Source organism: Ruegeria sp. CI5 (assembly GCF_056536885.1).
Genome location: NZ_JBQFQN010000009.1, coordinates 1 through 55305 on the forward strand (window position 1 = coordinate 1; position 55305 = coordinate 55305).

The 55305-nt window shown below is 63.3% G+C and carries 47 protein-coding genes and 1 tRNA gene; 33 read left to right on the forward strand and 15 right to left on the reverse strand.

Going from position 1 to position 55305, the window contains the following annotated elements; all coding sequences use genetic code 11:
- Together ACR0BA_RS18080 and ACR0BA_RS18085 are read left to right on the forward strand one after the other, a co-directional pair.
- Positions 1-1110 (forward strand): COG4223 family protein (locus ACR0BA_RS18080; RefSeq protein ID WP_480729293.1); only part of this gene is annotated, 1110 nt, incomplete at its 5' end.
- Positions 1111-1120: 10 nt separating this feature from the next.
- On the forward strand, positions 1121-2629 hold the full coding sequence (locus ACR0BA_RS18085) for a heme biosynthesis protein HemY (protein WP_170510682.1): 1509 nt from the start codon (positions 1121-1123) through the stop codon (positions 2627-2629).
- Here ACR0BA_RS18085 and ACR0BA_RS18090 read toward each other — a convergent pair.
- The 3 genes from ACR0BA_RS18090 to ACR0BA_RS18100 are packed head-to-tail and all read right to left on the reverse strand — an operon-like array spanning position 2626 to position 5724.
- Positions 2626-3666, reverse strand: coding sequence for an ABC transporter substrate-binding protein (locus tag ACR0BA_RS18090; RefSeq protein ID WP_480729295.1), 1041 nt, complete (start codon positions 3664-3666; stop codon positions 2626-2628). The genes ACR0BA_RS18085 and ACR0BA_RS18090 overlap by 4 nt on opposite strands.
- Entirely contained in the window at positions 3663-5060 is a 1398-nt protein-coding gene (locus ACR0BA_RS18095) for a sensor histidine kinase N-terminal domain-containing protein (RefSeq protein WP_480729296.1), read from the reverse strand. Before ACR0BA_RS18095 ends, ACR0BA_RS18090 begins: the two co-directional genes overlap by 4 nt.
- Positions 5053-5724: a response regulator transcription factor gene (locus tag ACR0BA_RS18100; RefSeq protein ID WP_170340612.1), complete on the reverse strand. Its 672-nt coding sequence runs from the start codon at positions 5722-5724 to the stop codon at positions 5053-5055. The genes ACR0BA_RS18095 and ACR0BA_RS18100 overlap by 8 nt, the downstream gene beginning before the upstream one ends.
- A 157-nt stretch (positions 5725-5881) precedes the next feature.
- On the opposite strand from ACR0BA_RS18100, the gene ACR0BA_RS18105 reads away from it, so the two are divergent.
- From ACR0BA_RS18105 to ACR0BA_RS18160, 12 genes are all read left to right on the forward strand, one after another.
- Complete coding sequence (locus ACR0BA_RS18105; RefSeq protein ID WP_093963854.1) at positions 5882-6850, forward strand: Bug family tripartite tricarboxylate transporter substrate binding protein; 969 nt, start codon at positions 5882-5884, stop codon at positions 6848-6850.
- 78 nt (positions 6851-6928) lie between these two features.
- Positions 6929-7360: a tripartite tricarboxylate transporter TctB family protein gene (locus tag ACR0BA_RS18110; RefSeq protein WP_170340610.1), complete on the forward strand. Its 432-nt coding sequence runs from the start codon at positions 6929-6931 to the stop codon at positions 7358-7360.
- 9 nt (positions 7361-7369) lie between these two features.
- On the forward strand, positions 7370-8908 hold the full coding sequence (locus ACR0BA_RS18115) for a tripartite tricarboxylate transporter permease (protein ID WP_170361033.1): 1539 nt from the start codon (positions 7370-7372) through the stop codon (positions 8906-8908).
- A 141-nt stretch (positions 8909-9049) separates the two neighbouring features.
- A complete protein-coding gene (locus ACR0BA_RS18120) occupies positions 9050-10126 on the forward strand; it encodes an MHYT domain-containing protein (RefSeq protein WP_480729338.1) in 1077 nt (358 codons plus the stop codon).
- A gap of 133 nt (positions 10127-10259) precedes the next feature.
- On the forward strand, positions 10260-11093 hold the full coding sequence (locus ACR0BA_RS18125; protein WP_480729298.1) for an FAD binding domain-containing protein: 834 nt from the start codon (positions 10260-10262) through the stop codon (positions 11091-11093).
- Positions 11094-11107: 14 nt separating this feature from the next.
- Positions 11108-11602: a (2Fe-2S)-binding protein gene (locus ACR0BA_RS18130; RefSeq protein WP_093963851.1), complete on the forward strand. Its 495-nt coding sequence runs from the start codon at positions 11108-11110 to the stop codon at positions 11600-11602.
- Complete coding sequence (locus tag ACR0BA_RS18135) at positions 11599-14016, forward strand: aerobic carbon-monoxide dehydrogenase large subunit (RefSeq protein WP_480729299.1); 2418 nt, start codon at positions 11599-11601, stop codon at positions 14014-14016. Before ACR0BA_RS18130 ends, ACR0BA_RS18135 begins: the two co-directional genes overlap by 4 nt.
- Positions 14017-14184: 168 nt before the next feature.
- Positions 14185-14985 (forward strand): AAA family ATPase, encoded by an 801-nt coding sequence (locus tag ACR0BA_RS18140; RefSeq protein ID WP_244952329.1) that lies wholly within the window; start codon positions 14185-14187, stop codon positions 14983-14985.
- Complete coding sequence (locus tag ACR0BA_RS18145; RefSeq protein ID WP_480729340.1) at positions 14985-16175, forward strand: vWA domain-containing protein; 1191 nt, start codon at positions 14985-14987, stop codon at positions 16173-16175. The genes ACR0BA_RS18140 and ACR0BA_RS18145 overlap by 1 nt, the downstream gene beginning before the upstream one ends.
- A gap of 12 nt (positions 16176-16187) precedes the next feature.
- Positions 16188-17000, forward strand: coding sequence for an XdhC family protein (locus ACR0BA_RS18150; RefSeq protein ID WP_170447156.1), 813 nt, complete (start codon positions 16188-16190; stop codon positions 16998-17000).
- 106 nt (positions 17001-17106) lie between these two features.
- A complete protein-coding gene (locus tag ACR0BA_RS18155; protein ID WP_093963846.1) occupies positions 17107-17559 on the forward strand; it encodes an SRPBCC family protein in 453 nt (150 codons plus the stop codon).
- A 91-nt stretch (positions 17560-17650) separates the two neighbouring features.
- Entirely contained in the window at positions 17651-18631 is a 981-nt protein-coding gene (locus tag ACR0BA_RS18160; protein ID WP_480729302.1) for a hypothetical protein, read from the forward strand.
- Between the two features lie 56 nt (positions 18632-18687).
- Here ACR0BA_RS18160 and ACR0BA_RS18165 read toward each other — a convergent pair.
- Positions 18688-18774: transfer RNA gene (locus tag ACR0BA_RS18165), tRNA-Leu, on the reverse strand.
- Between the two features lie 211 nt (positions 18775-18985).
- Here ACR0BA_RS18165 and ACR0BA_RS18170 point away from each other — a divergent pair.
- Positions 18986-19969 carry a complex I NDUFA9 subunit family protein gene (locus ACR0BA_RS18170; RefSeq protein WP_480729304.1) on the forward strand — a complete coding sequence of 328 codons (984 nt, stop codon included), beginning with the start codon at positions 18986-18988 and terminating at the stop codon, positions 19967-19969.
- Here the strand turns inward: ACR0BA_RS18170 and ACR0BA_RS18175 are convergent, their stop codons facing one another.
- A complete protein-coding gene (locus tag ACR0BA_RS18175) occupies positions 19970-20773 on the reverse strand; it encodes an undecaprenyl-diphosphate phosphatase (RefSeq protein WP_480729306.1) in 804 nt (267 codons plus the stop codon).
- A 228-nt stretch (positions 20774-21001) separates the two neighbouring features.
- Here ACR0BA_RS18175 and ACR0BA_RS18180 point away from each other — a divergent pair, with 228 nt between their 5' ends.
- The 8 genes from ACR0BA_RS18180 to ACR0BA_RS18215 all read left to right on the forward strand — a co-directional run bounded on the left by ACR0BA_RS18180 (position 21002) and on the right by ACR0BA_RS18215 (position 33219).
- On the forward strand, positions 21002-22435 hold the full coding sequence (locus ACR0BA_RS18180; RefSeq protein WP_480729308.1) for an NAD(P)-dependent oxidoreductase: 1434 nt from the start codon (positions 21002-21004) through the stop codon (positions 22433-22435).
- A gap of 29 nt (positions 22436-22464) precedes the next feature.
- Positions 22465-22902: a GFA family protein gene (locus tag ACR0BA_RS18185; RefSeq protein WP_005979708.1), complete on the forward strand. Its 438-nt coding sequence runs from the start codon at positions 22465-22467 to the stop codon at positions 22900-22902.
- The gene (gltB, locus tag ACR0BA_RS18190; RefSeq protein WP_480729310.1) at positions 22899-27431 is read left to right on the forward strand and encodes a glutamate synthase large subunit; all 4533 of its coding nucleotides are present in this window, start codon (positions 22899-22901) and stop codon (positions 27429-27431) included. The genes ACR0BA_RS18185 and gltB overlap by 4 nt, the downstream gene beginning before the upstream one ends.
- A gap of 176 nt (positions 27432-27607) precedes the next feature.
- Positions 27608-28525, forward strand: a complete 918-nt coding sequence (locus ACR0BA_RS18195; RefSeq protein WP_480729311.1) for a Hint domain-containing protein — start codon at positions 27608-27610, stop codon at positions 28523-28525.
- A 40-nt stretch (positions 28526-28565) separates the two neighbouring features.
- Positions 28566-29306 carry a monofunctional biosynthetic peptidoglycan transglycosylase gene (mtgA, locus tag ACR0BA_RS18200; protein WP_480729313.1) on the forward strand — a complete coding sequence of 247 codons (741 nt, stop codon included), beginning with the start codon at positions 28566-28568 and terminating at the stop codon, positions 29304-29306.
- A gap of 59 nt (positions 29307-29365) precedes the next feature.
- Complete coding sequence (gene fzlA, locus ACR0BA_RS18205) at positions 29366-30031, forward strand: FtsZ-binding protein FzlA (protein ID WP_170364267.1); 666 nt, start codon at positions 29366-29368, stop codon at positions 30029-30031.
- A 75-nt stretch (positions 30032-30106) separates the two neighbouring features.
- Positions 30107-31144 carry a tRNA epoxyqueuosine(34) reductase QueG gene (queG, locus tag ACR0BA_RS18210; protein WP_480729315.1) on the forward strand — a complete coding sequence of 346 codons (1038 nt, stop codon included), beginning with the start codon at positions 30107-30109 and terminating at the stop codon, positions 31142-31144.
- 71 nt (positions 31145-31215) lie between these two features.
- Complete coding sequence (locus ACR0BA_RS18215) at positions 31216-33219, forward strand: hydantoinase/oxoprolinase N-terminal domain-containing protein (protein WP_480729317.1); 2004 nt, start codon at positions 31216-31218, stop codon at positions 33217-33219.
- A gap of 3 nt (positions 33220-33222) precedes the next feature.
- Here the strand turns inward: ACR0BA_RS18215 and msrA are convergent, their stop codons facing one another.
- Together msrA and msrB are read right to left on the reverse strand one after the other, a co-directional pair.
- A complete protein-coding gene (gene msrA, locus ACR0BA_RS18220; RefSeq protein WP_170361000.1) occupies positions 33223-33735 on the reverse strand; it encodes a peptide-methionine (S)-S-oxide reductase MsrA in 513 nt (170 codons plus the stop codon).
- Positions 33732-34181, reverse strand: coding sequence for a peptide-methionine (R)-S-oxide reductase MsrB (gene msrB, locus ACR0BA_RS18225; protein WP_005979690.1), 450 nt, complete (start codon positions 34179-34181; stop codon positions 33732-33734). Before msrB ends, msrA begins: the two co-directional genes overlap by 4 nt.
- A gap of 145 nt (positions 34182-34326) precedes the next feature.
- Here msrB and ACR0BA_RS18230 point away from each other — a divergent pair, with 145 nt between their 5' ends.
- Complete coding sequence (locus ACR0BA_RS18230; protein WP_480729319.1) at positions 34327-34848, forward strand: glutathione peroxidase; 522 nt, start codon at positions 34327-34329, stop codon at positions 34846-34848.
- On the opposite strand, the gene ACR0BA_RS18235 is transcribed toward ACR0BA_RS18230, so the two are convergent.
- Positions 34824-35711, reverse strand: a complete 888-nt coding sequence (locus tag ACR0BA_RS18235) for a DMT family transporter (RefSeq protein ID WP_480729320.1) — start codon at positions 35709-35711, stop codon at positions 34824-34826. The genes ACR0BA_RS18230 and ACR0BA_RS18235 overlap by 25 nt on opposite strands.
- A 184-nt stretch (positions 35712-35895) precedes the next feature.
- Between ACR0BA_RS18235 and ACR0BA_RS18240 the strand changes: the two genes are divergently transcribed.
- Positions 35896-37092, forward strand: coding sequence for a BCCT family transporter (locus ACR0BA_RS18240; protein ID WP_480729342.1), 1197 nt, complete (start codon positions 35896-35898; stop codon positions 37090-37092).
- A gap of 86 nt (positions 37093-37178) precedes the next feature.
- Here the strand turns inward: ACR0BA_RS18240 and ACR0BA_RS18245 are convergent, their stop codons facing one another.
- The 3 genes from ACR0BA_RS18245 to ade all read right to left on the reverse strand — a co-directional run bounded on the left by ACR0BA_RS18245 (position 37179) and on the right by ade (position 40859).
- Positions 37179-37466 (reverse strand): HU family DNA-binding protein, encoded by a 288-nt coding sequence (locus tag ACR0BA_RS18245; protein WP_170340577.1) that lies wholly within the window; start codon positions 37464-37466, stop codon positions 37179-37181.
- Positions 37467-37596: 130 nt separating this feature from the next.
- Positions 37597-39060 (reverse strand): AMP nucleosidase, encoded by a 1464-nt coding sequence (locus tag ACR0BA_RS18250; protein ID WP_170438827.1) that lies wholly within the window; start codon positions 39058-39060, stop codon positions 37597-37599.
- Entirely contained in the window at positions 39057-40859 is a 1803-nt protein-coding gene (gene ade / locus ACR0BA_RS18255) for an adenine deaminase (RefSeq protein WP_480729322.1), read from the reverse strand. Before ade ends, ACR0BA_RS18250 begins: the two co-directional genes overlap by 4 nt.
- A gap of 127 nt (positions 40860-40986) precedes the next feature.
- Here ade and ACR0BA_RS18260 point away from each other — a divergent pair, with 127 nt between their 5' ends.
- Positions 40987-41412 (forward strand): VOC family protein, encoded by a 426-nt coding sequence (locus ACR0BA_RS18260; protein WP_480729343.1) that lies wholly within the window; start codon positions 40987-40989, stop codon positions 41410-41412.
- Positions 41413-41415: 3 nt separating this feature from the next.
- On the opposite strand, the gene ACR0BA_RS18265 is transcribed toward ACR0BA_RS18260, so the two are convergent.
- The gene (locus ACR0BA_RS18265; RefSeq protein ID WP_480729324.1) at positions 41416-42300 is read right to left on the reverse strand and encodes a LysR substrate-binding domain-containing protein; all 885 of its coding nucleotides are present in this window, start codon (positions 42298-42300) and stop codon (positions 41416-41418) included.
- 114 nt (positions 42301-42414) lie between these two features.
- Between ACR0BA_RS18265 and ACR0BA_RS18270 the strand changes: the two genes are divergently transcribed.
- Together ACR0BA_RS18270 and ACR0BA_RS18275 are read left to right on the forward strand one after the other, a co-directional pair.
- Positions 42415-43170 carry a class II aldolase and adducin N-terminal domain-containing protein gene (locus ACR0BA_RS18270; protein ID WP_170360988.1) on the forward strand — a complete coding sequence of 252 codons (756 nt, stop codon included), beginning with the start codon at positions 42415-42417 and terminating at the stop codon, positions 43168-43170.
- Between the two features lie 11 nt (positions 43171-43181).
- Entirely contained in the window at positions 43182-44171 is a 990-nt protein-coding gene (locus ACR0BA_RS18275) for a sterol desaturase family protein (RefSeq protein ID WP_480729326.1), read from the forward strand.
- On the opposite strand, the gene ACR0BA_RS18280 is transcribed toward ACR0BA_RS18275, so the two are convergent.
- On the reverse strand, positions 44168-45115 hold the full coding sequence (locus tag ACR0BA_RS18280; protein ID WP_480729328.1) for a GlxA family transcriptional regulator: 948 nt from the start codon (positions 45113-45115) through the stop codon (positions 44168-44170). The genes ACR0BA_RS18275 and ACR0BA_RS18280 overlap by 4 nt on opposite strands.
- A gap of 78 nt (positions 45116-45193) precedes the next feature.
- On the opposite strand from ACR0BA_RS18280, the gene ACR0BA_RS18285 reads away from it, so the two are divergent.
- From ACR0BA_RS18285 to ACR0BA_RS18295, 3 genes are read left to right on the forward strand one after another with little or no spacing between them, the layout of a single operon-like run.
- Positions 45194-46354, forward strand: coding sequence for an acyl-CoA dehydrogenase family protein (locus ACR0BA_RS18285; protein ID WP_170456899.1), 1161 nt, complete (start codon positions 45194-45196; stop codon positions 46352-46354).
- A 2-nt stretch (positions 46355-46356) separates the two neighbouring features.
- Positions 46357-48414 carry an acetate--CoA ligase family protein gene (locus ACR0BA_RS18290; protein ID WP_480729329.1) on the forward strand — a complete coding sequence of 686 codons (2058 nt, stop codon included), beginning with the start codon at positions 46357-46359 and terminating at the stop codon, positions 48412-48414.
- A 2-nt stretch (positions 48415-48416) separates the two neighbouring features.
- Positions 48417-49196 (forward strand): carnitinyl-CoA dehydratase, encoded by a 780-nt coding sequence (locus ACR0BA_RS18295; protein ID WP_437342537.1) that lies wholly within the window; start codon positions 48417-48419, stop codon positions 49194-49196.
- A gap of 6 nt (positions 49197-49202) precedes the next feature.
- On the opposite strand, the gene ACR0BA_RS18300 is transcribed toward ACR0BA_RS18295, so the two are convergent.
- Positions 49203-49883 carry a class I SAM-dependent DNA methyltransferase gene (locus ACR0BA_RS18300; RefSeq protein WP_480729331.1) on the reverse strand — a complete coding sequence of 227 codons (681 nt, stop codon included), beginning with the start codon at positions 49881-49883 and terminating at the stop codon, positions 49203-49205.
- A gap of 42 nt (positions 49884-49925) precedes the next feature.
- Between ACR0BA_RS18300 and ACR0BA_RS18305 the strand changes: the two genes are divergently transcribed.
- The gene (locus ACR0BA_RS18305; RefSeq protein ID WP_480729332.1) at positions 49926-50786 is read left to right on the forward strand and encodes an SDR family oxidoreductase; all 861 of its coding nucleotides are present in this window, start codon (positions 49926-49928) and stop codon (positions 50784-50786) included.
- On the opposite strand, the gene ACR0BA_RS18310 is transcribed toward ACR0BA_RS18305, so the two are convergent.
- A complete protein-coding gene (locus ACR0BA_RS18310; RefSeq protein ID WP_480729334.1) occupies positions 50787-52406 on the reverse strand; it encodes a GMC family oxidoreductase in 1620 nt (539 codons plus the stop codon).
- 304 nt (positions 52407-52710) lie between these two features.
- Here ACR0BA_RS18310 and katG point away from each other — a divergent pair, with 304 nt between their 5' ends.
- Positions 52711-54918 (forward strand): catalase/peroxidase HPI, encoded by a 2208-nt coding sequence (gene katG, locus ACR0BA_RS18315; RefSeq protein ID WP_480729336.1) that lies wholly within the window; start codon positions 52711-52713, stop codon positions 54916-54918.
- Positions 54919-55305 lie beyond the last annotated feature (387 nt).

Sequence of the window (55305 nt, forward strand, 5' to 3'; positions counted from 1 at the left end):
GAAGCCGAAGCCGAAGCCGAAGCCGAAGCCGAAGCCGAAGCCGAAGCCGAAGCCGAAGCCGAAGCCGAAGCCGAAGCCGAAGCCGAAGCCGAAGCCGAAGCCGAAGCCGAACGGGCTACGGCAACCGATCAGCAACCTGAGGCCAAGCGAAGCGGGTTCATACCGGCGCTGATCGGTGGCGTCATCGCGGCGGCGCTGGGGTTCGCCGCCGGACGCAGCGATCTGCTTTGGCCGGCAGGGTCCGATCCGTCCGAGGCGATTGCAGCGCTTGAGACCAAGGTGTCCGACCAGGCTCAGCAACTGGCTGACCTGAGCAAGCAATTGTCTGAAGTTCCCGACCCGTCCGCTGAAATCGCGGCGCTGAGCGCCAAGCTGACGCCGATCGAAAGCGATCTTGGCGCGCTCAAATCCAATGTCGACGATCTGTCCGGCAAGCTCGACCCCTTGGCGCAACGCGTCGCACAGCTTGAGGCACGTCCGTTGACCGACGCCGCCTCGCCCGAAACCGTTGCGGCCGTCGAGGCCGAGCTGAAGAAGCTGCAGGAGTCGCTGGCCGCCCAGCGTGCCGAAGTCGAAAAGATGGTCGCCGAAGCGCAAACCCTGGACGCACAGGCCCAGGCCCGGGCACAGGCGGCAGAGAACCTGGCCGTGCTGTCCAAGATTCAGGGTCAATTGGATGCCGGCGCACCCTATGCCGATCTGGTGGCCCAGTTGCAGACCGGCGGCGTGCAGGTGCCGGAAGCCCTGTCCGCTCCGGCTGGCGAAGGTGTGCCGACACTGACGGATCTGCGCGAGAGTTTTGCGCCTGCCGCCCGAACTGCGCTGGCAGATGCGCGCGAAGCCGACAAGGGAACGGGCCTTGTCGCCTTTCTTCAGCGGCAGACCGGCGCCCGGTCCGTTTCGCCAAAAGATGGCAATGATCCCGACGCCATCCTGTCACGAGCAGAGGCCGCGTTGGGCAAAGGTGACATTGGCACGGCCTTGACCGAGCTGGGCGCGCTTCCGGAAGCGGCGCAGCCAGCAATGGCCGAATGGATCGCGGCTGCCAAAACCCGCCAATCCGCGGTCGAAGCCGCCAATGCGCTTGTGACAAGCGTGAACTCGAACTGAGGGGCCTGCCATGCTCTGGTCATTGTTGAAGATCCTGGTTTTTGTCGCGATCGTCGGCCTTCTGGCCATGGGGGCAGGCGTTCTGATGGAAACCAGCGGTGGCATCCAGATCACCGCGATGGGAACCGAAGTCACGCTCAGCCCGCTGCAGTCGGTGATCGCGCTGGGCCTGCTGGTTCTGGCGGTTTGGCTGTTCTTCAAGCTGCTCAACCTGCTGATTGCGACCCTGAAATTCCTCAACGGTGATGAAACTGCCCTTTCGCGCTATTTCGACCGCAGCCGCGAGAAACGGGGTTATCAGGCGCTGGCTGACGGGTTGATGGCGCTGGCCTCGGGCGAGGGGCGGACGGCCATGACGATGGCGCACAAGGCAGAACGGCTGCTGAACAAGCCGGAGCTGACCAACCTTCTGGTGGCCCAGGCGGCCGAAATGGTCGGTGACACTAAGAAGGCCTCGGAAACCTACAAGAAACTGGTGACGGATCAGGCCACACGTTTCGTCGGCGTGCGCGGAATCATGAAACAGAAGTTGGCCGAGGGCGACGATGAAACCGCGCGCAAACTCGCCGAAAAGGCACTGGCGCTGAAGCCGCGGCATCAGGAAACGCAGGATGTGCTTCTGAAACTGCAGACCAAGGCGCAGGACTGGGCCGGCGCACGGTCGACCCTGACCGCCAAGTTGAAGTCCGGCGCGCTGCCGCGTGATGTGTACAAGCGACGCGACGCTGTTCTGGCCCTGTCCGAGGCCAAGGGAATTCTGGACGAAACCGCCAGTGTCGAACAGCAGGAGCGCGCGATCGAGGCGAACCGCCTCTCACCCGACCTGGTGCCGGCGGCAGCCATGGCCGCACGGGCCTACATCGCCAAGGGTAAGCCGCGCGCCGCGACAAAGATTCTCAAAAAGGCATGGGAGGCGCAGCCGCATCCGGATCTGGCCCATGCCTTTGCCGAGATCGTGCCCGACGAAACCGCCGAGGAACGGGTCAAGCGCTTTACGGCATTGACGCGCATCCATCCCGAGCATCTGGAAACCCGCCTGATTTTGGCCGAGCTGAACATCGTCGCCGAAGACTTTCCCGAGGCCCGCCGGGCGCTTGGCGATGTGGTCGAGAAAGGTGCCGATGCCCGAGCCTATACCCTGATGGCCGCCATCGAGCGCGGCGAAGGGGCCTCGGACGCGGTGGTACAGGGCTGGCTGGCCAAAGCGTTGAATGCGCCGCGCGGGCCGCAATGGGTTTGCGACAACTGCCATGACATCCAGGCTGAATGGGCGCCGGTCTGCCCCAACTGTCACAGCTTTGACACGCTCAGCTGGCAGACGCCCAAAACCCCCGAGATCGCCACGGCGACGGGTGTTCACATGCTTCCTCTGATCGTGGGGGCGTTGGAAGACCGCTCGGATATGGCCGAGGACGCCGAGATCGAGGATATCCCCGAGCCCGAGATTGTCGACGCCAGCATGGCTGATCAGGCCCCCGAAGAGCCTGAGACCGAAGACGCCGGACCGAAACCGGCCTAGCGGGCGGTTTCGACCTCGAACGCGTCGTTCCACAGTTTGAACAACTCTGCCCGGCGGTTCGGGTCGCTGGCCACCAGAAGGGCGGGCGACAGGGGGATGAACCGTCGTGCGCTGGGCGTCAGTCCGGTCTCGGCCGAGTCCATCCGGGACACAAGCCCCGAGGTTGCGAGCAAGTCCTGTGCCTGTGCAGAGAGCAGGAAATCCAGCAAACGGGCTGCATCGGCACTGTTGCCTGCATTCTTCGGGATCAGAAAGGCGCGGGACAGAACGAGAGTGTAGTCCTCAGGCAAGATCACCCCAACTGCCGGGTCCTGGGCATTCGCTACATATGAGCCAAGCACGTTGTAGGCGATCAGGAACCGGCCCTCGGCAACGTCGCGAATGATCTCGGCGGAACAACAGGTGGCGATGGCATCTATGCGCGCGAAACCTTCGATCAATGACCCGAAGGTGGTCGCCTCGAGACTGTCGCCATAGGCAAACAGATACCCCAGCCCCGAGGCCGCGATGTCATAGGTCGCCACCCGGCCGCGCAGCAGGTCGGGGCGAGTACGCATCGCGTCCAGCAGGGCAAAGCGGCTGCGCGGCACCTCCAGATCGTCCAGACGGTCCTTGTTGTAGACGATGACGGCAGGTTCGGTGGTGATACCCCACAGCTCGTCCCGCCAGCGCCGGGCCGGGGGCAGCGCCTGCGTCAGGGCCGAGCTGTAGCGGTGGGCGCAGGCGGCATTGACCAACCAGACCATCTGCTGAACGGCCGAGGAAAACACCGCATCGGCCGGGCTGTCGCCGGTCTTGCAGGCCGTCTTGCTGTGCTGGAACAGCGCGTTCGAGCCCCATTGTTCATAGGTGATGGTCAGGTCGGGGTTTTGCGCCGCGAACTGCTCCATCACCGGGCGGATAATGCCGATATCCGTGGTCGAGCGCACCAGCAGGGGGGTGGGTCCGGTGCCGAATTCGGTCACTGCCTCCTGCGCAGGTGTGCGGGTAGCAGGCATCAGCAGGCACAGGGCCAGCGGGATCAAATACCGTATCATGCGCCTGTTCCTTCGGTTGCGGCTGGAAAGTTTAGCGATACGCGAAACCCGTCATCGGTGCGGGTCATCTCGACGGTGCCGTCAAAGGCTTCGGCGGTGGATTTGACGATCGACAGGCCCAGCCCGCTGCTGTCCTCGCCCGAGCCTGCGTTGCGGTTGAACCGGTCGCCCAGCCGGGCAGAGACCGACGTTTCCGGCCCCGGGCCGCTGTCGCGCACCCACAGAACGGCCCGGCCACCGTCCAGGCTGGCGCCGATGCTGACCGGGGCCTTGCCATGGCGCAGCGCGTTGCCCAGCAGGTTCTTGGTGGCCTCGCCCAGCGAAAACGCATCGCCCCGCACCCAGACCGGGTCTTCCCCGATTTTCAGATGCACCTCGACACCTGGGGCGATCACCTCGTGGTCGCTCTGCTCCAACGCCTCAAGCGCCACTTCGCGCAGATCGACCGGCAGGCGCGGGGCGCTGTCGATGCGGTGGATGACCATCGCGCGCGACAAAAGCTGATCCAGAAGTTTCCCGAGCGACCGCGTACGGGTCAGCAGCCGGTTCAGCGCGCGGCGCCCGGCGGGGCTGTCGGGATCCGCCTGCGCGATCTCGGCCTGCACCCGGATGGCGGCGACCGGGGTGCGCAACTGATGCGCGGTATCGGCGATCAGGTTGCGCATCGACAGAACCTGCCGGTCCAGCCGCCCCATGAACCGGTTCATCGCCGCGATCATGACCTGCAATTCGCGCGGCAGCCCGTCGCTGGCCACCGGCGTCAGGTCGTAGGGGTCGCGGCGGATCAGGTCGTCCGACATCGCCTCGAGCGGGCGCAGCGCAGAACGGGTGACGAACCAGGACATGATCAGCAGCAACGCGCCCGCCACCGCCATCGGCAGCAGGGCATCCAGCATCAGCCCGGCGGTCATCGCGCGCCGCGCCAGCAAGGTCTGCCCGACCACGATTTCGACTTCGCCGGAAAAGTCCCGCTCGGCGAACAGGCGGGGCAGTCGGACGAACCGGGCCGGTTCCCCGTTCAAGTCGGCCGCGAAATACTGGGCCGCTTGGCTGACGGGCTGCGGGGGCGCGATCACCGTGTCCGGGTCCAGCCCGGTGATGAAGCGCCCGTCGGGCCCGCGCACCGCGTAATAGATCCGGTCATCCGGGGCCTGGGCCAGCAGCTCAAACGCCGAAACCGGCAGGTCGACGATGGGCTGGCCGTCCTGGATGCGCACGGATTCGGCGATGTCGCTGGCCGCCCCCAGCAGCAGCCGGTCATAGGCCTGACGGGCCGCCAGCCGGCCGTTGGCCCAGATCGACAGGCCGACCAGCACGCCGCCGAGAACAAGGATCAGCATCACCGCGCTCAGCACCCGGGCGGTCAGGCTGTGGGGCAGGGGCGGCCTAACCATGCAGGCCGATCCGGTATCCGACCCCGCGCTGGGTTGTGATGGTCACACCGCTGCCCGAGAATTTCTTGCGCAGCCGGGCGATATAAAGCTCGATTGCGTTCACGCCCACATCGGCATCCTCGAATCCGTAAAGCGAGTCGTACAGCCGCGCCTTGGACAGGAACTGCCCCTCGTGCCGGATCAGGGCGTCCAGCACGGCAGCCTCGCGCGCGGTCAGGTTCAGGCGTTTGCCGCCCAGCGTGGCGCTGCGGTCCTTGGGGGCATAGACCAGCGGGCCCAGCGTGATCTGCTCGCTCTTGCGGTCGGCGTCGCGGCGCACCAGCGCGCGCAGCCGCGCCTCGAGTTCGCGCTGGTCGAAGGGTTTGCCCAGATAATCGTCGGCCCCTTTGTCCAGCGCGGCGACCCGGTCCTCGACCGCGGTCAGCGCGGTCAGCATCAAGACCGGAATGCGGTCGCCACCGCCACGGATTTCGTCCAGAAAGCCCAGGCCCGACCCGTCGGGCAGGTTGATGTCCAGCAGGATCGCGTCATAGCCTTGGACCGCGCGGAAATCGCGCGCGGCCTCGACCGAGGTCGCCAGATCGCAGACGACACCGGACCGGCCCAGATGGGCCACGACGCCCTCGGCCAGATCCTCGGCATCCTCGATCATCAATACGCGCATTGTCCCCCCGAACGCCCGTCGCAACATGACAGGTTCGTGACAGCATTATTCGTTAAAGAAAATCAACCTGCAAGGAAGGGCTGCGCGCCCGACTCCCTGCAGGGACCGGTTTCGTCTGCGTAACAGCAGGCCAAGAAGACCCTAGGAGGAGAACCAAATGAAACTGTTTGGAACCGGCGGCGTCGTAGCCGCTGCCGTATTCGCCCTGACCGGCTTTGCCGCCAGCGCTCAGGAATGTATTGCACCGGCAAACCCCGGTGGTGGTTGGGATTTCACCTGCCGTCAGGTGGGCAAGTCGCTGCAGGATCTGGGCCTGATCGACCAGACCATGCAGGTCGTGAACCTGGCCGGTGGCGGCGGTGGCGTGGCCTTTGCCGAGGTGGTGAACAAGCGCAATGACGACAACAACCTGATTGTCGCCGCAAGTGCCGCAACCGCAACCCGTCTGGCCCAGGGCGCCTATCCGGGCAACACCATGGATCAGGTCCGCTGGCTGGCCGCGATCGGCGCCGACTATGGCGTGATCGCCGTGGCTGCCGATAGCCCCGTCAACACCCTGCCCGAGCTGCTGGACCAGATCAAAGCCGACCCGGCTTCGGTTTCGGTTGCGGGCGGTTCGGCCGTGGGCGGCTGGGACCACCTGAAGGTGCTGATCGCGGCCAACGCCTATGGCATCGACGATGTCCGCGCGGTCAAGTACATCGCCTTTGACGGTGGCGGCGAGGCGGTGACCCAGCTGCTGGCCGGCTCGGTCCAGGCCTTTACCGGTGACATTTCCGAAGCCAAGGGTTTCGTGGATTCCGGCGACATCAAAGTGATCGCGGTTCTGGCGCCCGAGCGTCTGCCCGGTGAATTCGCTGACTTCCCGACCGCCAAGGAACAGGGTGTGGATGCCATCGGCGCCAACTGGCGCGGTTTCTACGCTCCGGGCGGCATGTCGGACGAGGCCTACAACGACTGGGTCGCAAAAATCGGTGACCTGTATGCGTCGGACGAGTGGAAAGAAGTGATGGCCGCCAACGGTCTGGCTCCGCTGGACCTGCAGGGCGAGGACTTCCAGAACTTCGTTGCCGAGTCCGTCGGTCAGATCCAGACCATCTCGAAAGAGATCGGGATCATCAAGTAACCGCACCACTCACGTGCAGGCGGGTGCCGCGACAGCGTGGCGCCCGCACTCTTTTTTCCCGAACAACAGGAGACACCGATGAGTGACCGCATCTTCGGGGTTGTCGGACTTCTTCTTGCCATTGGTTTCGCGATATCCGCGCTGGCGATCGAAGAAAGCTTTCTGTCCGATGCCGTTGGGCCCAAGGCCTTTCCTTTGATCATCGCCGCCATTCTGGGCGTGTCCAGCGCGGTGATCGCCCTACGCCCGGACGCCGAGCCGGAGTGGCCGGCCCTTGGCCGTCTGGTCGAGATCGCCGCCGCGGTGGTGGTCATGATCCTGTATGCCGAATTGCTGCCCGAGCTGGGCTTCGTCATCGCAACGGCCTTTGCCGCGGCCTACCTGGCCTGGCGATTGGGGTCCGGCCCGATCGAAAGCGTTCTGGTCGGCGTGGGTACCTCGGTTGGCATCTACGTCATTTTCCACCTGGTTCTGGGCCTGTCGCTGGCCAAAGGGCCGCTGGGTTTCTAGGGGGCGATCATGGAAACTTTTGCATCCTTGGCCGATGGGTTCGCCATCGCGCTGACTTGGCAGAACCTGATGTTGGCCCTTCTGGGCTGCTTTCTGGGTACGGTCATGGGCGCGCTGCCGGGCCTTGGCCCGTCGAACGGCGTGGCCATCCTAATCCCGCTGGCCTTCACGCTGGGGCTGGGCGCGACACCGTCGCTGATCCTGCTGACCAGTGTCTATTACGGGGCGATGTACGGGGGGCGGATCTCGTCGATCCTGCTGAACATCCCCGGCGACGAGCCTGCGATGATGACCTGTCTGGATGGGCATCCCATGGCCAAAAAAGGCCTGGCGGGTGAGGCTCTTTCGCTGTCGGGTATCGCCTCGTTTGTCGGCGCGTTCCTGGCGACCTGGGGTCTGATCCTGCTGGCGCCTCAGCTGGTCAAAGTGGCACTGCTGTTCGGCCCGGCCGAATATTTTGCCCTTTTTGCGCTGGCGTTCATGACGCTGGGCGGTGTGTCGTCGACCAACCAGGCCAAATCGGCTTTTGCCGCCGCGCTGGGGCTTGGACTGGCGACCATCGGCGTTGATACCCAAACGGGCGTGCCGCGCTTTACCTATGGCGAAGTGCATCTGTACGACGGGATCGATTTCCTGGTGGCCATCGTCGGGCTGTTTGCCCTGTCCGAGGTATTCATTTTCCTCGAACACCGGCATGGCGGGTCTGACGCCGAGGGCAGCAAGCTGAAAATCGGCAAGCTCTACCCTCCGATGTCGATGATCAAGAGCTGCACGCCGACGATGCTGCGCACCTCGTTCCTGGGCTTCATCGCCGGGGTTCTTCCCGGGGCCGGGGCATCACTGGGGTCGTTCATTTCGTACTCGATGGAAAAGCGGCTGGTGGACAAGAAAAACACCTTTGGCACCGGTGATCCGCGCGGCGTGGCCGCGCCCGAGGCTGGCAACAACGCCGCCGCCGGAGGCGCATTGGTACCGATGCTGGCGCTGGGCGTTCCGGGGTCGGGTACCACGGCGGTACTGCTGGCGGTGTTGCTGGCGCTGAACATCACGCCCGGGCCGCTGTTGTTCACCCAGAATCCGGATGTGGTTTGGGGCCTGATCGCGGCGCTGTTCATCGCCAACTTCATGCTGCTGGCCATGAACATCCCAATGGTGGGCCTGTTCACCCGCGTGCTGATGATCCCGTCGCGCATCCTGATGCCGATCGTGGCCATGGTCAGCTTTGTCGGCATCTACGGCATTTCCGGGTCCAGCTTTGACCTGCTGGTGATGATCGGGTTCGGCGTGATGGGCTGGGTCCTGCGCAAGCTGGACGTGCCGCTGGTGCCGATCATTCTGGGTACCCTGCTGGGCAACGCGATGGAGAACAACCTGCGTCGCGCCGTGACCATCGACAATGGCAACTGGTGGACCCTGATCGACAGCCCGCTGTCCATCGGGTTGTGGGCGATCGCGATCATCGGCTTTGTCCTGCCCCTGATCGTGGGCGCCCGGGTCAAGGCCAAGATGCACCAGCGTCGTGACGAAGAAGGCGCGATCAGCGATTGATCTGCCTGTCCGCCGCCCGCCGAAATGGTCGGGCGGCGGATCGTTTGCCGGCCCGTGACCTGCAGGGTCCGCCTGCCGATTGTCCCAGACACTTCGCTTTGCTAACGTCACTCTCGCGTCGGGGAGGGCGTGCAAACCGAAATGCTGGATTACTCGCATAACGCTTGGCTCGTAGCGGCCTCGTTGGCCGTCGCACTCATGGCCGGTTTCACCGGCCTGTATCTGACGCATGGTGCTTCAAAGCTGGATGACCAGAGGCGGAAGTTCGTCGTCGCCCTGGCTGCGGTCATTCTGGGCGGCGGCATCTGGTCGATGCATTTCGTGGCCATGCTGGGCCTGCAACTGCCGATCCTGTTTTACTATGACGCGTTGATCACTCTGATCTCGGCCCTGGTTGCCATTCTGATGGTCGGGCTGGCGCTGCTGCTGTTGCATTTCCGCGCGCGTAGCCCGGGCACGATTGTCGGCGCGGGTGTGATCGTGGGTCTTGGTATCGTGGTGATGCACTATATCGGCATGGCCGGGATGGAGCTGTGCCGCCCCGTCTACACCGCATCGGACGTTGCGATCGCGACCGTGGCTTCGGTGTTGCTGTCAGTGCTGGCGATCTGGGTTGCCTACGACAATCGCACCCAGCGCAATATCCTGCTGGGCACGGTGTGTTTTGGCCTGGCCGTGTTCACCATGCACTTCGTCGCCACGGGCCTGACCGATTTTACCGCCAGTGACAATGCAGGTGGCGCAGGCCCGGCTTTGAACAATCAGGTTCTTGCGATGGGGGTGACCGTTGCGGTGTTCCTGATTTGCGGGGCATTCCTGCTGACCGGGATCACCTTTATCGGGCCCGAGCCAGCGGCCGAAGCGCCGCAGCCGGAACCGGCTCTGCGCGCAGGCGTCCCGTTCGAGCGCGAGGGCCAGACCTTTTTCACCGAACCAGCGCGCATCGCCGCCATTCGGGCCGAGGGGCACTACACCGTTTTGTACATGGGCGCCGAGAAACTGTTCTGCCCTTGGTCGATCACCGAGGCTGAAACCCGCCTGAAACCAGACGGCTTTTTGCGGTCCCACCGAAGTTACCTCGTGAACCCCAGACACGTTTCCCGGTTTGAGCGGCACAAGGACAACGGCACCTGTTATTTCGACCAGGTCGATGCGCTCAGCAAGGTGCCGGTCAGCCGATCCCGCCTGACGGACATCCGCGAGGCGCTGGGCCTCTGATCGCAACTCGTGCAGCCCATTCGCATTTCGTGAAACAACCCGCGCCCCCCGTTCCTGCGCGATAGCCTGCGCACGCCCTCAGGACTTTGCTTAATCCCAAGGCCCCGACGTGAACGGGCCAAGGGAGGAAAACATGATACCAGCCGGTTTCGAGTATCACCGGCCAGGCGACGTCGCCTCGGCCATCGGCATTCTGCAGGAACTCGGGGACGAAGCGCGCGTGATCGCAGGCGGGCACAGTCTGATCCCGATGATGAAGCTGCGCATGGCCGAGATGGGCCATCTGGTCGACCTGCAGGCCATCGAGGAACTCAAAGGCATCGAGGTCGGGTCAAATACCGTGACCCTGGGCGCGATGGTCACGCAGCACGAGTTGATCACTCACGACGGTCTGGCCGACGCGATCCCGTTGATCCGCGAAGCGGCGCTGCAGATCGCGGATCCGCAGGTGCGGTACATGGGTACGGTCGGCGGGAACGTGGCCAACGGGGATCCGGGCAATGACATGCCGGGTCTGATGCAGTGCCTGAACGCGGCGTTCGAACTGTCCGGCCCTGACGGCACCCGCAGCGTCCCGGCCCGCGATTTCTACGAGGCGGCCTATTTCACCGCCCGCGAGGACGAGGAGATCCTGACGCGGATTTCCATCCCTGTTCCCGGCCCCGGTATCGGGCAGGCCTATGAAAAGCAGAAACGCAAGATCGGCGACTACGCAACCGCGGCCGCCGCAGTGATGGTTGGCAACGGTCAGGCATCGGTGGCGATGACCAACCTGTCCGACACGCCCGTCTGGTCTGACGCGGCCAGCGCGGCATTGGCTTCGGGCGATGTCGACGGCTGCGTGGCCGCGATGCTCGAGGCGATCGACCCGGTGGCCGACAACCGCGGACCCGTCGAATTCAAGAAACACGTGGCCGCGGTGATGCTGCGCCGCGCCATCGACCGTGCGCAGAGCCGCGCGGGCTGAGGGGAGGAACACAGATGTCGAAGATGCATGTCAAACTCACCGTGAACGGCAAGCAGGTCGAAGGCCTGGCCGAGCCGCGCACGTTGCTGATCCACTTCCTGCGGGAAGATCTGAAAATCACCGGCCCGCATATCGGTTGCGAAACCAGCCACTGCGGAGCCTGTACGGTGGATATCGACGGCAAATCCGTCAAATCCTGCACAACCTTCGTGGCGCAGGTGAACGGGGCCGATATCACGACCGTCGAAGGGCTGACCAACGACGACGGCAGCCTTGGTGTGCTGCAGGAAATGTTCCGCGAGCATCACGGGCTTCAGTGCGGTTTCTGTACGCCGGGCATGATCACCCGCGCGCATCGCCTGCTGCAGGAAAACCCCAACCCGACCGAAGAAGAAATCCGCTTTGGCATGGCCGGCAATCTCTGCCGCTGCACCGGGTACCAGAACATCGTCAAGGCGATCTCGGCCTCGGCTGACATGCTGAACGCGCAGAAGGAGGCCGCGGAATGAACGACCAGACCATGACCCCCGAAGAACGCGCCGCCAACCTCAAGGGGATGGGCAGCTCGCGCAAACGCGTCGAGGACGTGCGCTTTACCCAAGGCAAGGGCAACTACGTCGATGACATCAAGCTGGACGGAATGCTGTTCGGCGCCTTTGTCCGTTCACCCTATGCCCATGCCCGGGTTGTCAGCGTCAACAAAGAGGCCGCTCTGGCCGTGCCAGGTGTCGTGGCCGTTCTGACGGCCGAGGACTTGGCGCCGCTGGGTCTGCACTGGATGCCCACGCTTGCTGGCGACAAGCAGATGGTGCTGGCCGACGGCAAGGTGCTGTTCCAGGGCCAGGAGGTGGCCTATGTAGTTGCTGAAGACCGCTATGTTGCCGCGGATGCCGTCGAACTGGTGGAAGTCGAATACGAGGAATTGCCGGTTATTACCGACCCGTTCGAGGCGCTGAAATCCGACGTGGTGCTGCGTGAGGATCTGGAAGGTCAGACCGAAGGCGCCCACGGCCCGCGCAAGCATCACAACCACATCTTCACCTGGGAACAGGGCGACAAGGACGCGACTGAAGCCGTTCTGGCCGAAGCCGATGTGGTGGCCGAGGAAATGGTCTACTACCACCGCACCCATCCCTGTCCGCTTGAGACCTGCGGCTGCGTGGCCAGCATGGACAAGGTGACCGGCAAGCTGACGCTGTACGGCACCTTCCAGGCGCCGCATGCGATCCGCACCGTCGTGTCCCTGATTTCGGGCCTGGCCGAGCACAATATCCGGGTGATCAGCCCCGATATCGGTGGCGGTTTCGGCAACAAGGTGGGCGCTTATGCGGGTTATGTCTGTTCGGTCGTGGCCTCGATCGTCACCGGTCAGCCGGTGAAATGGGTCGAGAACCGGATGGAAAACCTGATGTCCACCGCCTTTGCCCGCGACTACTGGATGCAGGGCAAGATCGCCGCCACCAAAGACGGCAAGATCACGGGCCTGTGGTGTCATACAACCGCGGACCACGGTGGGTTCGACGCCTGCGCCGACCCGACCAAGTTCCCGGCCGGGTTCATGAACATCTGCACCGGGTCCTACGACATCCCGACCGCCTATCTGGCCGTGGACGGCGTCTACACCAACAAGGCTCCGGGGGGTGTGGCCTATCGCTGTTCCTTCCGCGTGACCGAGGCCGCCTATTTCATCGAGCGGATGATCGAGGTTCTGGCAATCAAGTTGAACATGGACGCGGCCGAGCTGCGCCGGATCAATTTCATCAAGGCCGACCAGTTCCCCTATCAGTCCGCGCTGGGATGGGAATATGACTCGGGCGATTACCACACCGCCTGGGACAAGGCGCTGGCTGCGGTTGGATACGAGGATCTGCGTGCCGAACAGGCACAGCGGGTCGAGGACTTCAAGGCCGGCAAGACGCGCAAGCTTCTGGGGATTGGTCTGACGCATTTTACCGAAATCGTCGGGGCAGGGCCTGTGAAGAACTGCGATATTCTGGGCTTGGGGATGTTCGACAGCTGCGAAATCCGCATCCACCCGACCGGGTCAGCCATCGCGCGGCTGGGGACGATCTCACAGGGCCAGGGTCACGCCACGACCTTTGCCCAGATCATCGCCAGCGAGATCGGTCTTCCAGCCGACGACATCACGCTGGAGGAAGGAGACACCGACACCGCGCCCTATGGCTTGGGCACCTATGGCTCTCGGTCCACGCCGGTTGCTGGGGCTGCAACAGCCATGGCTGCACGCAAGATCCGCGCCAAGGCGCAGATGATCGCGGCCTATCTGCTTGAGGTTCACGACGACGATGTCGAATGGGACGTGGACCGGTTCGCGGTCAAAGGCGCGCCCGAGCGTTTCAAGACGATGAAAGAGATCGCCTTTGCCGCTTACAACCAAGCCATCCCGGGGTTGGAGCCGGGTCTAGAAGCCGTCAGCTACTATGACCCGCCCAACATGACCTATCCGTTCGGCGCCTATATCTGTGTCATGGAGATCGATGTCGATACCGGCGAATGGGAAGTCCGGCAGTTCTATGCGCTGGACGATTGCGGAACCCGGATCAACCCGATGATCATCGAAGGTCAGGTTCATGGCGGTGTGACCGAGGCGCTGGCCATCGCGATGGGTCAAGAGATTGCCTATGATGAGATGGGCAACGTCAAGACCGGCACGCTGATGGACTTCTTCCTGCCAACCGCGTGGGAAACGCCCAACTACACGACCGATCACACGGTGACCCCCTCGCCGCATCACCCGATCGGCGCGAAGGGTGTCGGCGAAAGCCCGAATGTGGGTGGTGTGCCGGCGTTCTCGAATGCGGTGCATGATGCCTTCCGGCCCTTTGGCCTGGTTCAGAGCCACATGCCGCATGACCATTGGCGGATCTGGAAGATCGCCAACGGTTTGGGGATGCACGGGTAGTCGGTTTCGGACCGGCGAGGCCCGGTCCGACCGAACGGAGGGGGTGCTGACCCCCTCCGACCCCCTCGGGATATTTTGGTCAAACGAAGATTGGACCCTGGTGTGACACTGAGTGACGTTCAGAACGGTTTGGCCCAGCAGGGCTATGTTGCCGACGACCGGTTGGCGATGGCTTTGCATTTGGCCCAGACTCTGGGACGACCGCTGCTGCTGGAGGGTCCGGCCGGTGTCGGTAAGACCGAAGTGGCCAAGGCGTTGGCGGCGTGGCGCGACACCCGTTTGATCCGCTTGCAGTGTTACGAAGGATTGGACGCCAGTCACGCGATCTATGAGTGGAACTACCAGCGGCAGCTGCTGGCCATCCGTGCCTCCGAGGCGCGCGGCGGAACCAGCGAGGCCCAGCTGTTTTCCGACGACTATCTGCTGAAGCGGCCGTTGCTGGAGGCGATCAGCGCCGATGATCCGCCCGTTCTGCTGATCGATGAGATTGACCGGGCCGATGAAGAATTTGAGGCCTACCTGCTTGAAATCCTGTCGGACTTTCAGATCACGATCCCGGAACTGGGGACGATTTCCGCCAAAACGCGACCCATCGTCATTCTGACCGCAAACGGCACGCGCGATCTTTCGGACGCGCTGCGGCGGCGGTGTCTTTACAGCTTTTTGAACTATCCGTCCGGCGAGACCGAAATGGCCATCCTGCGGGCACGGATGCCCGAAGTCGAAGGGCTGTTGGCGCGGCAGATCATCGGAGTGGTTCAGAACCTGCGCAAGGAAGATCTGGAAAAGACACCCGGCATTGCCGAGATGCTCGACTGGGCCGCGGCCCTGTCGGGTCTTGGCGTCAACGATCTGTCCCAATCGCCCGAGGCCGTACAGGCCACACTGGTTTGTCTGCTGAAGACCGCTGCGGACTATGATGCCGTTCCGCCCGAGGTTATGGATCGCCTGATCGGAAAGGTCGCGTGATGCAGGTAACACGGTTTCCATCGCGGGCGCATGGATTGGCCGATCGGATGGCGGGTTTCGTGGCGCATCTGCGCGGGAACGGTTTGCGGGTCGGACCGCGTGAGACCGGAGATGCGCTGGCCGCACTGGCCTCGGTCGAGGCCACCGATGTCGGGCAGGCGCGGGATGCCTTGTGTGCCCTGATGTCCGGGGATGCCGAGGATTGGCGGCGCTTTGACGATTTGTTCGATGCCTATTGGTTCAACGCGGGCAAGCAGCGGAGCGGCGTCGCACAGAACACCCATGTCAAGGTCCAGTCGGCCAAGCCGATGATCTGGCAGACCGAAGATCGCGGAGATTCCGCTGACGATTCCCCAGATGCGCAGGATGCCAGCACCCCCGATTCCGGGGATGGACAGGCAGAAGGAACGGACGGGAAGCTGATCGCAACCCGGACCGACAACCTGTCACGCCGGGATCTGCGCGAGTTGATGGATGAGCAATCCCTGCGCCGGGCCGAAGCCGCGGCGCTCGCCCTGGCGCGGGCGATCCGGGATCGACGTTCGCGCAGGCGCAAACAGGCGCGGCGGGGTCCGGCGCTGGACATGCGTCGCATCCAGCGGGCGAGCCTTGCGCGCGGAGGCGAGCCTTTGGAGCTGTTTCGCCGTGCCCGACTGCCTCGCCCGATGCGGATCGTCGCGCTGTGCGATGTCAGCGGGTCGATGACCGTCTATTCGCGGGTATTTCTGGCCTTTCTCAAGGGCCTTGTGGCCAGCGGCACGGATGCGGATGCCTATCTGTTTCACACGCGGTTGATGCGGGTCACCGATGCGTTGCGGGACCACGACACCTTGCGCGCCGCTGGCCGGTTGTCACTGATGGCCGAAGGTTTTGGCGGCGGCACGGACATCTCTGGCAGTCTCGAAAGGTTTCTGGACGGATACGGTGCGCGGGCGCTGAATGGGCGCACCATCGTGCTGATCCTTTCGGATGGCTATTGCAGCTCTGACCCGCAGGCGCTGGGTGCGGCTCTGGCGAGGATCCGGCGCAAGGCGCGCAGGATCGTCTGGCTGAACCCTCTGAAAGGTTGGGAGAATTATCAGCCCGTCGCCGCCGCCATGCAGGCCGCCTTGCCCCAACTGGATGCGCACCTTCCGGCAAACACGCTCGACGCGCTGGCCGCGTTGGAGCCCGAGTTTCAAAAGTTGTGAGAGGAACCGATCATGCCTGGTTTCGACATTTTCGACACGATTGACCAGTTGCGCAGCAGCGGCGAGGCGTTCTGCGTCGCAACGGTGGTGCGGACGGCAGATGCGACCTCGGCCAAGGCGGGCGCCAAGGCGGCGATCACCCGGGACGGGCGGATCCTCGGCCATCTGGGCGGAGCCTGTGTCCAGCGGGCGGTGCGCGCCTCGGCACAGGAAGCGCTGGCCAGCGGTGCGTCGCGGATGATCCGCGTGAAACCCTCGGACAAGGTGGTGGCAATGACCGATCCGGATGGCGTTCAGACCTTCAAGAGTGGCTGCCCATCCGGCGGTACGGTCGATCTGCTGGTCGAACCCTATCAACACGCACCCCGCCTGGTGATCTTTGGCGATACCCCGATTGCCCATGCGTTGGCGGCTCATGCGGCATTGGCCGGGTTGCGCGTATTCGTTTCGTTTGAGGCCAGCGACGAAGCGGCGCAATCATGTTTCGACCCAAACGACGTGGATGCGTTGGGGGTTGAGCCCCGCGATTTTGTGGTCGTCGCCTCGCAAGGCCAGAACGACAGGGCCGCGTTGGCCTCGGCGCTGGGTACGCCGGCAAGGCGGGTGTCGATGGTGGCCAGCCAGCGCAAGGCAAAGGTGCTGTCGGCCAGGTTGGTATCGCAGGGCATGGACACCGAGAAGGTTGCGCGCCTGAAGTCGCCTGCCGGGCTGGATATCGGGGCCATTGATCCGCATGAAATCGCCTTGTCGATCCTGGCCGAGATCGTGCGCTGGCGAAATGCGGACACCGCCGAGGAGACAACTCATGATGAAAAACTTGCGTAGCTGGGTGGCGCGGCTATGGCCGCCCCGGCCCGCTCAAACCCCCGAGGATGCCGCGGAACAGGCGCTGCGCGTCTTTCCCAGATGTTGCTGAGCAGAGGAATACCCAATGGAACTGACTGACGAAATTCGCATCGCGGCCCCCCGGGACGCGGTTTATCGCGCGCTGAACGATCCCGAGGTTCTGCGGGAATGCATCCCCGGCTGCGAAGAGCTGACCCAGACCGCCCCCAACGAGCTTGAGGCCAAGGTGGTTCTGAAAATCGGTCCGGTGAAGGCGCGTTTCGCTGGCGAGGTGACGCTGGACCAGACCAACGCCCCCGACGGGTTTTCGCTGGTGGGCGAGGGCAAGGGCGGAGCCGCAGGTTTTGCCAAGGGTGGTGCGGACGTCACGCTGACCGAAGATGGTGATGAGACCGTTCTGACCTATACCGCCAAGGTCGATGTCGGGGGCAAGATCGCCCAGTTGGGCAGTCGTCTGATTGCCGGAACGGCCAAGAAGCTCTCGGGCAAGTTCTTCACCCGGTTCGGCGAGGTCGTTGCCGCGCAAACCGCTGCCTGACGCAGGCGCCCGGCGCCGTTCCGGTTGACGAATTGCGTGAGGGGGGTATGCACCTGCATAGCGTTTGGCGATGATGCAGCAGGAGACAGTGGTGCCCCACACCTCGAAAATTGCCGAACTTGAGAATTGGCTGGTGATGAAGCCCGCTGACCTCAAGTCGATTCGTCAGCTGGTCACACGGCTGGAACATGCGCCCAAGGCTCCGGGTTCGGCCGGGCGTTTCTCTGCGGCACAAGCGGACATCGTTACCTCGCTGGGCGCCGATTGGCAGGCGGATCTTTTTGAGCCCGAGCACATGGTCGAACAGTACCGCGCATGGCTGGCCGCATTGCGAAACCGCGGTGTTTCGCAAGCGGTGCCGATCGGGCAGGTCTTTTCCGGGCGTGTCCTCAAGGTACGCGGGCAGAACGCCTATTGCGGCGTTTTTCTGGACTTCTTCAAAGAGACCGGCGCCATCCCGTCGTTGTGCAATGACTGCTACAAGGTGCAGATTTTGCCGCATGACCTGCGTGCGATGTTCCAGACCTATGCCCTGTTGCTTAAGCTGGATCTACCCAATGACAACGCCCGCAAATGCATGATCGAGCTGCGCGACGGGATCAAGTTTCCGTACAAGGCCTATATCTATTGCGACACCGTTGATGACGGGCGCGCCTGCCTGCAGGCGTTCCGCGATCTTCAGGCCAAGCATGGCATTGAAGGAATCAGCAGCAAGATCTCGCACGGATGTTCGGAATACGGGCAGAAGTATCCGGCATTCAAATTCCCGGAAACTGATGACGCGCCCGAGTTCGTTCCCGATCCGCAATGGCCCGCTATCGAAAAGGCCTATTTCAGGTCGATCAAGCTTCCGGCACAGGCCCGGGACAGCAACACCTGTGAGCATGTGAGCCTGCGCGATGTCTTCGCCTTCTGCACATGGGTCAAATACGCCGAGCTGATCGGCGACCCGACCAGCAAGGCCTACGCGGCGCTGCGTGGACCGGACCTTCCCCAGCAATTCATCAAGCGGGTGCGGTCTCAGGCAAAGATCCGTCGCCGCGAGATGGAGGAACTGCAGAAGATGGAATGAGAGCCGACCACCCGTTTGAGGGTGGTTTGCGCGGTTGTCATATCTGTTCGGGGATATGGTGCCCAGGAGAGGACTCGAACCTCCACGTCCATACGGACACTAGCACCTGAAGCTAGCGCGTCTACCAATTCCGCCACCTGGGCAGGTGTCGTGGAGGGGCGTTTAAGCCTACTCGCCGAGGGCGTCAACAGGATTCGAACGGATTATCGAAAGTTTTTTTTCGGTCACCTTCTCGCGGCGCGATCCCGTCGGTTCCGGCAGTGTTTTTTGCCTTATGCGCGGCGTTATTGCGCCTTGTTTGCCGGGCTTTGGAGCGGTAGATCGGAACAAGACCCACACAGCAGGAGCCCAACCATGTCCAAACTGGTCACGATTTACGGTGGATCGGGATTCGTCGGCCGCTATATCGCGCGACGCATGGCGAACGAAGGGTGGCGTGTACGGGTGGCGGTCCGCCGTCCGAACGAGGCAATCTTCGTCAAGACCTATGGCGTCGTGGGCCAGGTCGAGCCCATTCTGTGCAATATCCGCGATGATGCCTCGGTGGCCAGTGCGATGCATGGCGCCGATGCGGTCGTCAACTGCGTGGGCGTTCTGAACGAACTGGGCAAGAATGGATTTGGCGCCGTGCAAGCCGAAGGCGCGGGCCGCATCGCCCGTCTGGCGGACGAGCAAGGCATTTCCCGTATGGTCCACATTTCGGCCATCGGTGCTGACGCGAATTCCGACAGCGAATACGCCCGCACCAAGGCGGCAGGTGAGGCTGCCGTGCTGACCCATATCCCCGATGCCGTGATCCTGCGACCCTCGGTGATCTTCGGGACCGAAGATCAGTTCTTCAACCGTTTCGCCGGCATGACCCGTATCTCGCCCTTCCTACCGATCTTTGGTGCCGACACCCGGTTCCAGCCGGTGTTTGTGGATGACGTGGCGCAGGCCGCAGTCAAGGGCGTGTTGGGTCAGGCCGCACCGGGCGTCTACGAATTGGGTGGGCCCGAGGCCAAGACCTTCCGCGAGCTGATGCAGCAGATGCTCGGGGTGATCCACCGCCGCCGCATCATCATCGGTCTGCCGTTCTGGGTTGGGCGGATCATGGCGGGGGTTCTGGACATGCTGAAATTCATCAGCTTCCAGCTGTTTCCGAACAACATCCTGACCCGCGACCAGTTGAAGAACCTGCGCCGTGACAATGTGGTGTCCGAAGGAGCGAAGGGTTTTGCCGATCTGGGGATCGAGCCTGCTTCGCTGGAATCGGTTCTGCCGGAATACCTGTGGAAATTCCGCCCGTCGGGTCAGTATGACGACATCCAGAACTCGGCCCGGAACCTGCGCATCTGATCAGCTGTAAGCGACAATCAGCAGGATCGTACCCAGGATCACGCGATAGATCACATATGGCGTGAAGCTGACGCTACGCAGCAGACGCATCATCAGGCTCAGCGCCAACAGGGCCGAAACAAAGGCGAACACGGCTGCAATGGCGCTGTCCCTGGCCAGCTGAGCGTTGGCCTGCCCGATCACGTCCAACGACAGCAGCGCGCCCGAGGCGATGATTGTGGGGATCGACATCAGCATCGCGATGCGCGCGCCGTCCTCGCGGGTATACCCCAAGTGCCGCGCGCCAGTGATGCAGATCCCCGACCGCGAGGTGCCGGGAATCAGCGCCAGGATCTGCCACAGACCCAGAACAACCGCGTCCCGCAGCCCCCAATCGGCGGCCTCTTTGGTCTGGGGGCCTTTTTGGTCCATCCAATACAGCAGCAATCCGAAGCCCAGCATCGTCCACCCGATCACCGCCACGGACCGCATCGCGCTGCTGAGGCCGGTCAGGTGCAGGATGGCACCAACGACGACGGTCGGGATGGTGGCTACGATCAACGCCAGGGCCAGTCGGGACTGTGGGGTGTCGATGCGCCCGCGCAAAGCACGTGGCAGGCCCGCAAGGGCCAGTTTCACGTCGCTCCAGAAATACAGAACCACCGCGCCCAATGTGCCCACATGCACCGCGACGTCGATGGCCAGGCCCTGGTCTTCCATTCCGGTGAGGCTGGGCAGCAGGATCAGGTGGCCTGATGACGAAATCGGCAGAAACTCGGTGATCCCCTGGATGATCGCCACCAGAATCAGCTGAAAAAGACTCATCTGCCCGCCCGTGTTTGCGCCCGTGTTCTTTGCATTCAAGGCGTATAAGCGCGATCAGCAAAAGGAAAGTCAGGATTTAGGTCCGAAGTGGTCCTAAAAATGAACAGAAAGTCGCCGAAAGAGATCGATCTTTCTGATTTTTTCCAATTTAGGTCAGTACAGTTGACTTTTCATCCGAATTGGCTTCGCATAAAGAAATCCGACCAAGCCAATTCATGGAGTCTGACCGTGGCCAAGCAACCGATGCTGAAATTTGTGCAGATCGATCGTGACATGCCTGAAAAGCGCGCCGCAACCGATCGCAGAGCGGACTTCCATGAAATCTATGCCGAATACGCCGCCGAAAAAGCCGCCGAGCAGGCCAGCCGTTGCAGCCAATGCGGTGTGCCGTATTGTCAGTCGCACTGCCCGCTGCACAACAACATCCCCGACTGGCTGCGCCTGACCGCCACCGGACGGCTTGAAGAAGCCTATCAGACCAGCCAGGCCACCAATACCTTCCCCGAGATCTGCGGACGTATATGCCCGCAGGACCGACTGTGCGAAGGTAACTGCGTGATCGAGCAATCGGGCCATGGCACTGTCACCATCGGTGCGGTCGAGAAATACATCACCGACACCGCGTGGGAGGAAGGCTGGGTCAAACCTGTCGCTCCAACCGCCGAACGCCCTGAAAGCGTCGGCATCATCGGGGGCGGACCCGGTGGTCTGGCGGCGGCGGACATGCTGCGCCGGGCCGGGATTCAGGTCACGGTCTATGACCGCTATGATCGCGCGGGCGGGCTGCTGATGTACGGCATTCCGGGCTTCAAGCTGGAAAAGGACGTGGTTCAACGCCGAAACGACCTGCTGGCCGAGGGTGGCGTCATTTTTGAACTGAACTGTGACGTCGACGCTGCCAAGTTCGCCGAAATCCACGCAAAACATGACGCCGTGATCATTGCGACGGGAGTCTACAAGTCACGGGATCTGACCATGCCCGGCAGTGGCCTGCCCGGCATCGAAAAGGCAATCGATTTCCTGACTGCTTCGAACCGCAAAAGCTTTGGTGACGCGGTTCCCGAGTTCGACGATGGCCGTCTGAACGCCAAGGGCAAGAAAGTGGTCGTGATCGGTGGCGGCGATACTGCGATGGATTGCGTACGAACCTCGATCCGCCAGGGTGCGACCTCGGTCAAATGTCTGTATCGCCGCGACCGGGCCAACATGCCGGGTTCACAGCGCGAAACCCAGAACGCCGAAGAAGAGGGCGTGATCTTTGAATGGCTCAGCGCGCCCAAGGGGTTTGTTGGCGAGGAGCGGGTCACCGGCGTGATGGTGCAGAAGATGCGCCTGGGCCAACCCGACGCCACCGGCCGCCAGGCCCCCGAAGTGATCGAGGGCGCGGATTACGTCGAAGAGGCCGATCTGGTCATCAAGGCGCTGGGCTTCGAGCCCGAGGACCTGCCCACCCTGTTCGGCCAGCCTGACCTGCCCGTGACCCGCTGGGGCACCATCAAGGCCGCGTTCGAAACCGGCGAGACCGAGATGGACGGCGTCTATGCCATCGGTGACATCGTGCGCGGCGCCTCGCTGGTGGTCTGGGCGATCCGCGACGGCCGCGACTGCGCGCAGGCCATCATCGACCGGTTCAACGGCAAGGCCGCGCTTGCGGCCGAATGATCCCGCAGCCCAGCGACAGGAGGGACAGGATGCCCGAATTGCAAGGCCAATGCATGTGCGGCGCAGTCACCGTGACCGCGACCCCCGCCCGCGACGCGCTGGGCGCCTGCCATTGCGACATGTGCCGCCGCTGGACCAGCAGCGCGCTGGTCACCTTTCCGGCGCAGCCGGGCTATGCGGCGCTGGGGCCGGTCAAGACCTTCACCTCGTCCGACTGGGCCGAACGCGCCTTCTGCGAAGAATGCGGATCGGCCCTGTGGTACCGGATCACCCTGCCGGGCGAGATGCACGGCCAGACACAGATCGCGGCCGGCCTGTTCGACAACGCGGCCGGCAACACGCTGAAACTTGAACTCTACATCGACAAAAAGCCCGAGGGTTACGCGTTCGCAGGTGAACGCCGCCAGATGACCGAAGCCGAGGTCATGGCCATGTACGCCCCGTCGGAAGAAGGAGACAGCCAATGACGAAATTTGATGCCGATTGGGTCCGGGCCGAGGAAGCCAAGCGCAAGTGGATGGCCGAAAATGGCCTGTATTCCGAGCAGGAAGAGCATTCCTCTTGCGGGGTCGGCCTGGTGGTTTCGGTTGACGGCAAGAAAAGCCGCAAGGTGGTCGAGGCCGGGATCAATGCGCTCAAGGCGATCTGGCACCGCGGCGCGGTGGATGCCGACGGCAAGACCGGCGACGGCGCGGGCATCCATGTGCAGATTCCGGCCCCCTTTTTCTATGACCAGATCCGCCGCACCGGGCACGAGCCCAAGATGGACGAGCTGATCGCCGTGGGGCAGGTGTTCCTGCCGCGCACCGATTTCGGCGCGCAAGAGCGCTGCCGGACCATCGTGGAAACCGAAGTTCTGCGGATGGGTTACTACATCTATGGCTGGCGACACGTGCCGGTGGATGTCACCTGCCTGGGCGAAAAGGCCAACGCGACCCGGCCCGAGATCGAGCAGATCCTGATCTCGAATTCCAAGGGCGTCGACGAGGACACGTTCGAGCGCGAGCTGTACGTCATCCGCCGCCGGATCGAGAAAGCCGCCGCCGCCGCGGGGATTTCGGGTCTGTACCTGGCCTCGCTCAGCTGCCGGTCGATCATCTACAAGGGCATGATGCTGGCCGAGCAGGTCGCCGTGTTCTACCCCGACCTGATGGACCAGCGTTTCGAGTCGGCCTTTGCCATCTATCACCAGCGTTATTCCACCAACACTTTCCCGCAATGGTGGCTGGCGCAGCCATTCCGCATGCTGGCGCATAATGGCGAGATCAACACGCTGAAGGGCAACATCAACTGGATGAAAAGCCACGAGATTCGCATGGCCTCGGCGACCTTTGGCGACTATGCCGAAGACATCAAGCCGATCATTGCGGGCGGATCGTCGGATTCGGCGGCGCTGGATTCGGTGTTCGAGGTTCTGGTGCGCGCGGGTCGCTCGGCCCCGATGGCCAAGACGATGCTGGTGCCGGAAAGCTGGTCGAAACAGGCGGTGGAACTGCCGCAGGCCTGGCGCGACATGTATTCCTACTGCAACTCGGTGATGGAGCCGTGGGACGGCCCCGCCGCGCTGGCCATGACCGACGGGCGCTGGGTCTGCGCCGGGCTCGACCGCAACGGCCTGCGCCCAATGCGCTATGTCGTCACCGGCGACGGTCTGGTGATCGCCGGGTCCGAGGCGGGGATGGTCCCGATCGACGAGGCCAGCGTTAAGGAAAAAGGCGCGCTGGGTCCGGGCCAGATGCTGGCCGTCGACATGAAGAAGGGCAAGCTGTACCGCGACAAGCAGATCAAGGACAAGCTGGCCGCGGCCCTTCCGTTCGGCGAATGGGTCAGCAAGATCAACGATCTGGACGAAAAGCTGGCGAAGGTCGCCGAAAAGCCGCTGTTTACCGGTGAAGAGCTGCGCAAGCGCCAGATCGCGGCGGGCTATACGGTCGAGGAACTGGAGCAGATCCTCGCACCGATGGCCGAGGATGGCAAAGAAGCGATCGCCTCGATGGGCGACGATACGCCCTCGGCGGTTCTGTCCAAACAGTACCGGCCGCTCAGCCATTTCTTCCGCCAGAACTTCAGCCAGGTGACCAACCCGCCCATCGACAGCCTGCGCGAATACCGCGTGATGTCGCTGAAGACGCGGTTCGGCAACCTCAAGAACGTGCTGGACGAAGACAGCAGCCAGACCGAGATCGTGGTGCTGGAAAGCCCCTTTGTCGGCAACGCCCAGTGGGAAGAACTGGTGGCGAATTTCGACGCGCCGCTGGCCGAGATCGACTGTACCTTCGAACCCGGCACCGGCGCGCTGAGCACCGCGCTGGCGCGCATCCGCGCCGAGGCGGAGGAGGCCGTGCGTTCGGGCGCGGGTCACTTGGTGCTGACCGACCAGTATTCCGGCTCCGGCAAAGTGGCGATGCCGATGATCCTGGCCACCAGCGCGGTGCATTCGCACTTGATCCGTCAGGGGCTGCGGACCTTCTGCTCGCTCAACGTGCGTTCGGCGGAATGCATTGACCCGCATTATTTTGCGGTGCTGATCGGCTGTGGCGCGACCGTGGTCAACGCCTATCTGGCCGAGGATTCGCTGGCCGACCGGATCGAACGCGGGTTGCTGGAAGGCAGCCTGACCGAAAACGTCGCGCGCTATCGCGAGGCGATCGACCAGGGCCTGCTGAAGATCATGGCCAAGATGGGCATCTCGGTGATCTCGTCCTATCGCGGCGGCCTGAATTTCGAGGCCGTGGGCCTGAGTCGCGCCATGGTGGCCGAGTATTTCCCCGGCATGACCAGCCGGATTTCCGGCATCGGCGTCACCGGCATTCAGTCCAAAGCTGAAGGAATCCACGCCAAAGGCTGGGAGAGCGGCCTGGACGTTCTGCCCATCGGTGGTTTCTACAAGGCCCGCAAATCGGGCGAGACCCATGCGTGGGAAGCGACCTCGATGCACATGATGCAGATGGCCTGCAACCGCGCTTCGTACGAGCTGTGGAAGCAGTATTCGGCCAAGATGCAGGCCAACCCGCCGATCCATCTGCGCGACCTGATGGATTTCAAACCGTTGGGCAAGCCGATCCCGATCGAGGAGGTCGAGTCGATCACCTCGATCCGCAAGCGCTTTGTCACCCCGGGCATGTCGCTGGGCGCGCTCAGCCCCGAGGCGCACAAGACGCTGAACGTGGCGATGAACCGGATCGGCGCAAAATCCGACTCGGGTGAAGGTGGGGAAGATCCCGCACACTTCGTGCCCGAGCCGAATGGCGACAACCCCTCAGCCAAGATCAAGCAGGTGGCCTCGGGACGGTTCGGCGTGACCGCCGAATACCTCAACCAGTGCGAAGAGCTGGAAATCAAGGTGGCCCAGGGTGCCAAGCCTGGCGAGGGCGGCCAGCTGCCCGGCATGAAGGTCACCGATCTGATCGCGCGCCTGCGTCACTCGACCAAGGGCGTGACGCTGATCTCGCCGCCGCCGCATCACGACATCTACTCGATCGAGGATCTGGCGCAGCTGATCTATGACCTCAAGCAGATCAACCCGCGCGCCAAGGTGACGGTCAAGCTGGTGGCGTCCTCGGGCGTGGGCACGATCGCCGCCGGGGTGGCCAAGGCCAAGGCCGACATCATCCTGATCTCGGGCCACAATGGCGGCACCGGGGCATCGCCCGCGACCAGCATCAAATATGCCGGCCTGCCATGGGAAATGGGCCTGACCGAGGCGCATCAGGTTCTGGCGATGAACAACCTGCGCGACCGGGTGACCCTGCGCACCGATGGTGGCCTGCGCACCGGGCGCGACATCGTCATGGCGGCGATGATGGGGGCCGAGGAATACGGCATCGGCACCGCCGCCCTGATCGCGATGGGCTGCATCATGGTGCGCCAGTGCCAGTCGAACACCTGCCCGGTGGGCGTGTGTACGCAGGACGAGAGCCTGCGCGCCAAGTTCACCGGCAATGCCGACAAGGTGGTGAACCTGATCACCTTCTACGCACAGGAAGTGCGCGAGATCCTGGCCAGCCTCGGCGCACGGTCGGTCGACGAAATCATCGGCCGGGCCGATCTGCTGGCGCAGGTCAGCCGCGGTTCGGCGCATCTGGACGATCTGGACCTGAATCCGCTCCTGATCACCGTCGATGGCGCGCAGAACATCGTCTATGACCGTGACAAGCCCCGCAACGCGGTGCCTGATACGCTGGACTCAGAAATCGTGCGCGACGCAGCGCGGTTCCTGAAGGATGGCGAGAAGATGCAGCTGTCTTATGCCGTGCAGAACACGCACCGGACGGTCGGCACCCGCGTGTCCAGCCACATCGTGCAGAACTTTGGCATGCGCAACACGTTCCAGCCGGACCACCTGCATGTGAAACTGCAAGGCTCGGCCGGTCAGTCGTTGGGCGCCTTCGCCGCGCCGGGGCTCAAACTGGAAGTGTCGGGTGACGCCAACGACTATGTGGGCAAGGGCCTGTCGGGCGGTACCATCGTCGTGCGCCCGCCGCAGGTCAGCCCGTTGCAGGCCGACCGGAATACGATCATCGGCAACACGGTCCTGTACGGCGCGACCGACGGGTACCTGTTCGCGGCTGGCCGTGCAGGCGAGCGGTTCGCCGTGCGCAACTCGGGTGCCACCGTGGTGGTCGAGGGCTGCGGCTCGAACGGGTGTGAGTACATGACCGGCGGCGTTGCGGTGATCCTCGGTGACATCGGTGCGAACTTTGGCGCGGGGATGACGGGTGGCATGGCCTATCTGTACGACCGCGAAGGCAAGGCGCAGCTGCTGATGAACATGGAAACCCTGGTGACCTGCCCCGTAACGGTCGAGCATTGGGAGATGCAGCTGAAGTCGCTGATCGAGCGCCACGCCGCGGAGACCGGCAGCCGCAAGGCCGCCGATATCCTGCAGCACTGGGATGTCGAGCTGTCGAACTTCCTGCAGGTCTGCCCGAAGGAGATGCTGAACAAACTCAGCCACCCGCTGAGCCACGAGGCAGCGGCGGTTCCGGCCGAATAAGACCGCCTGTGAAACCTGCCCTGCGTGTTTGAAAAGACACGCGGGGTTTTCCTTTTGTGCCCTCCCGTTTCCGGATTTCTTGAAAAAACATTGCGTGTCGCTAGGCCTGTACACGGAAAGTTTGGAAATTTCGCCAATGCTTCCGCTTGCCGCCAATTTCGCCAGGGAGTCGTCGCATGCCCACGACCTATCTTGACCAGTTCTTTGCCATGGATCCGGCCAGCCCGCCGGCAACGGGGACCCTTCTGACGGTTGAGAAGTACAACCTGGTCGACCAGAACGACGATGGCGACATCGACAGTTCCGACAATGACTCGGTCAACGGCATCGACGTCACCCGATCCTGGCCGGGCGACACGGTGACGATCAACGTGTCTGGTGTGGGGAACGTCACCTACACGGGGATCACCTTCTATCTGGCTGATGGCAGCCGCGTGTTCACCCCGACGGACGGTCAGGTGCTGCAAGAGGGGACGCTAGTCTCGACGACTTTCGTCAATACCGAAGGTCCCCTGGTGGTTCCGGGTGAGCTTGGGCCGCCGTGTTTTACTGCCGGAACACTGATAAAGACACCCGATGGATTGCGCCGCGTCGAGGATCTGCAGGCCGGTGACCTGGTCACGACGGTCGACAATGGTGCGCGGGCCCTGATCTGGGTCGGGAGAACTGCCGTCGCGGCCGAGGGCAACGCCGCACCAATCCGCTTTGCCGAAGGGGTTTTGGGACTGGACCGTGACACTCTGTTCTCGCCCCAGCACCGGATGCTGATCGACGATTGGCGCGCGGCTTATTTCTACGGCCACCCCGAGGTTTTGATTGCCGCACATTCCCTGGTCAACGGCACGACGGTGACCCGGGTCGAAGGTGGAGAGATCGAGTATTTCCACCTGTTGTTCGACCAACACGAGATCGTCATCGCCAACGGCGCCAAAAGCGAAAGCTACTATCCCGGCCACGCCGTTACGCGGTCTGACCGGGAGACCCAGGCCGAGCTGTTGCGACTGTTTCCGCAGTTGGCAGCGGTGGAAGATGGTGGTCCGAAAACCGCCCGTCCGGTGGTGCGCCCGCGCGAAGGGCGGCTGATCGCGTCATAATTCCGTTCCAAATACCGGTGCTGCGGCGTATAGCAGGAACATGGCGAAGAAAGCAGCGCGCAAATCCCGCGGTAAGTCCAAAAAGGCAACCCGGTCTCGGAAAACGGAAACGCTCATCGTTCGGATTCGGCGGTGGGCACTGCGTGTCGTCGGTGCCCTGGCCGCGGCGTTCGTGGCGCTTGTTTTGCTTTACACCGTGGTCAACCCGCCGATCACCCATACGATCTGGTCCGAGTGGCGCCGCCTGGGCAAGGTGGACCGGGAATGGGTCGCGATCGAGGATATGTCTCCGGTCATGGCCCGATCGGTCGTTGCGGCCGAGGATGCGAATTTCTGCCTGCATTGGGGCTTTGACGTGAACGCGATCCGCGATGCGCTTGAAGATGGTGGCAACCGCGGGGCGTCGACCATTTCTCAGCAGGTGGTCAAGAATGTCTTTCTGTGGCAGGGGCGCAGTTGGGTGCGCAAGGCGCTTGAGACCTCCATGACCCCGGTCGTCGAAATCTTCTGGAGCAAGAAGCGCATACTCGAGGTGTATCTGAACGTGGCGGAGACCGGTGAGGGCCTGTTCGGGATCGAGGCGGCCGCCCGCAAGAATTTTGGAGTCAGTTCCGCCCAACTCAACCCGGTGCAGGCGGCGCGGCTGGCGGCAATCCTTCCGTCACCGCGAAACCGTTCGGTCACGGATCCGTCGGTTTACACCCGCAGACGAGCCGCCGCGATCCGCGATGGAGCGGCCACCATCCGCGCAGATGGTCGCGCAGATTGCTTCGAGGATTGAAACTTCTGCCCGTCAGCGGCTATTGCTGAGCGGTACTCAATTGGTTCGAATGGATCCACATGGCGCGTTTGTTTCACGTTCCCCTGTCCCCCTTTTGTCGAAAAGTCCGCCTGTCCCTGGCGGAAAAGAAGATCGAAGTCGAATTGGTCGAGGAAAAGTACTGGGAAAAATCCCCGGACTTCTTGCGCAGAAACCCTGCGGCCAAGGTCCCGGTTCTGCGGCTGGATGGCCGGGTGATGTCAGAAAGCGCGGCGATCTGCGAATACATCGAAGAGACGCGGCCGGAACCCGCATTGATGCCGAAAACTCCGGAAGCACGGTTCGAGGTGCGCCGTCTGGTCAGTTGGTTTGATGACAAATTCCACCATGAGGTGACATCCAAGCTGCTGTACGAGCGGGTGAACAAAAAAGTGACCGGTCAGGGCTATCCCGACAGCAAGAACGTCAAGGAAGGCGCGCGGGCAATCAAGTTCCACTTGGATTACATGGCCTGGCTGCTGGATCAGCGGCGCTGGCTGGCGGGGGATCAGATGACATTGGCCGATTTTGCGGCTGCCGCGCATCTGTCGGCGTTGGACTATATTTCGGACGTGGACTGGAATCGCAGCCATGTGGTCAAGGACTGGTACGCCAAGATCAAGTCTCGCCCGGCCTTCCGGTCGATTCTGGCGGATCAGGTGCCGGGCTTCCGCCCGCCCGCCCATTACGCCGACCTGGATTTCTGATAGGTTGGGGCAGGGGGCGGTCTGCACCCTCTTGGCCCATTGGGCCAATTCACCCCCGAGGATATTTTGGGCCAGATGAACAGCGCGACGGCATTGAAGGACAGGTTGGTGTCGCAGGCCCGGGCCGAGGGGTTCGTGTCGTGCCGGATCTGCCGACCCTGGGACGTGCCGGAAGTGCCTGCGCGGTTGGCCGCCTTTCTGGCGGCCGGTTATCACGGGCAGATGGGCTGGATGGCCGAGCGCGCCCATTGGCGGGGGGATCCGGCGGAGCTGTGGCCTGAGGCGCGCTCGGTCATCATGCTGGCCGAGAGTTACACGCCGGATCATGATCCGACCGAGGTTCTGGGCCGACCCGATCGCGGGGCGATCTCGGTCTATGCTCAGAACAAAGACTACCATGATCTGGTCAAAAAGCGGCTGAAGCGGCTGGCCCGGTGGCTGATTGCCGAAGCCGGGGGCGAGGTGAAGGTGTTCGTCGACACCGCGCCGGTGCCCGAGAAAGCACTGGGCCATGCGGCCGGGTTGGGCTGGCAGGGCAAACACACCAATCTGGTCAGCCGGGAGTGGGGCAATTGGGCCTTTTTAGGGTCTGTTTTCACCACTCTGGACCTGCCGACGGACCCGCCGGAAGTGGATCATTGCGGGTCGTGTCGGGCCTGTCTGGATGCCTGTCCGACGGATGCCTTTCCGGCGCCCTATCAACTGGATGCGCGGCGCTGCATTTCCTATCTGACCATCGAGCACAAGGGGCCGGTGGATCAGGAGTTGCGCGGCAAGCTGGGCAACCGGATCTATGGCTGTGATGATTGCCTGGCCGCCTGTCCGTGGAACAAGTTCGCGGTGGCGGCCAGTGACATCCGATATGCCGCGCGCCAAGACCTGATGGCGCCGCCGTTGGCGGAACTGGCCGGGTTGGACGATGCGGCGTTCCGGGCCAGATTCTCGGGTTCTCCGATCAAGCGGATCGGGCGCGGCCGGTTCGTGCGAAACGTTCTGTATGCCATCGGCAATTCCGGGTCGTCGGAGTTGATTCCGGTCGCGCAGGCGTTGATCGAGGATGCCGACCCCACGGTGGCCGACGCGGCGCGCTGGGCGGTCGAACAACTGTCGTGAATGCCGCAAACAGGCTGGACGCGTCGGTTCAAACCGCTACACCCGTGACTGCGAACAGGATGGAGATCCCGATGGCGTTGGCTTTGGGTGTGGATACCGGTGGAACCTACACCGATGCGGTGCTGATCCGGGACGAGGAAGAGGTGATCGCCTCGGCCAAGTCCCTGACCACACGCGAGGATCTGGCGATCGGCGTCGGGCGGGCGATCCGGGCGGTGCTGGACCAGGCGCAGGTCGCGCCCGTTCAGATCTCGATGGCGTCGCTGTCGACGACGCTGGCCACGAACGCGCTGGTCGAGGGGCAAGGCGGGCGCGTCGCGCTGATCTATGTCGGATTTCGGGACGGCGATCTGGACAGGCATGGGCTGCGCGATGCGCTGAAGGGTGACCCGGCGCTGGTGATCTCGGGCGGGCACAGCCATGCCGGGGCTGAGGCCGCGCCTTTGGATACAGGGGCGTTGACCGAATTTCTGGACCAGCAGTCCGGGATTTCCGGGTTCGCGGTTGCGGCCCAGTTTGCCACGCGCAATCCCGCGCATGAGCTTGAGGTCGCGCGGATCATCACTGAGAAAACCGGCGCGCCGGTGACCTGCTCGCATCAGTTGTCGGCCAAGCTGAATGGGCCGAAACGTGCGGTGACGGCGGTGCTGAATGCACGTCTGATCGGAATGATCGACCGTCTGATCGGCCGGGCGCAGGATGTTCTGCTCGAGCTGGGCATCGACGCGCCGATGATGGTGGTGCGCGGGGATGGCGCCTTGATGAGCGCCGAGCAGGCGCGGGAGCGGCCGATCGAAACGATTCTCAGCGGTCCGGCGGCCTCGATCGTGGGGGCGCGCTGGCTGACCGGAGTTCAGGACGCACTGGTGTCGGATATCGGAGGGACGACGACCGATGTGGCTCTGATCCGCGACGGAAAGCCGGCGATCGACCCGGCGGGCGCACGGGTCGGCGGGTTCCGCACCATGGTGGAGGCGGTGGCGATGCGCACGCATGGTCTGGGCGGTGACAGCCAGGTGCATGTGGTGACGGAGGGCCTGCGCGGCGGTGTGTTCCTGGGTCCGCGCCGGGTGCTGCCGGTGTCGCTGATCGCGGCCCAGGCGCCCGGGGTGGTCCATGCCGCGCTGGACGAGCAGTTGCGCGCGACCACGGTGGGCGAGCACGACACCCGTTTCGCCCGCCGCGTGCCCGGCATCCACGCCGAGGGTCTGGGCCCGCGCGAGGCGGGGCTGCTGGAGCGGCTGGGGGACAAGGTTATGTCCCTGAGCGCCCTGTTGCGCACGCGGATGGAAAACGGTGCTCTGACCCGGCTGGTGGATCGCGGGATCGTTCAGGTTTCGGGGGTGACGCCGTCGGATGCCAGCCACGTTCTGGGGCGCCTGTCCGATTGGGATGCCGATGCCGCGCGCAAGGCGCTGGAGTTGATTGCTCGCCGTCGTGTGGGGTCGGGCGACCGGCTGGCGGGCTCGGCCGATGAGCTGGCCGGGATGATCGTGGATCAGTTGACCGAGCAGACCGTTTTAACCTTGTTAGAGACTGCTTTTGCGGAAGAGGCCGAGGCGTTCGGCCTGCCGCCCGAGGATCTGGCGCGCCATGTGCTGACGCGGCGGGGCTTGCGCGGGCATCGCGGTCTGCTGGCGTTGGACACGAGGCTGAACGTGGATGTGGTCGGGCTGGGAGCCTCGGCGCCGAGCTATTACCCGGCGGTCGGCGAGCGGCTGCGCTGCACCATGGTGCTGCCCGACCATGCCGGGGTGGCCAACGCGATCGGGGCCGTCGTGGGGCGGCTGACCATGCGGCGGGCGGGCACGGTGACCGCCCCGTCCGAAGGCCGGTACCGCGTGCATCTGAACGACGGGCCGCAGGATTTCCCCGAACCCGAACCCGCGTTGGACCTGCTGGAGGCCGAACTGCGGCGCGAGACCGAAAGCGCCGTGCGCGAAGCCGGGGCCGAGGATATCCGCGTGATCGTCAACCGTGACATCCGCACCGCCCGGATCGAAGGCAAGGATGTCTTCGTCGAGGCGATGCTGACCGTCGAAGCCAGCGGCCGCCCGCGGGTGGCCGTCGGCTGACCTTTATTCGGCGGCGCTGCTGCGTTTGGGCAGAACCCAGTCCGGGCGCGAGAAGTGGCAGGTATAGCCGTTGGGGATACGCTGAAGGTAGTCCTGATGCTCGGGCTCGGCCTCCCAGAAATCGCCCGCGGGTTCGACCTCGGTCACGACCTTGCCGGGCCACAGCCCGCTGGCATCCACATCGGCGATCGTGTCCAGCGCGATCTGTTTCTGCGTTTCGTCGCAGTAATAGATGGCCGAGCGATAGCTCATTCCGATGTCATTGCCCTGGCGGTTCACGGTGGTCGGGTCGTGGATCTGGAAGAAGAACTCGAGCAGATCGCGATAGGTGATCTGCGCGGGGTCGAACCAGATCTCGATCCCTTCGGCATGGGTGCCGTGGTTGCGATAGGTCGCGTTCGGCACGTCGCCGCCGGTATATCCGACGCGGGTGCGCAGAACGCCGGGCAGCTTGCGGATCAGGTCCTGCATGCCCCAGAAGCAGCCTCCGGCCAGAACGGCGCGTTGTTCGGTCATTTCGGGTCCTCCACTTGATCGAGGTATTCGCCATAGCCCTCGGCCTCCATGTCGTCACGATGGATGAACCGCAGCGCGGCGGAGTTGATGCAATAGCGTAGCCCACCCTGATCCAGCGGACCATCGGGAAACACATGGCCCAGGTGGCTGTCGCCATGTTTCGAGCGGACCTCGGTCCGGATCATGCCTAGCGAGCGGTCCTCAAGTTCGGTGACGTGGTCATGCACGATGGGTTTGGTGAAACTGGGCCAGCCGCAGCCCGATTCGTATTTGTGGGTCGAGGCGAACAGCGGCTCGCCCGATACGATATCCACATAGATGCCGGGTTCCTTGTTGTTCAGGTGCTTTCCGGTGCCGGGGCGTTCGGTCCCGTTGCGCTGGGTGACGTGGAATTCCTCGGGCGAGAGGGCGGCGACAACCGATGGATCTTTGGTGTATTTGGGCATGGGTCCTCCGGCGTTTCATACGTTGCCGAGATATTTGGGGTGCGCCGCGACAAAAGCAAAGCCCTGTTTCGTCCGGCTCGCGCGATCGTGCGGGTGATCTGCCGCCGTGCGTCGCGCGTATCAATATCAAAGAGGAGGTCACGCCATGTTCAGAATGTTGCTGTTGTCTGCCTTGTTGTTGATCGGTCGAACGGTGCAAGGCGCACCGGTGTCCGGAGAGTTCCCTTCAATCGATGGCGGCACGCTGTCGCTGTCGGACTGGCGCGGCCAGCCAGTTCTGGTGGTCAACACGGCCTCGCAATGCGGGTTTACCGGGCAATATTCCGGGCTGCAAAAGCTGCAGGACACCTATGGACCCGAGGGTTTGGTGGTTCTGGCGGTCCCGTCGGATTCCTTCAACCAGGAGCTGGAAACCGCCAGCGAGGTCAAGGAGTTCTGCCAGCTGAACTATGACCTATCTCTGCCCATGACCGACATCACTCCCGTGACCGGTCCGCAGGCGCACCCGTTCTACAAGGCGGTCGCGGCCGAAACCGGGTTTGTGCCCAACTGGAATTTCAACAAGATCCTGCTGAGCTCCGAAGGTGAGGTCGTGGCGACCTTTGGGTCGACGACCCGGCCGGATTCCCGCAAGCTGCGCCGTCAGGTCGAGGCCCTGCTGCGCTGAACCGGCTGGCGTGACAACTGCACGGCCAGAATGCCCAGCGTGGTGACCGCAACGCCGACGGCATCCATTGCGCCCAACCGCTCACCCAGCAGAATCGCGGCGATCGTGACCCCGAACACCGGGTTGAGGAAATGGAAGGTCGCCGCGCGGATCGGTCCGATCCGGTTGAGCAGCAGGAACCAGATCAGCGTGGCCAGCAGGCCGGGGAACAGGGTTGTGTAGGTGAAGGCCAACGCCAGCGGCCAGGTTGGACGGACATAGATCGTCTCGAACAACGGGGCGGCGACGAACAGAACTGCCGAGCCAACGAACATCTGCAAACCGACGACCATCATGAAATTCCCGCCCGAGGTCGCGCCGCGCACGGCCAGCGTGGCGAAGGCCAGCGCCAGCGCGCCCAGCCCGCAGAGGGCAACGCCGAACAGGTCGATCCCGGCGCTGATCCGGCTGCTCATGATCAGGGCCACGCCGGCGAACCCGGCCAGCAGACCCAGAACACCCAGCGGGCGCAACCGTTCCCCGAACAGCAGCCAGCCGGCCAGAGCCACCAGCAATGGCATGGTCGAGGCGATGATCGCCGCGACCGAGGCTTCGACCGTTTGCATCGCATAGAAATTCAGACCCAAATAAAGGGCATTCTGGCAGATTCCGAACAGGATGGTCGCATGCCATTGCGACCGCGTCAGGTGCCAGCTCTGGCCCATGGCCCGGGCGATTGCGACACCCAGGATGCCGGAAATCAGGAAGCGAACCGCCAGTGAAAACAGCGGCGAGGCATCCGCGACGATGATCCGCGCCGATGTAAAGGCCGACGACCAGATGAAGGCAAAGGCCAGCCCCATGGCGATGGCGCGCAGATCCATGACCGCTCCTGTTTGAATGTGCGGCGACTGTTTCCGATTTTCTCTCGGGCCACAAGCGCCCGAGCGTCAAAAAAGACACATGGAGCGGGCAAGTTTTCCCTGGGTGCCGGTTTTATTGATTGACTGGCCAATTAAAGATATCCGCTCGGTGATCTGACATCTAAAGGGAGGTTTGTCGGTGCTATTGGAATACATCCTGTCATTCGGGGTCCTGCTTGCTCTTGGGCTGGTAGCGTTCTTCGTCGTGAAATGGTGGAACCTGCGGAGCGTGGGCGTGACACCTGTACATCTGTTCACTTTCATCGCGATCCTGTTCACATCCGGCCTGGATGTCGGGCTGATCATGTTCCCGCTCACCGAATTCGGAGGCTATGCCGAAGATCCGGCCTATGCGTTCGCAAACCCGCTGGCGATCGAGTTCGGGTTCTGGGGTTTCCTGATCTGGGCCTTCTATTTCCTGACGGCCTTCTATTTCTGCGTCATCGAGCCCCGAGTGCAGTTCTTTGAAATCCCGGTGGTCAAGCTGATCAACAATGTGGTGATCATCGGGACCTGCGCTTTCACCGCCAGCCTGTTCCTGATCTACCTGCCCGGATACCTGCCCGAAGTTGGCGATGGCGAGTCCGTAGTGACCACGTTTTACATTATCGTGTTTGTCGTCATTCTGGCCGCAGCCTATTCTTCGACTGACCTCAAATACGTGCGGATTCTTTCTGTCGGCTCGACGTTTCTGTTTCTGGCGCTGATCCTTGGCATGTGGGCCGCGGCCGGTATGGGCGTTGCGGGTTTCGTGGAAACCAGCAGCAATATCGGGGCGTATTTCGCCAATATCCACAAGTTCATACTGCCTCTGACCGACTATCACGCCTTCTACCTGTTTTGGTGGTTTGCCTGGTCGATCATGATCGGTCAGTTCACCTCGCGCTTTGTCGGAGGGCTGACCACCTGGCAATTGCTGGCGGCGTTGCTGATCTTTCCGTCGATCCCCTTGGCGATCTGGTTCAGCGTGCTTTACTACTATCACCTGAACGGCATCAGCACCGCAGGCATCACCAACATCGCGATGGTGATCGTCGGCGTGACCTTCGTGATTAACTCACTGGACTCGCTGATCAGGCTCTATACCGACAACCTGAACATGACGGTCGAACGCTTCGGTAAGACGGCCTATGTTGCCGGCAATGTGGTGCTTCTGTTTGTGCTGACGCTTCTGTTCCAGAGCCAGTGGCTGCAGATTCAGTGGATCGGCGCCGTGGTGGTTGGCCTCTACCTCGCCTGCGTGGTCTATGTCCTGATCGTCAAGCGCACAGAGGTGATGAGCATCGACTCGATGCCCGAAGATCGGGATCTGGATTTCCACAAGGTCGAGACTGTTCACTGACCTCGGCCCGCCGGACCCGGTAAACAAATACCAAAGAAAAAGGGCCGCGAAATCGCGGCCCTTGATCGTTTTCCCTAAGGCGCGGATCAGCTGTTGACGCTGTCCTTCAGGGCCTTGGCGATGGTCATCTTCACAACCTTGTCGGCTTCTTTGGTGAAGGTCTCACCAGTGGCCGGGTTGCGAACCTGACGCTCGGGGCGCTCGCGGCAGTAGATCTTGCCGACGCCCGGCAGGGTCACAGCGCCTCCGGCCGAAACTTCGCGGGTGATCAGGCCAGTGATCGCCTCCAGCGCCGCGTTCGCGGATTTCTTGTCGGTTCCCATTTCCTCAGCGAGAGCAGCAACCAGCTGAGTCTTCGTCATAGGCTTTGCCATTTCTTGGTCTCCTTAACGTGCCCGATCTATTGGGCCTCACCGCGTAACTGTAACGGGATATTGTGGGCGAACACAACGAATAGTAGCACCGAAACCCCAAAAAATATGGGGATTTCGTTGCTTTTTTGCGTCAGAGGAAGGCCGTTTCGTCGAACGAGCGCAGTTTCCGGCTGTGCAAACGTTCCAGTGGCATGCCTCGCAGGTGTTCCATCGCCCGGATTCCGATCGCCAGATGGCGGCTGACCTGAGTTGTATAGAACTCGGACGCCATGCCGGGCAACTTCAATTCGCCATGCAACGGTTTGTCGGATACGCACAGCAAGGTGCCGTAGGGCACACGGAACCGATAGCCGTTTGCGGCGATCGTGGCGCTTTCCATATCCAGCGCGATGGCGCGCGACTGGCTCAGCCGTTGCACCGGGCCGGATTGGTCGCGCAGTTCCCAGTTACGGTTGTCGACCGAAGCCACCGTGCCGGTGCGCATGATCCGCTTCAGCTCATAGCCTTCCAGCTCGGTCACTTCGGCTACGGCGCGTTCCAGCGCGACCTGAACTTCGGCCAGCGGCGGGATCGGCACCCAGACGGGCAGATCGTCATCCAGCACCTTGTCTTCGCGCAGATAGGCATGGGCCAGCACGAAATCCCCCAGGGCCTGCGTGTTGCGCAGCCCCGCGCAGTGGCCGACCATCAGCCAGGCATGTGGGCGCAGCACCGCGATGTGGTCGGTGGCGGTCTTGGCGTTCGATGGCCCGACGCCGATATTGACCAGCGTGATCCCCGACCCGTCGGCGCGTTTCAGGTGATAGGTCGGCATCTGCGGCAGTTTCAGCGGCTGTTCCAGCGGCGCGTCGGGGTCGGTGATCTCGACATTCCCGGTCGAGACGAAACTGGTATAGCCGCTGTCGGGGTCGGCCAGTTGCGCGCGGGCGTAGTTTTCGAATTCCGAGACGTAGAACTGGTAGTTGGTGAACAGAACGTGGTTCTGGAAATGGTCCGGATCGGTGGCGGTATAGTGGGCCAGCCGGGCCAGAGAATAGTCGATGCGCTGGGCGGTGAACAAGGCCAGCGGGCCGACGCCATCCTGCGGTTCGTGCACGCCGTTGACAATGTCGTCATTGGTGGTTGTCAGATCGGGCACGTCGAACACGTCGCGCAGGGTGAACCCGGCAGCACCCTGATGAGGGACCACCAGATCGGGGTTGCCGGCCACGGCGAAATGCACCGGCATCGGCGTGGTCGAGGGGCCGATGGTCACCGGCTGGTTGTGGTTCTTGATCAGCAGCGCGATCTGCTGCGTGAGGTAGGACCGGAACAGATCCGGCCGGGTCACGGTAGTGGCATGTACCCCCGGCTCGGACACGTGACCAAAGCTCAGGCGGCTGTCCACATGCGCGTAAGACGCCGTACGGATACGAATTTCCGGGTAATAGGCTCTGTATCGGACCTTGGGCGTACCGCTTTCCATGGCCTCGGCAAAGCTGTCGCACAGAAAGGCGGTGGCCTCGTTGTACAGCTCTTCCAGCCGGGCAACGGCCGCGGCGGCATCGGTGAAAATCTCGGGGTCCCGTGGGTCGGGCGTTGTTATTTTTGTCATGCGAGGGGTTCCAAAAGGTCAATTTTTTCGAATGTGCGGACATCCACCAGTCCCAGATCGGATATCCGCAGTTCGGGGATGACGACAAGGGCCAGCAGCGAATGCTGCATGTAGGCGTTGTTCAGCTGACAGCCGCAGGCCTGCATCGCCTCGACCATCTTCTGCGCCTTGGCCGCGACGTCCGCGGCCGGGCTGTCGGACATCAGGCCGGCGATGGGCAGTTCGACCAGCGCCAGCTCTTCGCCATCACGGAAGATGGTTATGCCGCCGCCCACTTCGGCCAGACGATTGGCGGCCAGCGCCATCTGATCGCGGTCGGTGCCGACCACGATCATGTGGTGGCTGTCATGTGCCACGGTCGAGGCCATGGCCATCCGGCCCTGGTAGCCAAAGCCGGACACGAAGGCGTTGGTGACACCGCCCGTGGCCCGGTGCCGTTCGACCAGCGCGATCTGGCAGACATCGCCTTCGCCCTCGACCAGCCCGCCGATAATGGGCAGCTCGGCCTTCAGCGCCTGGGTGGGGGCTTGGTTCTCGACCACGCCGATCACGTTGGCACGCACGCGGTTGGCGCCGTCGGGCGCGGGGACCTCGAAATCGGCGGCGGTCAGGGCATGGCCCAGATGCACCGTGTTGCGCGCCCGGTCGGGCCAGTCGTAGTGCGGGCAATCCACCTTGATCGCGCCGTTCTCGGCCACCACCTGTCCGCGCGCGATGACCATCTCGATCGGCAGGTCGGTCAGGTCCGAACTGAGGATCACGTCCGCCCGGCGGCCCGGCGTGATCGAGCCGATCTCACGCTCCAGCCCGAAATGGGTGGCGGTGTTGATCGTGGCCATCTGCAATGCGATCAGCGGGTCGCAGCCGCAGGCGATGCCATGGCGGACGACGCGGTTCATGTGGCCCTCGTTCACCAGCGTGCCCGAGTGACAGTCATCGGTGCACAGGATGAAGTTGCGCGGGTCCAGCCCCTTTTCGGTGACGGCGGTGATCTGGCTTTCCACGTCATACCAGGCCGAGCCCAACCGCATCATCGACCGCATCCCCTGCCGCACGCGGGCAATGGCGTCGGCCTCGCAGGTGCCTTCGTGGTCATCCGCCGGGCCGCCGGCGACATAGGCGGCAAAATCAGGCCCTAAATCAGGGGAAGCGTAGTGTCCGCCCACGGTCTTGCCCGCGCGCTGGGTCGCCGCGATTTCGGCCAGCATCTTTGGGTCGGCGTTGATCACGCCGGGAAAGTTCATCATCTCGCCCAGCCCGATGATGCCGGGCCAGGTCATCGCCTCGGCCACGTCTTCGGCGGTGATCTCGTAGCCGGTGGTTTCCAGCCCGGGCGCCGAGGGCGCGCAGGACGGCATCTGGGTGAAGATGTTGACCGGCTGCATCAGCGCCTCGTCATGCATCATCCGCACGCCGTCCAGCCCCAGCACGTTGGCGATCTCATGCGGGTCGGTGAACATCGAGGTGGTGCCATGCGGGATCACCGCGCGCGCGAACTCGGCCGGGGTCAGCATGCCGGATTCGATGTGCATATGCGCGTCGCACAGGCCGGGGATCATGTAGCGGCCCTTGGCCTCGATGATCTGCGTGTCGGGGCCGATGCAGTGGCTGGCGTCGGGGCCGACATAGGCCACGCGTCCGGCGGCGATGGCGATGGAGTGATCGGGCAGCGCCTCGCGGCTGTGCACGTTGATCCAGATCCCGCCGCGAATGACCATGTCGGCGGCTTCGCGGCCAGCGGCAACGGCGATCAGGCGGGGGGCGACGTCGGGCCAAGAGGGGAAGGGTGCGTATTCCATGGCACAACTTTCCCGAATGCATCGGAAGGTGCAACCCCTGCCGTGCCACCTTCATGAAACCGTCATCCGACCGGGCGCGGGGCAGCAAATGCTTGATCCGCGCTGCGATGCGGGGTCTGGTAGCGACATGGATTACGAAACCATAGATGCGGACAGTTTTGGCCGCAGCCTGCGCGGGATCGGGCTGAACCTGCTGGTGCGAGATGTCCCGGCGGAATGCGCTTTTTTGGAGACTGTTTTTGGCCTGAAATCCCATCAGGTGACGGCGGATTTTGCCATCGTCACCTATGGCGATCAGGTGTTTCAGCTGCATTCGGACGGCACCTATCATTCCAACCCGCTGCTGGGGCTGGTTCCCGAAACGCCCCCACGCGGTGGCGGGATCGAGATTCACCTGTACGACACCGACCCGGACAAGGCGGCGGAGCGCGCCAGGTCCGCAGGCGCGGTCGTGCTGCAGGTGCCGACCGACAAGCCCCACGGTCTGCGCGAGACCTATATCCTGTGCGAGAACGGCTATGCCTGGGTTGCCAGCCGCCCCAAAGACGGCTGAAAGTCAGGCGCGGTGTTGCTCGGCCGCGATTTCCGCCCTGATCCACTCGGCAAAGGCCACGGCACCCGGGGTCTCCTCGGCCTGGGGCGACAGCAGCAGGTAATAGGCTTCGGGCATCGGCGCGCGATGTTCAAAGGGTGCGACCAGGCGGCCTTTGTCCAGCAGGCGCTTTGCGATGGTGTCATGGGCCAGGCACAGCCCGCCGCCGGCCATCGCGACGGACAGGCCGACCATATAGGTCGTGGCATAGGTAATCGGCGAATTTTCCCAGTTTAGACCCTGATCTTCGGCCCAGCTGGCCCAGTTCGACAGCAGGTTTGAGCAATCATACAGCGGTTGCTGCTGAAGGGTTTCCAGCGTGACCGGATAGTCGGGGGCACAGACGGGGTAGTAGTGATCGCTGCGCAAAAGCTCGGTGCGGACCGTGTCGGCCGGGCGCAGGGAATAGCGGATCTCGACCGCCGCGCCTTCGGCCATCTCGCGCGGCTCCCACAACTCGGTGAAGATGTTCAGGTGGACATCGGGGTGCAGCGCACGGAACGCGGGCAGGCGGGGGGCCAGCCAGTTCACCGAAAAGGTGATGTTGCACTGCACCTGTACGGTATTTTCCTGCTGCCCGGTTACGGCCTGGGTGCCGCGCACCAGCGTCCGGAACGCTTCGCGTACCACGGGCAGATAGGTGATTCCGGCCTCGGTCAGTTCCAATGCGCGGGGGCGCCGGTGAAACAGGGGCTGGCCCAGATAGCCCTCGAGCGATTTGATCTGCTGGCTGACGGCGCTTTGCGTCATGTTCAGATCGCGCGCCGCGCCGGTGAACGACAGGTGTCGGGCGGCGGCCTCGAAGGTGCGCAGCCAGCCAAGCGGGGGAAGGGGAGTCCGGGGTTTCATAATCCAATCATAAGTTCAGCTAATGCCAAAACGCCAATTTTTTCGTTGGTCAATTGCGCCCCGGCCCGGCACGGTTTTCACCAGCCACCTGTCCAAGCCGAATGGAGCCCCCGGATGAGCGTCACCAATCTGAAGCCGAATATCGACCATTGGCAGGAGCGCGTGGACATGGCCGCCGCCTTCCGCTGGACCGAGCGGTCGAACATGCACGAAGCGGTCGCCAATCACTTCAGCCTTGCCGTGAACGAGGATGGCACGCAGTTCCTGATGAACCCGAACCAGATGCATTTCGCGCGCATCCGCGCCTCGGACCTTCTGCTGCTGGATGCCAACGATCCCGACACGATGAACAAGCCCGGAGCACCGGACCCGACCGCATGGGGTCTGCATGGATCGATTCACCGGAGATGCCCGCATGCGCGTTGCGTGATGCATGTGCATTCGATTTTTGCCACCGTCCTGGCCTCCTTGGCCGACAGCAACCTGCCGCCGATCGACCAGAACACCGCAACCTTTTTCAACCGCTATGTCATTGATGACGAATTCGGCGGTTTGGCCTTTGAAAGCGAGGGTGAGCGTTGCGCGACAATGCTGCAAGACCCGAAAAAGAAGGTCATGATCATGGGCAACCACGGTGTGCTGGTGATTGGCAACAATGCAGCAGATGCCTTTAACAGACTCTATTATTTCGAGCGCGCCGCCGAGACCTATGTACGCGCCCTTCAGACGGGCCGGCCGTTGCGTGTGCTTTCGGACGAGATCGCCGAAAAGACCGCGCAGGAGCTGGATGACTACCCGGGGCAGGCCGAGGCGCATCTGCGCGAAATAAAGGCCGTTCTGGATGCGGAAGGCTCGGACTACGCCACCTAGAGGGTTTTGTCATGACCGATGCCCCGCATGATCCCGAAGCCGCCCGCTGGCACTATCGGCCGTCTGACCCTGTTGCGTTGAACCCTTTGTTCAGTTGGCCACCGCGCCCGATCGCCGTTTTGAAATGGTATTCCGGGGCGTGGCTGCCGATCACAGCGCTGACCCTGTGCATGGGGCTGGCCGTGATTGCTTATGTGCTGTTCCTGCCGCCGCTCGAGGCGATGCAAAGCTTTGCGCCCGGCTGGATGTTCCGCGTCTGGCTGCTGAACATGGTGCCTCAGATCCTTGTTGCGGGTGGGCTGCATTGGTGGCTCTACATGCGCAAGGGGCAGGGTATGTACAAAAAGTTCGATCGCCGCGACCTGACCCGCGACAACGGAACCTTCACCTTCCGCAATCAGGTCTGGGACAACATCTGGTGGACCCTGGGCAGCGCCATGACGGTGGCGACCGTCTATCAATGGGGTATCTACTGGGCGATGGCCAACGGGTATGCGCCAACGGTCACTTGGGCCAGCGCGCCGGTCTGGTGCGTGGTCTGGATGCTGTTCATTCCGATGTGGTCGGGTCTGCATTTCTATTGGGTGCACCGGCTGGAGCATCACCCGAAACTGTACAAGCATGTGCACGCCGTTCATCACCGCAACGTCAATGTTGGGCCGTGGTCGGGCATCTCGAACCACTGGTACGAGAATCTGCTGTATTTCACGACCTATTTCATCCACCTGATCGTGCCCTCAAACCCGTTGCATCTGCTGTTTCATGTCTATTTCCAGCAGATCAGCCCGGTCCTGTCCCATTCGGGGTTCGAAAAGCTGAAAGCAGGGGACACGGATGCCGCGCGGGCAGGCGATTTCTTTCACCAGCTGCACCACCGGTATTTCGAGTGCAACTACGGCACGTCCGAGATCCCGTTCGACAAGTGGTTCGGCACCTACCACGACGGGTCGGCCGAGGCGACGACGCGGACGCGGGCCTACAAGAAACATATGTATACCTAGCGGGCCCGGCTGCGCAGGGCTCGTGGACTGAGACCGAACTCGGCCCGAAAGGCGCGGGTCAGTGCGCTGGGGTCCTCATAGCCCGCGCGCAGAGCGATTTCGGAGATACTCAGGTCGGTTTCTGCGGCCAGCTTGCGCGCAAGGTTCAGCCGCATCCGACGATAGACCTTGGCCGGCCCGGCCCCCAGGTCCGCCCGCATCCGGGACTCCAGTGCTTTTTGCGACCGTCCCACGCGCCGGGCGATCTCGGGGATCGGCAGAGGGGTCTCGAGATTTTCCTGCATCAGTGCCAGCGCCTTGTTGACATGCGAATTGGCCGAGCCTGCGCCGCCGGAATGTGACCGGGCGGAGTCGCGCGTCATGAACAGCTGCGCGACTTCCAGTGCCAGCGCCTGACCGTGATCCTGCCCGATCAGGTGCATCACCAGATCAAAGGCGGCCATGGCGCCCGAGCAGGTGATGCGGTCACCGTCGATGACATAGCGCTCGCGGCAGGTCTCGACTTCGGGGAATCGCTCGGTGAACGCGGTCAGTTCCTCCCAATGGATCGTGGCGCGGTGGCCGTTCAGCAATCCGGCCTGGGCCAGCAACCAACTGCCGGTGTCCAGCCCGGCGAGGGTGCGAAAGCGCCGCGTCGCCGCACGCAACCCCGCCTGGGTGCGCCAACCACCATGTGCTTGAAACCCGTAGGAGGGCATCACCAGCAGCATATCCCCATCCGCATCCGTAAGCGCCGCATGGGGTGCCACCTGCAACCCTGAGGACGACGTGACCGGCCTCGGATCCAGTGACAGGAATTGCCAGTCATACAGTCGCTGCCCCGACAACGTGTTGGCCGCGCGCAGCGGCTCGACCGTGTTGGCCAGGCAATGGTTCGAGAACCCGTCGAACAGAAGTACCCCGAATCGCTGCAGTGCGGCGGGTGATTTGGTCCATTTCTGCATGATTGAAGTCTAGTTCTGCACTATTGCGACCTCAAGCCACGTCAGGATTGTCGCACGCCCAGAAACCGGAGACCCGCGATGCAATATGGCCTGACCGACGAGCAGGAGATGATCGTCTCGACCGTCCGCAGCTTTGTGGAGAAAGAAATCTATCCCCACGAAGAGCTGGTCGAGCGCACCGGAGAGGTGCCGAAAGAGATCGCCGACGAGATCAAGCGCAAGACGATCGAGCTGGGCTTCTATGCCTGCAACTTTCCCGAAAGCGTGGGCTGCGCCGGGCTGAACCACCTGGAATTCGCGCTGGTCGAGCGCGAACTGGGCCGTGGGTCGATGGCACTGAACCATTTCTTCGGGCGGCCGCAGAACATCCTGATGGCCTGTCAGGGGGATCAGATCGAACGCTATCTGATGCCCGCCGTGCGCGGCGAGAAAATGGACGCGCTGGCGATGACAGAACCGGGCGCGGGTTCGGACGTGCGGGGCATGAAATGCTCGGCCGTGCGTGACGGCGGCGATTGGGTGGTGAACGGCACCAAGCATTTCATCTCGGGCGCGGAACATGCCGATTTCATCATCGTCTTCATCGCCACGGGCGAGGATCAGACGCCGAAAGGTCCCAAGAAGCGCATCACCGCCTTTCTGGTCGATCGCGGCACGCCGGGCTTCACCATCCGCGACGGCTACAAATCGGTCAGTCATCGCGGTTACAAGAACATGGTGCTGGATTTCGACGACTGCCGCCTGCCCGACGCGCAGGTGCTGGGCGAGGTCGATGGCGGGTTCGAGGTGATGAACACCTGGCTGTATGCCACTCGCATCACCGTGGCGGCCATGTGCGTGGGCCGCGCCCGCCGGGCCTTCGACTATGCGCTGGACTATGCCGCCACCCGCGAACAGTTTGGCCAGAAGATCGGCAAGTTTCAGGGCGTCAGCTTTCAGATCGCCGACATGATCACCGAGATCGACGCCGCCGACCTGCTGACCCTGGCCGCCGCCGACCGGCTGGACAAGGGCCTGCCCGCCAACCGCGAGATCGCCTCGGCCAAGCTCTATGCCTCGGAAATGCTGGCGCGGGTGACCGATGCGGCGATCCAGGTGCATGGCGGGATGGGTCTGATGGATGACTATCCGCTGGAACGGTTCTGGCGGGATGCGCGGGTGGAACGGATCTGGGACGGCACCAGCGAGATCCAGCGCCACATCATCAGCCGCGACCTGCTGCGCGCGTTGGGGGCGTGAACATGACGCCGGGCCTCAGCGGCGCGGCGGGTGCGCTCGCGCCGGGAAAGCTCGCCGCGCTGAGGCGGATGCTGGGGTTCCGCTCGCTGGCGGTGATTGGCGGGGGCGCATGGTGCGCCGAGGTCATCCGCCAGGTGCGAAAACTAGGGTTCACCGGCCCTGTCTGGCCGGTGCATCCCAAGGCCGACGAGGTGGCGGGCGAGCGCGTCTTTGCCAGGGTCGAAGACCTGCCCCAAGCGCCCGACGCGGCCTTTGTCGGCATCAATCGCCGCGCCACCATCGAGGCGGTCGAGGTTCTGTCCCGCATCGGCGCGGGCGGGGCGGTGTGTTTCGCCTCGGGCTTTACCGAAGCGCTGGCCGAGGACGCCGACGGGGCCGATCTGCAGGCGCAACTGGTCGCTGCGGCGGGGGACATGCCGATCCTCGGTCCCAACTGTTACGGCTTCGTCAACGGGTTGGACCGGGTGGCGATCTGGCCCGACCAGCACGGGATGCGCCCGGTGGAAAGGGGCGTCGCGATTCTGACGCAAAGCTCGAACATTGCCATCAACATGACCATGCAGCGCCGGGCGCTGCCGCTGGCCTTCATGCTGACCTGCGGGAATCAAGCGCAAACCCATCAGGCCGAAATCGCCATGGCGCTGCTGGAGGATGACCGGATCACCGCCATCGGCCTGCATGTCGAGGGCTTCGGCGACCTACGCAAATGGGAAGCGCTGGCGGCCAAGGCGCGTGACCGGGGCGTACCGATCGTGGCCCTCAAGGTGGGGCGGTCAGCACAGGCGCAGGCGGCGACCATTTCGCACACTGCGTCGCTGGCGGGGGGTGATGCCGGGGCGCAGGCGTTTCTGGACCGGCTGGGAATCGCGCGGCTGGGGGACGTGCCCGAGTTTCTGGAAACACTGAAACTGTTGCATGTCACCGGGCCGCTGGACGGGACAGGAGTGGCGACGATCAGCTGTTCCGGTGGCGAGGCCAGCCTGGTCGCCGACATGGCCGAAGGAACCGGCCTGCACTTTCCGCCGCTCACCGTAGATCAGGTTTCGGGCCTGCGCGCGGCGCTGGGGCCGATGGTGGCGCTGGCCAATCCACTGGACTACCACACCTATATCTGGCGCGACGCTGACGCGATGGCACGGGCGTGGTCGGCGATGACGGGGCCGCATGTGGCGATGACGATCTCGATCGTTGACTACCCTCACACCGATGCCGCCGATTGGGACTGCGCCACCCGTGCGGCGTTGACCTGCGCGCGCGAAACCGGTCGCCCCTTTGCCGTGGCCGCGACCTTGCCGGAACTGATGCCCGAGGACGTGGCCGAGCGGTTGATGGCGGGCGGTGTTGTGCCTTTTGCCGGGCTGCGTGAGGCGCTGGCGGCGACACGCGCTGCAGCACGCCCGCATCCCGAACCGCAGGAGCCGGTTTTGCTGCCCGCCGCCAATGCGGCCACAACCGCTCTGACCGAGGCCCAGGCCAAGGCCGAACTGGCCGCTTGCGGCGTGCCGGTTCCCCGCTCGGTCGTCGCGCGGGCGGATCGGGCGAAAATGGCGGTGGACGGTCTGAGCGGACCCTTTGCGGTGAAAGGCGTTGGCCTGGCGCACAAATCCGAACATGGCGCGGTGCGGCTGGGCGTTTCTGGACAAGATCTGCCCGAGGTCGCGAGATCAATCGGCACCGATGAGGTTCTGATCGAGGAAATGGCCCCGGCCGGGATTGTCGAGCTATTGATCGGCGTCACCCGCGACCCGGCGCATGGCTATGTGCTGACCCTTGGGGCGGGCGGGGTTCTGACCGAGATCCTGCGCGACTCGACCTCGATCCTGATCCCGTCCACGCCGTCTGCGGTCCGCGACGCGCTGGGCAAGCTGGCCTGTGCGCCCGTGTTGAGCGGATATCGGGGCAAGCCCGGCGTGGATATCGATGCGGTCGTGCGGGTGGCCATGGCGGTGCAGAACTACGTCATTGCCAACGCGGCGGTCGTGGACGAAGTTGAAATCAACCCTCTCATCTGCGCGGCCGACAGTGTGGTCGCCGTTGATGCCCTGATCCGAAAGGCATGACCATGAACCCGATCAAAACCTACCGCGATGGTGCAATCCTTCAGGTCACGTTGGACCGGCCCAAGGCGAACGCGATCGACTTGGCGACCAGCCGGGTGATGGGCGAGGTCTTCCGCGACTTTCGCGATGACCCCGACCTGCGGGTGGCGATCCTGACGGGGGGCGGCGAGAAGTTCTTCTGCCCAGGCTGGGACCTGAAGGCCGCAGCCGAAGGCGATGCGGTGGACGGCGATTACGGCGTCGGCGGTTTCGGTGGCCTGCAGGAGTTGCGCGACATGAACAAGCCGGTGATTGCCGCCGTGAACGGGATTGCCTGCGGCGGCGGGCTGGAGCTGGCCCTGAGCGCCGACATGATTCTGGCCGCCGATCACGCCACTTTTGCCCTGCCGGAAATCCGCTCGGGCACGGTGGCGGACGCGGCCAGCGTCAAGCTTCCCAAGCGCATCCCCTATCACATTGCGATGGAACTGCTGCTGACCGGCCGCTGGTTCGACGCCGAAGAGGCGCATCGCTGGGGGCTAGTCAACGAGATCGTCCCGGCTGACCAGTTGATGGACCGGGCATGGGAGCTGGCGCGCCTGCTGGCCAGCGGCCCGCCGCTGGTCTATGCCGCGATTAAGGAGATCGTTCGCGAGGCCGAAGATTCCAAGTTCCAGGACATCATGAACCGCATCACCAAGCGTCAGCTGCGCACGGTCGATGTGCTCTATGGCTCCGAGGACAATCTGGAAGGCGCCCGCGCCTTTGCCGAGAAACGTGACCCGGTCTGGAAGGGCCGCTGAGTCGGATCAGGATTTCTCGAACAGGGCGATCAGCGCGGTGTCGTCCTTGTTGGGGCCGGCGGCCAGATCGCCATAGATGCGGACCGGGGTCAGGGTCAGATGTTCGATCCGGCCCTCGGCCTGCAGATTGTCGAAGGCGGTTGCGAATCCCAGCGCCTCGAAGTGTTTGGCGTTGATCGACAGGGCGAATTGCGCCCCGGGCCGGGCCACCCGCAGCAGGGCGGGCAGCACCTCGGGGCCAAGATGGCCGTGGGTGAAGGTGCCCGACGACACGATGCCCGAATAGCTTTCGCGCGGAACCGGGATGCCCTCGTTCAGGTCGGCCTCGATCGCGTCGCGGTAGATGTCCTTGCGCATCGCCTTGTCCAGCATCTCGGCGCTGATGTCGGTGGCATCGATCGGCCCCACGCCCAGATCGGCCAGAACCGCGCCGCACAGGCCGGTTCCCGCGCCCACATCCAGCACCGGACCCTGTCCCCCTGCGCCGACAAAAGCGCGGGCGGTGTGAATATGCAGCTGGTAATCCTCGCGCGCGGCGAATCCGCGATCGTAATCTCCGGCCCATTCGGCATAGAGCCGTTTGTTGTCTGCCGGAGTTTTCAGCGCATAGGCCGCGTGCAGGCTGGGTTTGTCATCACTCATGACACCATGAAGGCGCAGGCGGGGATTCGAATCAAGTGCGGCCATCCGGCGCTTGCATCCCGCCCGCGGCGCGATCATCAAGGGACCATGACTGGAACGCTTTTTTCATTCGGGCACGGCTATACCGCCCGCGCCCTGTCGCGCCGGCTGGCCCCCAAGGGTTGGCGCATCGTCGGAACCACCCGCGATGCCGCCGAGAAGGACGCCATCCGCGCCGCCGGGGCCGAACCGCTGGTCTGGCCGGGCGAGGCCCCCGATCTGGACGGGGTCACGCATCTGCTGATCTCGACCGCGCCCACGGCCAAGGGAGATCCGGTTCTGGCCGCCCTGCGGGATGAGATTGCCGCGCGCGCCGGTCAGTTCGACTGGGTCGGGTACCTGTCGACCACCGCCGTCTATGGCGACCACCAGGGGGACTGGGTCGATGAAACCACGCCGGCGACACCCACGGCCGAGCGCGGGCGCTGGCGGTTGCGGGCCGAGCAGGACTGGGCCGCGATCCCCGGCCTGCCGCTGCACATTTTTCGCCTTGCGGGCATCTACGGGCCGGGCCGGGGGCCGTTTTCCAAGCTGAAAAAAGGCGGTCTGCGGCGGATCATCAAGCCGGGGCAGGTGTTTTCGCGCATTCATGTCGAGGACATCGCACAGGTGCTCGAGGCGTCGATGCGCCGTCTCGATCCGGGCGCGATCTACAATGTCTGCGATGACGAACCGGTGCCGCCGCAGGACGTGATCGGCTATGCCGCGCAGCTTCAGGGCCTGCCGCTGCCGCCTGCGGTGGATTTCGACACGGCCGACCTGACGCCGATGGCCCGCAGTTTCTACAACGAGAACAAGCGCGTTCGGAACGACCGGATCAAGACCGATCTGGGCGTGACGTTGAAATACCCCAACTACCGCGTGGGCCTTGAGGCGCTGCACGCGGATCAGGCGTTGAAGGGCAGTTGATCAGACCACATCCGCCAGGATCATGTCGGCGGCCTTTTCCGCGATCATGATCGTGGGCGCGTTGGTGTTGCCCGAGACCAGCGTCGGCATGACCGAAGCATCGACCACCCGCAGCCCATGCAACCCACGCACGCGCAGCTGCGGATCGACCACCGCCATGTCATCCACCCCCATCTTGCAGGTGCCCACGGGGTGATAGATCGTATCGGCCCGCGCGCGGATGTGGCCTTCCCAATCCGTGTCGGTCCGGGCGGTGTCGGTGCCGAACATTTCCTTGTGGCGGTATTTGGCGAGGGCCGGAGCCTCGAGGATTTCGCGCGTCATCCGCGCGCCCTTGATCATCGTGTCCAGATCGCGCGGGTCGGACAGATAGGCCGGGTCGATCGCCGGGGCGGCAAAGGGGTCGGCGCTGTGCAGCGAAACGGTGCCGCGGCTTTCGGGGCGCAGTTTGCAGATATGGCAGCTGAACCCGTAGCCCAGGTGCAGTTTGCGCGCGTGGTCGTCCACCAGCGCGATGGTGAAATGCAGCTGGATGTCGGGGCGGTCCAGATCGGGAGAGGTCTTCAGAAAGGCTGCGCCTTCCGCAAAGGGGGTGGCAGCCATCGACACTCCGGTCTTGCGCCAGCGCATAAGGTGTTTGATCAGCCCCACCGTACCGGCGGCGCCGATGCCGAAATTGTCGGTGTCCTTTGTCTTGTAGGCCAGGATGAAATCCAGGTGATCCTGCAGGTTCTTGCCCACGCCCGGCAGCGCGTGGCGGACGGCGATTCCATGCGGGCTCAGGTCCTCGGGGTCGCCGATGCCCGACAGCTGCAGCAGTTGCGGCGATTTCAGCGCGCCCGAGCAGACCAGAACCTCGCGCGTGGCGGTGACGGTGAGATCGGCGCCTTTGCCGCCCTGGCGATAAATCACGCCCGTGGCGCGGTGGCCGTCAAAGGTGATCTCGCGCGCCTGCGCCCCGGTGATGACCGTCAGGTTGGGCCGGTCCATGACTGGAAACAGATAGGCTGCGGCGGCCGAGCACCGCTCGCCGTTTTTGGCGGGGTCATGGAACTGGGTGACCTGGTACAGCCCCGCGCCTTCGTTGTCGCCACGATTGAAATCGTCGGTCACCTTGTGTTGCAACTGGGCGGCGGCCTCGACGAAGGCGCGCGTGATCGGGCGTTCTTCTTTCTGGTCGGACACCTGAAGCGGGCCGTCGGCGCCATGCAGGTCATCCGCGCCGCGTTCGTTGTTCTCGGACCGTTTGAAATAGGGCCGAACGCTGTCCCAGTCCCAGCCCTCGCAGCCCAGATCGGCCCAGCCGTCATAATCCTGCCGCTGCCCGCGCACATAGAGCATTGCGTTGATCGCGCTTGACCCGCCCAGGGCCCGGCCACGCGGCTGATAGCCCGTTCGCCCGTTCAACCCCGGTTGCGGCACCGTTTCAAAGGCCCAGTTGTTGATCTTGGGTCGCCCCGGCAGCATGGCAACCACAGCGGCAGGCATCCGCACCAGAATGCTGTTCCCGCCCCCGCCCGCCTCGAGCAGGCAGACCCGCGTGCCCGGATTGGCGCTCAGACGGTTGGCCAGCACGCATCCCGCGGACCCTCCGCCGACGATGACGTAGTCGAATTGCATGGCGATCCTCCCTTGTTGCCCGCGCGGTGTCGCGCGTCACGGCCCGCAGTCTGAAGCACCGGCGGCAAAACGCAATCGGGGCGGCGGGGAACGCCGCGTCATGTGAATGGGGATCGGTTTGAAAGATCATGGCAGAGCCATAATCAATAGCTATCAAATCAATCCGAAAACAAAATTTTTTCTCATGGCTGGGATTTGCTATGACTCGGTGTATTCAAGCGGACTGCGGTCCGCCCCTTTTTCACGTGCCATACGCACGGTTGCCTCGCAAACAGACAGACACCAGCCAGGATCGGAGATTGAGATGGACGGAAGCGACAACCCCAACACGGGCAAATGCCCCATCATGCACGGCGCCGGAACCCGATCGAACCGGGACTGGTGGCCCAACCAGCTGAACCTGGCGATCCTGCACCAGCACCAGCCGGCCGGGAATCCGCTGGGGGCCGATTTCAACTATGCCGACGCGTTCAAGAAGATCGACTATGACGCGTTGAAACAGGACTTGTATGACCTGATGACGGATTCGCAGGATTGGTGGCCGGCGGATTACGGCCATTATGGCGGTCTGTTCATCCGCATGGCCTGGCACAGCGCCGGCACCTACCGGACGGCTGACGGGCGGGGCGGCGCCTCGACCGGGAACCAGCGGTTCGCGCCGCTCAACAGCTGGCCGGACAACGGCAACCTCGACAAGGCCCGTCGTCTGCTGTGGCCGATCAAGCAGAAATACGGCAACCAGATTTCGTGGGCCGACCTGATGATCCTGGCCGGCAACTGCGCCATTGAATCAATGGGCGGCAAGACCTTCGGCTTTGCCGGCGGCCGGGAAGATATCTGGGCGCCCGAGGAGGACATCTATTGGGGTGCCGAGACCGAATGGCTGGCCCCGACCGAAAACCCGCACAGCCGCTACTCGGGCGAGCGCGATCTGGAAGATCCGCTGGCCGCCGTGCAGATGGGCCTGATCTATGTGAACCCCGAAGGCCCGGACGGAGAGCCGGACGTGCTGGCCTCGGGCCGTGACATTCGCGACACCTTTGCCCGGATGGCAATGAACGATGAAGAGACCGTCGCACTGGTTGCCGGTGGCCACACATTCGGCAAGGCGCATGGTGCCGGGGACCCGGCGCTGGTCGGCCCCGAACCCGAGGCCGCGCCGATCGAAGAGATGGGCTTTGGCTGGATCAACAAATTCGGCACAGGCAAGGGTGACGATACCACGACCAGCGGAATCGAGGGCGCCTGGACCGCGAACCCGATCAAGTGGGACAATGGCTATTTCGACCTTCTGTTCGGTTATGACTGGAACCTGACCAAAAGCCCTGCCGGAGCGTGGATCTGGGAGCCGGTCGGCGTCAAGGAAGAGGACATGGCACCAGCTGCGCATGATCCGTCGAAAAAGGTCAAGACGATGATGACCACCGCCGACATGGCGATGCGCATGGATCCGATCTATGGGCCGATCTCGAAGCGGTTCCACGAAAACCCCGACGAGTTCGCCGACGCCTTCTCTCACGCTTGGTTCAAGCTGACCCATCGCGATATGGGGCCAAAGGCGCGCTACATCGGTCCCGAGGCGCCAGCAGAAGAGCTCATCTGGCAGGACAACGTGCCGGCGGTGGACCATGATCTGATCGATGCCGCGGACGTGGCCGACCTGAAAGCCCGGCTGCTGGATTGTGGCCTGTCGGTGTCGGAACTGGTCGCGACGGCATGGGCCTCAGCTTCGACCTTCCGCGGCTCGGACAAGCGCGGTGGCGCCAACGGCGCCCGCATCCGGCTAGCGCCCCAGAAAGACTGGGACGTCAACGAGCCCGAGAAACTGTCCAAGGCGCTGGATGCTCTGGCGGCGGTACAAGCCGAGTTCAATGCCGCGCAGTCCGGCAACAAGAAGGTCTCACTTGCGGATGTAATCGTGCTGGGCGGCGTTGCGGCGATCGAAAAAGCCGCCAAGGCTGCCGGGCATGACATCGATGTTCCCTTTGTGCCCGGCCGTACGGATGCCACACAGGACCAGACCGATGCCGAGTCCTTCGCCCCGCTTGAACCAATCGCGGATGGGTTCCGGAATTACCAGCGCAAGGAGTACAGCGTGTCTCCTGAAGAGTTGCTGGTGGACAAGGCGCAATTGTTGACCCTGTCGGCACCCGAGATGACCGTCCTGGTCGGCGGTATGCGCGTTCTCGGTGCGAATTTCGGTGGTACGGCGCATGGCGTCCTGACAGACCGGGTCGGGGTTCTGAGCAATGACTTCTTTGTCAATCTGCTGGACATGGGCACCGAATGGAAGCCGGCGGCAGACGCCAAAGGAGTGTATGAAGGCCGGGATCGGGCTTCGGGTGAGGTGAAGTGGACCGGAACCCGGGTGGACCTGGTATTCGGTTCCAACTCACAACTCCGGGCTCTGGCCGAGGTTTACGGCCAGAAAGATGCCGACGCCAAATTCGTTGGTGACTTTGTGTCGGCGTGGACCAAGGTGATGAACGCGGACCGCTTCGACCTGACTTGAGGGCGGAACAGCTCACATGATCAACGCCGCCACGGGAAACCGTGGCGGCGTTTGTCGTGTCCGAGTCCTGGTCTTGCCAAGACGCGCGGCCACGATTCCACCCACACCGCGTAGAGGGACCCTGAAAAATGAACGGCGCATACCGCAAAAATGGGGAAAATCGTGGGAATTGTTAAGCTAACCTATTGTTTTTATTAACACAGGAATGATTCCGCCGAGAATTGCGAAGTTTTTTCAAAATGGGGGTTGCAGGTCCCGGGCCTAATCCGTAAATACCCCTTCACCGGCGCTGCTGAGGCGGTGTTGGGTGGTCTTGGAGAAGGCCTGACGGACTGGAAAGACGGTTGAGACGCCTGGGAGAGACCGGGGGCATCTTGAGTTGGGGTT

Excerpts from the sequence above, each read along its gene's own strand:
- ACR0BA_RS18085 (WP_170510682.1), top strand. The coding sequence starts at position 1,121 with ATGCTCTGGTCATTGTTGAAGATCCTGGTTTTTGTCGCGATCGTCGGC.
- ACR0BA_RS18090 (WP_480729295.1), bottom strand. The coding sequence starts at position 3,666 with ATGATACGGTATTTGATCCCGCTGGCCCTGTGCCTGCTGATGCCTGCT.
- ACR0BA_RS18095 (WP_480729296.1), bottom strand. The coding sequence starts at position 5,060 with ATGGTTAGGCCGCCCCTGCCCCACAGCCTGACCGCCCGGGTGCTGAGC.
- ACR0BA_RS18100 (WP_170340612.1), bottom strand. The coding sequence starts at position 5,724 with ATGCGCGTATTGATGATCGAGGATGCCGAGGATCTGGCCGAGGGCGTC.
- ACR0BA_RS18105 (WP_093963854.1), top strand. The coding sequence starts at position 5,882 with ATGAAACTGTTTGGAACCGGCGGCGTCGTAGCCGCTGCCGTATTCGCC.
- ACR0BA_RS18110 (WP_170340610.1), top strand. The coding sequence starts at position 6,929 with ATGAGTGACCGCATCTTCGGGGTTGTCGGACTTCTTCTTGCCATTGGT.
- ACR0BA_RS18115 (WP_170361033.1), top strand. The coding sequence starts at position 7,370 with ATGGAAACTTTTGCATCCTTGGCCGATGGGTTCGCCATCGCGCTGACT.
- ACR0BA_RS18120 (WP_480729338.1), top strand. The coding sequence starts at position 9,050 with ATGCTGGATTACTCGCATAACGCTTGGCTCGTAGCGGCCTCGTTGGCC.
- ACR0BA_RS18125 (WP_480729298.1), top strand. The coding sequence starts at position 10,260 with ATGATACCAGCCGGTTTCGAGTATCACCGGCCAGGCGACGTCGCCTCG.
- ACR0BA_RS18130 (WP_093963851.1), top strand. The coding sequence starts at position 11,108 with ATGTCGAAGATGCATGTCAAACTCACCGTGAACGGCAAGCAGGTCGAA.
- ACR0BA_RS18135 (WP_480729299.1), top strand. The coding sequence starts at position 11,599 with ATGAACGACCAGACCATGACCCCCGAAGAACGCGCCGCCAACCTCAAG.
- ACR0BA_RS18140 (WP_244952329.1), top strand. The coding sequence starts at position 14,185 with ATGGCTTTGCATTTGGCCCAGACTCTGGGACGACCGCTGCTGCTGGAG.
- ACR0BA_RS18145 (WP_480729340.1), top strand. The coding sequence starts at position 14,985 with ATGCAGGTAACACGGTTTCCATCGCGGGCGCATGGATTGGCCGATCGG.
- ACR0BA_RS18150 (WP_170447156.1), top strand. The coding sequence starts at position 16,188 with ATGCCTGGTTTCGACATTTTCGACACGATTGACCAGTTGCGCAGCAGC.
- ACR0BA_RS18155 (WP_093963846.1), top strand. The coding sequence starts at position 17,107 with ATGGAACTGACTGACGAAATTCGCATCGCGGCCCCCCGGGACGCGGTT.
- ACR0BA_RS18170 (WP_480729304.1), top strand. The coding sequence starts at position 18,986 with ATGTCCAAACTGGTCACGATTTACGGTGGATCGGGATTCGTCGGCCGC.
- ACR0BA_RS18175 (WP_480729306.1), bottom strand. The coding sequence starts at position 20,773 with ATGAGTCTTTTTCAGCTGATTCTGGTGGCGATCATCCAGGGGATCACC.
- ACR0BA_RS18185 (WP_005979708.1), top strand. The coding sequence starts at position 22,465 with ATGCCCGAATTGCAAGGCCAATGCATGTGCGGCGCAGTCACCGTGACC.
- gltB (WP_480729310.1), top strand. The coding sequence starts at position 22,899 with ATGACGAAATTTGATGCCGATTGGGTCCGGGCCGAGGAAGCCAAGCGC.
- ACR0BA_RS18195 (WP_480729311.1), top strand. The coding sequence starts at position 27,608 with ATGCCCACGACCTATCTTGACCAGTTCTTTGCCATGGATCCGGCCAGC.
- mtgA (WP_480729313.1), top strand. The coding sequence starts at position 28,566 with ATGGCGAAGAAAGCAGCGCGCAAATCCCGCGGTAAGTCCAAAAAGGCA.
- fzlA (WP_170364267.1), top strand. The coding sequence starts at position 29,366 with ATGGCGCGTTTGTTTCACGTTCCCCTGTCCCCCTTTTGTCGAAAAGTC.
- queG (WP_480729315.1), top strand. The coding sequence starts at position 30,107 with ATGAACAGCGCGACGGCATTGAAGGACAGGTTGGTGTCGCAGGCCCGG.
- ACR0BA_RS18215 (WP_480729317.1), top strand. The coding sequence starts at position 31,216 with ATGGCGTTGGCTTTGGGTGTGGATACCGGTGGAACCTACACCGATGCG.
- msrA (WP_170361000.1), bottom strand. The coding sequence starts at position 33,735 with ATGACCGAACAACGCGCCGTTCTGGCCGGAGGCTGCTTCTGGGGCATG.
- msrB (WP_005979690.1), bottom strand. The coding sequence starts at position 34,181 with ATGCCCAAATACACCAAAGATCCATCGGTTGTCGCCGCCCTCTCGCCC.
- ACR0BA_RS18230 (WP_480729319.1), top strand. The coding sequence starts at position 34,327 with ATGTTCAGAATGTTGCTGTTGTCTGCCTTGTTGTTGATCGGTCGAACG.
- ACR0BA_RS18235 (WP_480729320.1), bottom strand. The coding sequence starts at position 35,711 with ATGGATCTGCGCGCCATCGCCATGGGGCTGGCCTTTGCCTTCATCTGG.
- ACR0BA_RS18245 (WP_170340577.1), bottom strand. The coding sequence starts at position 37,466 with ATGGCAAAGCCTATGACGAAGACTCAGCTGGTTGCTGCTCTCGCTGAG.
- ACR0BA_RS18250 (WP_170438827.1), bottom strand. The coding sequence starts at position 39,060 with ATGACAAAAATAACAACGCCCGACCCACGGGACCCCGAGATTTTCACC.
- ade (WP_480729322.1), bottom strand. The coding sequence starts at position 40,859 with ATGGAATACGCACCCTTCCCCTCTTGGCCCGACGTCGCCCCCCGCCTG.
- ACR0BA_RS18260 (WP_480729343.1), top strand. The coding sequence starts at position 40,987 with ATGGATTACGAAACCATAGATGCGGACAGTTTTGGCCGCAGCCTGCGC.
- ACR0BA_RS18265 (WP_480729324.1), bottom strand. The coding sequence starts at position 42,300 with ATGAAACCCCGGACTCCCCTTCCCCCGCTTGGCTGGCTGCGCACCTTC.
- ACR0BA_RS18270 (WP_170360988.1), top strand. The coding sequence starts at position 42,415 with ATGAGCGTCACCAATCTGAAGCCGAATATCGACCATTGGCAGGAGCGC.
- ACR0BA_RS18275 (WP_480729326.1), top strand. The coding sequence starts at position 43,182 with ATGACCGATGCCCCGCATGATCCCGAAGCCGCCCGCTGGCACTATCGG.
- ACR0BA_RS18280 (WP_480729328.1), bottom strand. The coding sequence starts at position 45,115 with ATGCAGAAATGGACCAAATCACCCGCCGCACTGCAGCGATTCGGGGTA.
- ACR0BA_RS18285 (WP_170456899.1), top strand. The coding sequence starts at position 45,194 with ATGCAATATGGCCTGACCGACGAGCAGGAGATGATCGTCTCGACCGTC.
- ACR0BA_RS18290 (WP_480729329.1), top strand. The coding sequence starts at position 46,357 with ATGACGCCGGGCCTCAGCGGCGCGGCGGGTGCGCTCGCGCCGGGAAAG.
- ACR0BA_RS18295 (WP_437342537.1), top strand. The coding sequence starts at position 48,417 with ATGAACCCGATCAAAACCTACCGCGATGGTGCAATCCTTCAGGTCACG.
- ACR0BA_RS18300 (WP_480729331.1), bottom strand. The coding sequence starts at position 49,883 with ATGGCCGCACTTGATTCGAATCCCCGCCTGCGCCTTCATGGTGTCATG.
- ACR0BA_RS18305 (WP_480729332.1), top strand. The coding sequence starts at position 49,926 with ATGACTGGAACGCTTTTTTCATTCGGGCACGGCTATACCGCCCGCGCC.
- ACR0BA_RS18310 (WP_480729334.1), bottom strand. The coding sequence starts at position 52,406 with ATGCAATTCGACTACGTCATCGTCGGCGGAGGGTCCGCGGGATGCGTG.
- katG (WP_480729336.1), top strand. The coding sequence starts at position 52,711 with ATGGACGGAAGCGACAACCCCAACACGGGCAAATGCCCCATCATGCAC.